The sequence below is a fragment of the Saccharibacillus brassicae genome (assembly GCF_006542275.1).
Lineage (GTDB): Bacteria > Bacillota > Bacilli > Paenibacillales > Paenibacillaceae > Saccharibacillus > Saccharibacillus brassicae.
This window is the reverse complement of sequence record NZ_CP041217.1, coordinates 343,485-401,155: the sequence shown is the minus strand read 5'-3', so window position 1 is coordinate 401,155 and position 57,671 is coordinate 343,485. Positions and strand designations below refer to the sequence as shown.

General features: G+C 57.6%; 42 protein-coding genes (2 of these 42 cut by a window edge). 34 read left to right on the top strand and 8 right to left on the bottom strand.

Annotated elements, in window-relative coordinates:
- The 5 genes from FFV09_RS01665 to FFV09_RS01645 form a co-directional block, all read left to right on the top strand.
- On the top strand, positions 1–400 hold the 3' end of the coding sequence (locus FFV09_RS01665; RefSeq protein WP_141446070.1) for a LacI family DNA-binding transcriptional regulator. The gene continues 614 nt to the left of window position 1, outside the view; 400 of the gene's 1,014 nt are visible here — the last part of the coding sequence; the start codon falls outside the window, past its left edge; it ends in the stop codon at positions 398–400.
- Positions 401–610: 210 nt separating this feature from the next.
- On the top strand, positions 611–1,588 hold the full coding sequence (locus FFV09_RS01660) for an ABC transporter permease (protein WP_141446069.1): 978 nt from the start codon (positions 611–613) through the stop codon (positions 1,586–1,588).
- 13 nt (positions 1,589–1,601) lie between these two features.
- A complete protein-coding gene (locus tag FFV09_RS01655) occupies positions 1,602–2,501 on the top strand; it encodes a carbohydrate ABC transporter permease (protein ID WP_141446068.1) in 900 nt (299 codons plus the stop codon).
- Positions 2,502–2,552: 51 nt separating this feature from the next.
- Positions 2,553–4,193: a type 2 periplasmic-binding domain-containing protein gene (locus FFV09_RS01650; RefSeq protein ID WP_141446067.1), complete on the top strand. Its 1,641-nt coding sequence runs from the start codon at positions 2,553–2,555 to the stop codon at positions 4,191–4,193.
- A gap of 14 nt (positions 4,194–4,207) precedes the next feature.
- Positions 4,208–5,692 (top strand): glycoside hydrolase family 30 protein, encoded by a 1,485-nt coding sequence (locus FFV09_RS01645; RefSeq protein WP_141446066.1) that lies wholly within the window; start codon positions 4,208–4,210, stop codon positions 5,690–5,692.
- 144 nt (positions 5,693–5,836) lie between these two features.
- On the opposite strand, the gene FFV09_RS01640 is transcribed toward FFV09_RS01645, so the two are convergent.
- The 4 genes from FFV09_RS01640 to FFV09_RS01625 all read right to left on the bottom strand — a co-directional run bounded on the left by FFV09_RS01640 (position 5,837) and on the right by FFV09_RS01625 (position 10,385).
- Complete coding sequence (locus FFV09_RS01640) at positions 5,837–6,859, bottom strand: LysR substrate-binding domain-containing protein (RefSeq protein WP_141446065.1); 1,023 nt, start codon at positions 6,857–6,859, stop codon at positions 5,837–5,839.
- A gap of 485 nt (positions 6,860–7,344) precedes the next feature.
- Positions 7,345–8,175 carry a carbohydrate ABC transporter permease gene (locus FFV09_RS01635; protein WP_141446064.1) on the bottom strand — a complete coding sequence of 277 codons (831 nt, stop codon included), beginning with the start codon at positions 8,173–8,175 and terminating at the stop codon, positions 7,345–7,347.
- Entirely contained in the window at positions 8,175–9,047 is an 873-nt protein-coding gene (locus FFV09_RS01630; protein WP_141446063.1) for a carbohydrate ABC transporter permease, read from the bottom strand. Before FFV09_RS01630 ends, FFV09_RS01635 begins: the two co-directional genes overlap by 1 nt.
- Before the next feature lie 15 nt (positions 9,048–9,062).
- Positions 9,063–10,385 carry an ABC transporter substrate-binding protein gene (locus FFV09_RS01625; RefSeq protein ID WP_141446062.1) on the bottom strand — a complete coding sequence of 441 codons (1,323 nt, stop codon included), beginning with the start codon at positions 10,383–10,385 and terminating at the stop codon, positions 9,063–9,065.
- Between the two features lie 181 nt (positions 10,386–10,566).
- Here FFV09_RS01625 and FFV09_RS01620 point away from each other — a divergent pair, with 181 nt between their 5' ends.
- The 9 genes from FFV09_RS01620 (at position 10,567) to FFV09_RS01580 (ending at position 20,615) form a co-directional block, all read left to right on the top strand.
- A complete protein-coding gene (locus FFV09_RS01620; protein ID WP_342782082.1) occupies positions 10,567–12,393 on the top strand; it encodes a cache domain-containing sensor histidine kinase in 1,827 nt (608 codons plus the stop codon).
- A 17-nt stretch (positions 12,394–12,410) separates the two neighbouring features.
- The gene (locus FFV09_RS01615) at positions 12,411–13,643 is read left to right on the top strand and encodes a response regulator (protein ID WP_141446061.1); all 1,233 of its coding nucleotides are present in this window, start codon (positions 12,411–12,413) and stop codon (positions 13,641–13,643) included.
- 20 nt (positions 13,644–13,663) lie between these two features.
- Positions 13,664–13,891, top strand: a complete 228-nt coding sequence (locus FFV09_RS01610) for a hypothetical protein (protein WP_141446060.1) — start codon at positions 13,664–13,666, stop codon at positions 13,889–13,891.
- 125 nt (positions 13,892–14,016) lie between these two features.
- The gene (locus tag FFV09_RS01605; protein ID WP_425472299.1) at positions 14,017–14,271 is read left to right on the top strand and encodes a helix-turn-helix transcriptional regulator; all 255 of its coding nucleotides are present in this window, start codon (positions 14,017–14,019) and stop codon (positions 14,269–14,271) included.
- A 3-nt stretch (positions 14,272–14,274) separates the two neighbouring features.
- A complete protein-coding gene (locus FFV09_RS01600) occupies positions 14,275–14,715 on the top strand; it encodes a hypothetical protein (RefSeq protein ID WP_141446058.1) in 441 nt (146 codons plus the stop codon).
- A 290-nt stretch (positions 14,716–15,005) separates the two neighbouring features.
- Positions 15,006–16,217, top strand: a complete 1,212-nt coding sequence (locus FFV09_RS01595; RefSeq protein WP_141446057.1) for an S-layer homology domain-containing protein — start codon at positions 15,006–15,008, stop codon at positions 16,215–16,217.
- 920 nt (positions 16,218–17,137) lie between these two features.
- Positions 17,138–19,693, top strand: coding sequence for a DUF5704 domain-containing protein (locus FFV09_RS01590; protein ID WP_281288466.1), 2,556 nt, complete (start codon positions 17,138–17,140; stop codon positions 19,691–19,693).
- Between the two features lie 33 nt (positions 19,694–19,726).
- Positions 19,727–20,284, top strand: coding sequence for an AAA domain-containing protein (locus tag FFV09_RS01585; protein WP_141446055.1), 558 nt, complete (start codon positions 19,727–19,729; stop codon positions 20,282–20,284).
- Positions 20,285–20,324: 40 nt separating this feature from the next.
- Complete coding sequence (locus FFV09_RS01580) at positions 20,325–20,615, top strand: hypothetical protein (protein WP_141446054.1); 291 nt, start codon at positions 20,325–20,327, stop codon at positions 20,613–20,615.
- Positions 20,616–20,961: 346 nt separating this feature from the next.
- On the opposite strand, the gene FFV09_RS01575 is transcribed toward FFV09_RS01580, so the two are convergent.
- Positions 20,962–21,972, bottom strand: a complete 1,011-nt coding sequence (locus tag FFV09_RS01575; RefSeq protein ID WP_141446053.1) for a TIR domain-containing protein — start codon at positions 21,970–21,972, stop codon at positions 20,962–20,964.
- 109 nt (positions 21,973–22,081) lie between these two features.
- On the opposite strand from FFV09_RS01575, the gene FFV09_RS01570 reads away from it, so the two are divergent.
- The 10 genes from FFV09_RS01570 to FFV09_RS01535 all read left to right on the top strand — a co-directional run bounded on the left by FFV09_RS01570 (position 22,082) and on the right by FFV09_RS01535 (position 36,012).
- On the top strand, positions 22,082–23,140 hold the full coding sequence (locus FFV09_RS01570) for a Wadjet anti-phage system protein JetD domain-containing protein (RefSeq protein WP_170314899.1): 1,059 nt from the start codon (positions 22,082–22,084) through the stop codon (positions 23,138–23,140).
- Positions 23,125–24,705 carry a replicative DNA helicase gene (locus FFV09_RS01565; protein WP_246098442.1) on the top strand — a complete coding sequence of 527 codons (1,581 nt, stop codon included), beginning with the start codon at positions 23,125–23,127 and terminating at the stop codon, positions 24,703–24,705. The genes FFV09_RS01570 and FFV09_RS01565 overlap by 16 nt, the downstream gene beginning before the upstream one ends.
- Positions 24,695–25,453, top strand: a complete 759-nt coding sequence (locus tag FFV09_RS01560) for a DUF6063 family protein (protein WP_141446051.1) — start codon at positions 24,695–24,697, stop codon at positions 25,451–25,453. The genes FFV09_RS01565 and FFV09_RS01560 overlap by 11 nt, the downstream gene beginning before the upstream one ends.
- Positions 25,437–29,861 (top strand): coiled-coil domain-containing protein, encoded by a 4,425-nt coding sequence (locus FFV09_RS01555; RefSeq protein ID WP_141446050.1) that lies wholly within the window; start codon positions 25,437–25,439, stop codon positions 29,859–29,861. Before FFV09_RS01560 ends, FFV09_RS01555 begins: the two co-directional genes overlap by 17 nt.
- Positions 29,862–29,939: 78 nt before the next feature.
- A complete protein-coding gene (locus FFV09_RS23635; protein ID WP_170314875.1) occupies positions 29,940–30,110 on the top strand; it encodes a hypothetical protein in 171 nt (56 codons plus the stop codon).
- Between the two features lie 424 nt (positions 30,111–30,534).
- A complete protein-coding gene (locus FFV09_RS01550; RefSeq protein WP_141446049.1) occupies positions 30,535–31,896 on the top strand; it encodes a DNA-binding protein in 1,362 nt (453 codons plus the stop codon).
- Complete coding sequence (locus FFV09_RS23630) at positions 31,896–32,060, top strand: hypothetical protein (RefSeq protein WP_170314898.1); 165 nt, start codon at positions 31,896–31,898, stop codon at positions 32,058–32,060. Before FFV09_RS01550 ends, FFV09_RS23630 begins: the two co-directional genes overlap by 1 nt.
- 180 nt (positions 32,061–32,240) lie before the next feature.
- Complete coding sequence (locus FFV09_RS01545) at positions 32,241–33,446, top strand: hypothetical protein (protein WP_141446048.1); 1,206 nt, start codon at positions 32,241–32,243, stop codon at positions 33,444–33,446.
- A 271-nt stretch (positions 33,447–33,717) separates the two neighbouring features.
- Positions 33,718–34,827 (top strand): hypothetical protein, encoded by a 1,110-nt coding sequence (locus FFV09_RS01540; RefSeq protein WP_141446047.1) that lies wholly within the window; start codon positions 33,718–33,720, stop codon positions 34,825–34,827.
- 81 nt (positions 34,828–34,908) lie between these two features.
- Positions 34,909–36,012 (top strand): hypothetical protein, encoded by a 1,104-nt coding sequence (locus tag FFV09_RS01535; protein WP_141446046.1) that lies wholly within the window; start codon positions 34,909–34,911, stop codon positions 36,010–36,012.
- 260 nt (positions 36,013–36,272) lie between these two features.
- On the opposite strand, the gene thrS is transcribed toward FFV09_RS01535, so the two are convergent.
- The gene (thrS, locus tag FFV09_RS01530) at positions 36,273–38,252 is read right to left on the bottom strand and encodes a threonine--tRNA ligase (RefSeq protein WP_141446045.1); all 1,980 of its coding nucleotides are present in this window, start codon (positions 38,250–38,252) and stop codon (positions 36,273–36,275) included.
- A gap of 511 nt (positions 38,253–38,763) precedes the next feature.
- Between thrS and FFV09_RS01525 the strand changes: the two genes are divergently transcribed.
- Positions 38,764–40,794, top strand: a complete 2,031-nt coding sequence (locus tag FFV09_RS01525; protein ID WP_141446044.1) for a coiled-coil domain-containing protein — start codon at positions 38,764–38,766, stop codon at positions 40,792–40,794.
- Positions 40,795–41,904: 1,110 nt separating this feature from the next.
- On the opposite strand, the gene FFV09_RS01520 is transcribed toward FFV09_RS01525, so the two are convergent.
- The gene (locus tag FFV09_RS01520; protein ID WP_141446043.1) at positions 41,905–43,515 is read right to left on the bottom strand and encodes a choice-of-anchor I domain-containing protein; all 1,611 of its coding nucleotides are present in this window, start codon (positions 43,513–43,515) and stop codon (positions 41,905–41,907) included.
- A gap of 383 nt (positions 43,516–43,898) precedes the next feature.
- Between FFV09_RS01520 and FFV09_RS01515 the strand changes: the two genes are divergently transcribed.
- The 9 genes from FFV09_RS01515 to FFV09_RS01475 all read left to right on the top strand — a co-directional run bounded on the left by FFV09_RS01515 (position 43,899) and on the right by FFV09_RS01475 (position 55,374).
- On the top strand, positions 43,899–45,512 hold the full coding sequence (locus FFV09_RS01515; RefSeq protein WP_141446042.1) for an amidohydrolase: 1,614 nt from the start codon (positions 43,899–43,901) through the stop codon (positions 45,510–45,512).
- Between the two features lie 16 nt (positions 45,513–45,528).
- Positions 45,529–46,749, top strand: a complete 1,221-nt coding sequence (gene cntE / locus FFV09_RS01510; RefSeq protein ID WP_141446041.1) for a staphylopine family metallophore export MFS transporter CntE — start codon at positions 45,529–45,531, stop codon at positions 46,747–46,749.
- A gap of 99 nt (positions 46,750–46,848) precedes the next feature.
- Positions 46,849–47,859 (top strand): helix-turn-helix domain-containing protein, encoded by a 1,011-nt coding sequence (locus tag FFV09_RS01505; RefSeq protein ID WP_141446040.1) that lies wholly within the window; start codon positions 46,849–46,851, stop codon positions 47,857–47,859.
- A 175-nt stretch (positions 47,860–48,034) separates the two neighbouring features.
- Positions 48,035–48,658, top strand: a complete 624-nt coding sequence (locus FFV09_RS01500) for an MptD family putative ECF transporter S component (RefSeq protein WP_141446039.1) — start codon at positions 48,035–48,037, stop codon at positions 48,656–48,658.
- A 34-nt stretch (positions 48,659–48,692) separates the two neighbouring features.
- Positions 48,693–50,525: an ABC transporter ATP-binding protein gene (locus tag FFV09_RS01495; RefSeq protein WP_141446038.1), complete on the top strand. Its 1,833-nt coding sequence runs from the start codon at positions 48,693–48,695 to the stop codon at positions 50,523–50,525.
- Complete coding sequence (locus tag FFV09_RS01490; RefSeq protein ID WP_141446037.1) at positions 50,506–52,242, top strand: ABC transporter ATP-binding protein; 1,737 nt, start codon at positions 50,506–50,508, stop codon at positions 52,240–52,242. The genes FFV09_RS01495 and FFV09_RS01490 overlap by 20 nt, the downstream gene beginning before the upstream one ends.
- The gene (locus FFV09_RS01485; RefSeq protein ID WP_141446036.1) at positions 52,227–52,949 is read left to right on the top strand and encodes an energy-coupling factor transporter transmembrane component T; all 723 of its coding nucleotides are present in this window, start codon (positions 52,227–52,229) and stop codon (positions 52,947–52,949) included. The genes FFV09_RS01490 and FFV09_RS01485 overlap by 16 nt, the downstream gene beginning before the upstream one ends.
- A gap of 7 nt (positions 52,950–52,956) precedes the next feature.
- Positions 52,957–54,468 carry an ABC transporter ATP-binding protein gene (locus FFV09_RS01480; protein ID WP_141446035.1) on the top strand — a complete coding sequence of 504 codons (1,512 nt, stop codon included), beginning with the start codon at positions 52,957–52,959 and terminating at the stop codon, positions 54,466–54,468.
- 81 nt (positions 54,469–54,549) lie between these two features.
- The gene (locus FFV09_RS01475; protein ID WP_141446034.1) at positions 54,550–55,374 is read left to right on the top strand and encodes an AAA family ATPase; all 825 of its coding nucleotides are present in this window, start codon (positions 54,550–54,552) and stop codon (positions 55,372–55,374) included.
- Positions 55,375–55,816: 442 nt separating this feature from the next.
- On the opposite strand, the gene FFV09_RS01470 is transcribed toward FFV09_RS01475, so the two are convergent.
- Positions 55,817–57,671: the 3' portion of a DUF2325 domain-containing protein gene (locus FFV09_RS01470; RefSeq protein WP_141446033.1), read on the bottom strand. 440 nt of this gene lie beyond the right edge of the window; 1,855 of the gene's 2,295 nt are visible here — the last part of the coding sequence; its start codon lies off the right edge, out of view — the gene reads right to left on this strand; its stop codon occupies positions 55,817–55,819.

Sequence of the window (57,671 nt, the reverse complement as noted above, 5' to 3'; positions counted from 1 at the left end):
TCTGCCGATCGATCCGGATTACGTGATCCAGGGGTATTTCGAGGAAGACAGCACGTTCAACGCGATCAAGGCGTTTATCCGCATGCACGGAAACAAGCTGCCGAGCGCTTTTCTGGCCGGCAACGACCTGAGCGCGATGGGCTGCATCCAGGCGCTCAAGGCGCACGGATACGAAGTGCCGGGCGACGTCAGCGTCGTCGGATTCGACGACGTGGATATCGCGCAGTATTTCTCGCCGCCGCTGACGACGGTGCGCAATCCGATCGCCCGCCAGGCGATCCTGACCGTCGACCATCTCGTGCGCATGATTCAGGGCAAAGACGAAGGGCACAGCCAGACGCTGACGGGCGAGTTGATCGTCCGCGGCTCCAGCCATGTTCCGGTCGACCGGGCGGAGTAAGCCGGCACTCGGGCCCGGCGTGCGCCGCGATCCGGACTGCGGACGCGCGCCGCAGATCCGCCGGTTCTTTTTTTGAGAAGAAATGTAACCGCTCGCATTATGGGGGATCGGCTGTAACGCAAGTCGGAAGCCGAAAGCAGGTAGTCGATAGCGAATTTTTTTTACAAACAAATAAAAACGTTTTAATCGTAAAGGAGAGGAGTCTTTCCAATGGCCAAATCTGCGCTGGAATCGTCCGGTCGGTCTTCGAGCGGGAAACCGTCGATGCGCTACAGAATCAAAAGCTTCGCGATCGACTACGTGCGCCAATGGGAACTTCAGACGATGGTCATTCCCGGTATTTTGTTCATGATCGTGTTCTGCTTCGTGCCGATCTACGGCCTGACCATCGCTTTTAAAAGTTATACGGTGATCGACACGCTGGGCAGCGCGCCCTGGGTAGGGCTGGAGAACTTCAAGATCATTCTGTCCGACCGCTACTTCTGGGACTCGGTCGTCAACACGCTCGCGATCAGCTTCCTGAAGCTTGCGATCGGATTCGTGCTGCCGATCGTGCTGGCGATCATGATCTACGAAGTGCGGCACAACCGGCTCAAAAAGTTCGTCCAGACCGTCTCGTACCTGCCGCATTTTCTGTCGTGGATCGTGCTGGGCGGCATGATGATCACGTGGTTCTCCACGACCGGGCTGTTCAATCAGCTGCTGCTGGATCTCGGCCTCATCTCGAACGCGCAGAACATCCTGCTCGACGCGAACAAATATTGGTGGATCGCGACGCTGTCCGATATTTGGAAAGAATCCGGGTGGGGCACCATTTTGTATCTCGCCATCATGGCCAAGATCGACCCGACCTATTACGAAGCGGCGAAGATCGACGGAGCGGGCCGCCTGCGGCAGATCTGGAACATCACGCTGCCGAACATGAAGATGATTATCAGCTTGAATCTGATTCTGACGATCAGCGGTTTGCTTGGCTCGAATCTCGACCAGACGCTGGTGCTGATGAACTCGCAAAACCGCGAAAAAGCGGAAGTCATCAACTCGTACGTATACCGCATGGGCCTTGCGCAGGGCGACTTCTCGTACGCGACAGCCGTCGGACTCGGCGTCTCGATCGTATCCGTTATTTTACTGCTTACCGCCAACAAGATTACGAGCAAGCTGAACGACAATCAATCCGTACTGTAGGGAGGAACCGGACATGGGCATACTGACAAAATCGACCAAAATCAAAGGAGGCATGGACAGCCGGGTCTTCGATGCGGTCAATATCACGCTGCTGCTGCTGTTTACGGTGGCGATCGTCGTTCCGCTCTGGAACGTCATCGTGTCTTCGTTCAGCTCCGGGCAATCGCTGGCGCAGGGCGGATTCGCGTTTTGGCCGACAGAGTTTTCATTGGAAAATTACCGCGCGGTGTTCCGGGACGCGAACATCTGGCAGGCTTTCTTCATCTCTGTGGCCAAAACGATCGTCGGCGTCTCGACGCACGTGTTCTTCTGCGCGATGGTCGCCTACGGACTGAGCAAAAAATATTTGAGAGGACGCAGGCTGTACGTGGCGATGGGCGTCATTACGATGTTCTTCTCCGGCGGGATGATCCCGACGTACCTGCTGATCAAATCGCTTGGGCTGCTCAACAGCTTCTGGGTGTATATCATTCCGGCGCTGTTCAGTTATTACGACGTCGTGATTCTGATGAACTTTTTCCGCAATGTGCCCGACGCTTTGGAAGAATCGGCCAAAATCGACGGAGCCGGCGACTGGCGCGTTTTCCTCAGCCTGTTCATTCCGCTGTCCATGCCGGCGCTGGCGACGATCGCCCTGTTCAACGGGGTCGGCCAATGGAACGATTTTATGACGACGAAGCTGTACGTGACCGATCAGGCGCTGTATCCGCTGCAGATGATGCTGTACGAGATCATCGTCCAATCGCAAACGCAGGCCATGCAAAACATCGGCGGTTCGGTCGTGATCGAGACGACGACCAAAGGGGTGCAGCTGGCGACCATCGTTATCACGACGCTGCCGATCCTGGCGATCTATCCGCTGCTGCAGCGCTACTTTATCTCGGGCATGATGCTCGGCGCGGTCAAGGAGTAAACGGAATCCCAATCAACACCACTACATTTTTGCGAAGCGGAGGACTTAATCATGCGGCAAAATAAAAACGTTTTAAGAAGTACGGGTTGGAAATTGGGTGCGGGGATGTTGGCGGCAGCGCTGATGCTGACCGGATGCGGAGGCGGATCGGGCAGCGAAGCGGCGGCTCCGGTCTCGCTGGAAGGGCGCTATGCGCTGGACCCCGAGACGCCGGCGTGGAAATCGGACAAAAAAGCGGAAGCGACGACGCTGACGTGGTACGTGAACGCGGACTGGTGGAATACCGACTTCGGCAAAGATCTGGTCACGAAAAAAATCAAGGAAGACCTCAACGTCGACATCAAATTTTTGACAGGCGACGATACGAAGCTGAACACCTTTTTCGCCGGCGGCGATATGCCCGACCTGATCACCGTATTCGATTCCAACTCCGCCGTCGCGCAAAAAGCGTCTACCTGGGCGCTTCCGCTGAACGATTTGGCGCAGCAGTACGATCCGTATTTTAACAAAGTCGCGGCCGAAGACACGCTGAATTGGTTCCAGCTCAAAGACGGCAAAACGTACGGCTACCCGAACTATTCCAACACGCAGGCGGATTACGACAGCGGCGAGATCCCGGCCAAGACGGCGTTCATTATTCGCAAAGACGTCTATGAAGCGCTGGGCAGCCCCGAGATCGGCACGCCGGAGCAGTTTGCTTCCGTGATGGGCGAGATCAAACGGCAATTCCCGGAATTGATTCCGTTCGGTTTCAATTCGATCGGCGAAGGCACCGGATCGCTGGGCGATACGCTGCAGGATTTCCTCGGCGTGCCGCTGCAAACGGCAGACGGACAGTTCTACGACCGCAATCTGGACGAAGATTATCTGGCCTGGCTCAAAACGCTGAACGAAGCGTATCGCGCCGGCGACTTGAGCGACGACAGCTTCGCGGACGACGGCACAGGCTTCGAGGAGAAAGTGAAAGTCGGCAAGTATGCGACGATGCTGCTGGACGGCACGCCGCAGCAGAGCGGCAATCTGCAAATCTTCATGACGGCCAATCCGGACAAAGCCTATATGGCGATCGACGGGCCGCAGAGCACGAAGGGCAGCCAGCCGACGCTCAACCAATCCGGCATTACCGGCTGGATGGTGACCTACGTGACCAAAAAAGCGAAAGATCCGGCCAAAGCGATCCAAATCTATACGTATCTGCTGAGCGAAGAAGGCCAAATGTTGATGAATTACGGCATCGAAGGCGAGACGTACAAGATGACCGCGGATGGCAAAGTCGAGCTGCTGCCGGAGATCAAAAAGCTGCAAACGGACGACGCGGATCGTTATAAAAAAGATTACCGGATGGGCGAGTTCATGTTCTTCGGCCACGACAAGCATAAAGCGCTCAGCGACGACGCGTTCCCGGAATCGGTCAAACAAATGCAGGCATGGGGCGAAGGCAAGCTTGTGCCGCACTTTATTCTGGAAAACATAAACCCGGATCAGGGAACGCCGCAGGCCCGCGCGTTGACCGCGATCAATACGAAATGGAACACGACGCTCGTCAGCTTGATCCGTGCCAAGGACGACGCTTCGTTTGAAGCCGTGTTAAACGAATACAAAGCGTTCCAGGAGCAAAACGGCTGGACCGACATCGTAAAGATCCGCAGCGAAAAAATGGCGGCAAACAAAGAAAAACTGGGCCTCAAATAATGGAGGAATCGGAGATGGCGAACTGGACGATCTACCGCTCGCGGGGCGAATATGACCTGTTCCGGGAGCTCAGCATGGACGAACTGACAAGCGGCGCTGAACTGGAAAAGGAAACGAAAACAGAAAAGGAATCCGCATCGCAAGCGCAAGTGGAAGGAGCCGCGCGCGTCGAACTGGACCAGAACGAGCGAGGCCAACGCATGGACGGCTTCGGCGCTTCGTTTACCGATTCGTCGGCGTACCTGATCCATCGGGTGCTGGGCGAAGCGGAGCGCGAAGAGCTGATGGTCAAATTGTTCGACGCCCAGAGCGGAATCGGGTTGTCGGTGCTGCGCAATCCGATGGGTGCCTCGGACTATGCGCGCAGCCTGTACAGCTATGACGATCTGCCGGAAGGCGAAAGCGATCCGTCGCTCGCCAAATTCTCGATCGCGCACGACGAAGCGGACGTCATTCCGCTGACCCGCAGAGCGCTGGAGCTGAACCGTGATCTCAAGCTGATGGCGTCGCCGTGGAGCGCGCCGGGCTGGATGAAGACAAGCGGCTCCCTGTTGGGCGGTCGCCTCAAACCGGAGTATTATGACGCGTTTGCGCAGTATTTCGTACGCTATATTCAAGCTTACCGCGAGCACGGCCTGCCGATCCATGCGGTAACGCCGCAGAACGAAGCGCTGTACGAGCCGCGGCATTATCCGAGCATGTTCATGCCGGCCGACGTACAGACGGCGTTTATCCGCGATTATCTCAAGCCCGCGTTCGTTCAGGCCGGGATTTCCGCCAAAATCTTATGCTACGACCATAACTGGGACCGGCCGGATTATCCGCTTGAAGTGCTGGCCGGCGCGGGAGATGCAGTCGACGGTGTAGCGTGGCATTGGTATGGCGGCAACGCTTCGGCGCAATCCGACGTTCTGCAGGCGGTACCCGGCAAAGAAGTGCATTTCACCGAAGGGTCGGGCGGCGAATGGATTCCCGCGTTCGAGCCGGCTTTCTCGAACGTGCTGCGCACAGGCATCGAGATTCTGCGCCATAACAGCCAATCGTTTGTGCTGTGGAACATGGCGCTTGATGAACAGAACGGACCGACCGTGCCGGGCTTCGGGCAGAGCACCTGTCGCGGCATCGTACAGGTGAATCAATCGACCGGCGCTTTGACGTATACGCTCGATTACTACGCGCTGGCCCATTTCAGCAAAATCATCCGCCCCGGCGCCGTCCGGATCGGATCATCCTGCGCGCAGCCGGAGATCCGCTCGGCCGCGTTCGAGAACACCGACGGCTCGATCGCCGTCGTCCTGTTCAACGACGCCGAAGAAGACCGCCGTATCACGCTGCGGGTGCCTTCGGAAGTGTTGGAAGTGTCGGAGGCCACAGAGGCCGCGAAAACTTTAGAGGACGCGGAGGCAACAGGCGCAGCGGACGCAGCGGATCACGCAGTCGAGTTCAGCTTCCTGCTCGAAGCCAAAGCCGCCCTGTCGCTGCTGCGCCGTTCGCGCTGAGAACAGAACGGCCGTCCGAGCCTCCGACCGCCCAACTGTCTAACTGTCTAACTGTTCAACTGTCCGACCGTCCGACCGTTCGACCGAAGCGACGTTCGTATCCGGCGAGTTTCCGATGGCACGGCCTGCTTCATCCGCTGGCTTTCAAACGTCAGTTCCCGCAGGTCCCGTCAGTTCCCGCTGCTGCCGCAGCAGCTCGATGAATATGTCCAAAGCCCGCGTCCGAAAAGACGACGCCGTCACGATCGACAACGGCCTGATATGCGGTAGGCCGGGAATATCGACGATTTGCAGTTCGCCGCTGTAAAGTTCGCGCCGGATTGTCCAACGCGACAGCAAACTAATGCCGAGTCCCGCGATCACGGCTTCTTTGACCGCCTGCGTGCTGCCGAAGACGAGAATCTCCGCAGGCGAGACGACGCCCAGCCTATGCAGCGCGTCGTCCGCGGCTTCGCGAGTGCCCGAACCGGGTTCCCGCAGAATCCAGGCGTGGGCGCTTAACGCTTCCGGCACGGTCGGTTTCAATGGCGGCGCAGCATTGCTCCGCAGGCCGGGCCGATTCAGGTCTTCCCGAACTTTGCGAATAAACGGATCTTCGGACACCGGCTGCCATGCGTTTTCCTGTTCGTCTGCAAGCTCGATCAGCGGATGATCCGGTGAAGCTACCAGCACCATTCGGTCGTCCGCCAGCTTTTCCGCGCGCAGCGGCCGCATAGGCTGCGGTTGCCCCTGCACGATGCCTACGTCCAATTCGCCGGTGCGTACTTTGTCGGCGACAGCGGCGGTCTTCCCGATGATTACGGAAGGCTCTACTTCGGGATACTGCTGCTTGAGCTTGGCCAAGACGCGGGGCAGGATATATTCGCCGAACGTAGGGCTGGTCCCGATCGCAAGCGCCCCGCCGGCGTGGCTGCCCAGATCTTCGACCGATTTTTGCATGCGTCCATACGAACCGAGGATTTCTTTGGCATGTGCGTAGACGATCTCGCCGGCCCGCGTCATCCTGACCTGTTTGTTGCTGCGCTCCAGCAGCTGCGCGCCGACGGCCTCCTCCAGCGCACGAATATGTTGGCTGACGGCAGGTTGGCTCATATGGAGCACCGCGGCGGCCCGGGAGAAGTGTCCTTTGTCCGCGACGGCCACGAAGACCCGAAGCTGTTGATCCATGCGGCATACCCCTTTCGTTTTGCGATTTCGTATAAGCTATATAAGTTTACTTATCGTTTTGATTATAAATCGGTATGTTGCTTATATACAGGTTGGACATACCATAGGAGTGGGACGGCGCGATACGATGGCAGCATAAGGGTGAGGGGGCGACGCGATGCGAAGACAACTTAAAGGCGAGAGGCTGCGTGATGCGATTATAGCAAGGGTATGCGGTGGGACGATACGATTACAGCCTAACGGCAGAATTCGGCGCTGACGTTGTTGGCGAGGCACAGGAGCGTGTGAGTGAGTGTATGGTTGTGTGTGCGTGTTCCTGCTGCTGCCGATAAGCGGCCGGTCCCGCATCAGATCGAAACGAAACGTCGACGACTTGGCTGCATATCGCGGCGAAGGTCGGACTCCGATCAAACATCAAAAAAGGACCCCTGTCCGCAGACGGGAGTCCTTTTTTGCGATGATTCGGCTCTTTTGCTGAGAGCTGCTTAGCCTTTTACCGCGCCGGCTGTCAGGCCGCTCACGATATACTTTTGGCAGAACAGATACAGAATGAACACCGGCAGGGAAGTCAGCACGAGATCGGCGAAGATCAGGTTCCAGTCGCGGCTGAATTTTCCGTAAAAATTGTACACCGAGAGCGGCATCGTCCAGTCGGAGCTGTCGGTCAGGAAGTAGAGCGGGATCGTAATATCGTTCCAGACGGACATGAACACCATGATCGCGACCGTCGCGTTGACCGGGAGAATGAGCGGCGTGACGATTTTGAAAAAGACGCTCAGCGTGCCTGCCCCTTCGAGAAACGCGACTTCGTCGAGCGCTTTCGGGATGGAGCGGATAAAGCCGCTGTACAAAAAGACGCTGAACGCCGTGTTGAGCGACGCATAGATCAAAATGACGCTCGTGATGCTGCCGTAGAATCCGAACCACTGCACGACGCGAATCGTCGTAATGGTCGACATCGGCGCAATCAGTCCCATGAAAAAGAACATGTACAAAAAGTTCGACAGCTTCGTGTCGCGCCGGGTGAGAATGAACGCGGCGGCGGACGAAGTGAATATGTTCAGGAAGCAGGATACGCCGGTGATCAGGATGCCGTTCCAGAACGCGCGGGCGAGCCCGCCTTCCCGGAATACGGTGGCGTAGTTGGAGAAATGCCATTCGCTCGGCAGGCGCAGCGTGAACTTCATGACTTCGATGTTGTTCATGAAACTGCCGAAGATCATGACGAGCATCGGCAGGATAATGATCAGCGAAGCCAGGATCAGGAAGCCTTCGACTAGGTAATTGCGCCAGGCCATTTTGCGGGTGTAGTTCATTATTCGGATACCTCCTTGCGGCGCATGAAGATCAGCAGCGGAATGGCGATAATCGTCACGGCCGCGAACAGCAGCGTATTGACCGCGGTGCCGAGTCCCCAACTGCCTTCGCCGAACGAACGCAGGATGATCGTGCCGACGACCTGCGACGCGTTGCCCGGACCGCCGCCGGTCAGGACGAACACTTCGGAGAATACTTTCAGGCCGCCGATCAGCGTCAGCATCAAGTTGATGTTCAGCGCGGGGAGCAGCAGCGGCAGCGTAATGCTGCGGAAGCTTCTCCACGCGCCGGCGCCGTCGATCGTCGCGGCTTCGTAGTAGTCTTTGGGAATCGACTGCAGGCCGGCCAGATAGATCGCCATCTGGAAACCGGCGTGCTGCCAGACCGATACGGCGGCGACCGTCCAGATGACGATCTGCGGATCGGTCAACCAGCTCTGGCCCAGGAAGCCGAGGCCGACCGACTCGAAGATCCGGTTGATCGTGCCTTCCGAGCGCAGCATCGGCGTGAACACGATGCTGATGACCAGAACGCTCAGAATGGACGGGGAATAGAAGACGGCCCGCAAAATGTTGCGCGTTTTGAGCCGCATGTTCAACGCGATCGCAAGCGCCAGGCCAATCAGGTTTTTGCCGATGACGGTTGCGACCGCGAAGATGATCGTGTTCTTGATCGCGAGCAGCAGCGTCTTGTCGGTGAAGATGCGTTCAAAGTTGGCCCAGCCGATAAACTTGATGCCGACCCGGTCAAGCCGCCAATCCGTGAACGAGTAGAACAGGCCGGCGATCGCGGGTACGACGAACAAGACGGAATAGATCAGCAGGGCAGGCAGGATCAGGTAGTAGGAATATAGTTTTCTCGATATTCTCATCTCTTCACGCTCCGATCAAAACCCTTCGATTTCCTTGTCTTTCATCAGCTGCGCGAACTTCTCGTCCCATGCGGTCAAGACGCCCTGCGCGTCGATGCCGCCGGCAAACTCGTCCTGAAGCAGGCGGTACAACTCGCTGCGGTCGACCAGCATATGGGCATCGACCGTAAGCACGGTCTGCTTCGGCGTGATGTAGTCGTCCACGATCTCCTGCTTGTAGGCCGGCAGTTCCGGGGTCGTCACGTCGCTGAAGTTGGAGACGAATTTCTGTTCGTCGATGATCTTCTGGGCGACGTCTTTGCGGGCGACATATTCGAAGAACTGCTTTGCTTCTTCCATGTGCTTCGCTTTTTTCGGAATGAACAGCTGGCCGCCGAGCGGGCTCGCGCCGAGTTTGGCGTCGGGCGCATACGGGATCGGGAACACGCCGAGATTCATATCCGGGTCGTTGTCGTTGACGTTCTGGATCAGCCAGTCGCCCATGAACATCATCGCGACTTCCTTGTTCAGGAACTTGCCGACCGCCATATCGTAGCTGTCGCTCAGGATGTCGCCGTTCGTATAGCCTTTTTCGTACACTTCGTACTGCTGCTGCAAAATATCCGCGAACGCCGGGATATCCGACCATTTCTTTTTGCCCGAGTTAAGCTCTTTGAACAGCTTCGGCTCGTTCTTCTCCGCGTAATCCGCGAAAGCGGCGGCCGGCCAGACGTTCGCGGCCCAGTTGTCCTTGAACGGCATGAACACCGGCGTGATACCCGCGGCTTTGATCTTTTCGCAGACGGCCAGAAACTCTTCGAAGTTGTTCGGAACGGCGAGGCCCAGTTCTTCGAACATGTCTTTGTTGTAGACGACGCCCTGCATGCCGGTATCCTGGCTGAGATGGAAACTGTATACGTGGCCGTACGCGGACAGCACTTCCTTGTTCTCGATCCGGCTCACCCACGGCTCGTCGTCGAGAATCTCGAAATTGCGCTCTAGATTGAGATCCGTCGTCGCGCTGGCCAGGTTGTACTGGACGATATCGGGCGTCTCGTCGACCGCAAGCTTCGTCTGGAGCACGGTCGCCGTCTGTTCGGCCGGTAGTAGCTGGAGATTGACTTTGATGCCGCTCTCTTTTTCAAAAGCGTCAAGCAGGTCCTGCTGTACGAAAATGGAATCCTGTGAACTTTTGGAAATCGCCAGCTCGATCGTCGCGCCGCCGGCTCCGCTGCTGCTTCCGCTGCCGCCCGCCGCTGTCGATCCGCCCGGCGAAGCGCTGCCTCCGCAGGCCGTAAGTGAGACCGCGAGCAGCCCTCCAAGCAGTCCCGCCGCGATCTTCTTCGTTTGTTGGTTCATGTTGTCGCCCCCTATGTATTGAATTCGCTTACAAATATGAATTATAGAGGTCGGAGAAGGACGGGTACATGTCTGCCATTTACTCTTTGGGTGTAATATCCTGAACAACGTGCGAACCCTTGTCCATTTCCGACTTTGTATTGTACAGTATGAACATCAACACGCCATGGGAGGTTCCGCGGTGCTTTTCCAAAAAATGAAAATCGGAAGCGCGCAGGCCAGCCTGCAGACCAAGTTCCTGCTGGCGTTCGCCGTGCTGCTCGTGATCGTCATGGGCAGCTTCGGCGTGTACGTCAACCAGGTCGTCGTCCGCCCGCTTCGGGACACGACCGAGAACGAGATGCGGCTCGCCGCGGCCAAGATCGGCGATCAGCTGAATCTGTACGTCGACGGGCAGAACCAGCTGTCCCAGCGGATCTTGTCGAGCCAGGACATTTTCGCGCTCATGCCTTCCGGCAGCGAGTCGGGTCTGACCGTGGAAGGGCTGGCCCGCAGCCGCAAATTGAGGGAAATCATGTTCCAGTCGATCGGACCGAGCATGAATATCGAAGACGTGGCGATCTACGACCTGCGCGGGACGCTGCTGACGACTTTCATCAGCATGTCCGGCAATCCGTCGTCGCTGCTGCCTTTTCTGGAAAGCAGCGGCAGCAGCACGACGTGGAATGAGAGCGGTTACGCGCTGTATCGTCCGAGCTCGAACCGGGTCTTTTTTGTCCGGGCGATCCGGAATCAGAACGGCAAAGTGTTCGGCTATATGGCGATCCAGCTGCAGCAGGAGATGCTGCGCCGTTCGGCGGCGGCCGGCAGTTCGGGCAGCGACGTCTACGTGCTCGATCACAACGGCCAGACGGTCTACGCGTCGAGCCGCCAAGCGGACGGAAGCATTCCGAAGCTTGAGACGTCGCAGCCCGATTCCGAAGGCGTCTACCTCGACGGACAGGATAATTATGTCGCGTTTTCGCGCTCGGACGAGACGGGATGGACGACGTACAGCGTGACCCCAAAGCGGGTCGTGCTCGGTCCGGTCAACTCGGTGACGACGGTGTCGATGCTGCTGATCGCGTCGCTGTTTCTTTTTTCCGCCGCGTATATGTATTTCTCCGCCCGAAGCTTGCTGCTGCCGATTCGCAAACTGCGCAATCAGATGCTGCGCATCAATTACAGCAATATGGACACGCGCGTCGTGACGCCTTCGTCGAACAACGAACTGCTCATGCTGAGCGAATCGTTCCAGGGGCTGCTCGATCGCCTGCAGGTGTCGATCGAGCGGGAAAAGTTGGCCGTGCACGAAGAAGCGCTCGCTCGCCATTCGGCGCTGCAGGCGCAGATCGCGCCGCATTTTATCCACAATACGCTGTACCTGATCAGCATCGCCGCGCAGGAAGGCAAAAACGACGTCGTCTCGGAAATGTGCAAAAACCTGTCGGACAGCCTGCGCTACATCGTCTCCTCGCCGTATCAGCATGTCAGTCTCACGCAGGAACTTGAGCATGCCGAACATTATCTGGCGCTGCTGCACCGCAATTACGAAGACGATCTGGTGTGGAGCGTTGACGCAGACCGGGCTTTCGACGACATTCGCCTGCCGCGCCTCGTCGTGCAGCCGTTCGTGGAAAACTGTATCGAACACGCGTTCAAGGAAGCGGACACGCCGTGGCGTATCGAAGTGCGGGTGAAAGTGTACAACGGGCTGTGGGCGCTGGAAATTCGCGACAACGGCGACGGGTTCGACGACGCGACGATCCGGCACGTGCTGGACAGTATCCGGGCCGGCGAAGCGACGGACCACAGGGCGCATGCAGCGAAAAACGACGCGTTGGCGTCCGGCAGCGCAAGCTTGGACGGCGTCGCAACGGGCATCGGCGGCATGGGCATCGTCAATACGGTGCGGCGGCTGCAGCTGATGTACAAAAACCGGCTCTTTTTCAACATGTACAACCATTCGGACGACGGCGGCGGAGCGGCGGTCCAGATCATTGCGTCGCTGACGGAAGATTTTTATTAGCCAAAAGGAGGGGCGGCATGTACAACGTCATCATCGCGGAAGACAGCAAGCCCATTTTGCGCCATATCCGAATGCTGATCGAATCGTCCGGCCTGCCGGTGCGGGTCACCGCGACCGCGTCGAACGGGATCGAAGCGCTGGAGCGGCTTCAAGACGGGCAGGCCGACATTTTGCTGACCGATATCCGCATGCCCAAGCTGGACGGACTGGGGCTAATCGAACAGGCCAAAGCGCTGAATCCGCGTCTGCAGGCCGTGCTTATTACAGGCTACAGCGATTTCGACTATGCGCGGCGCGCGCTGAACCTGCATGCGTTCGATTACCTGCTCAAGCCAGTGGACCAGACGCAGCTGAGCGACGTGCTGGAGCGGCTGATCACGCAGTTGGCGGAGCAGCGGCAGAGCGACCGCAAGCTGCTGGAAAGCGTGGTCGAACCGGCGTTTCTCGCGGACATGCCGCTGGATGCCGGACTGCTGGCGGGCCGGTATCGGATGGCGCTGCTGCGGCGCAGGCCTTTTGCTGCGCAGGCGGAGCGGGCGTGGACGGCCCGGGAGATCGAAGCGGCGCTCTCCGCGCTGCCCGGCGGCGAATGCCGATACGTATGGCCCGCGCCGCAGCAGGGGCGGTTCGTGGTGCTGCTTGCGGAGCAAGAGCGTGCAGCAGACGGCGAAGCGGCTGCACGCCAGCTGACGCAGGCGCTGCAAGGGTCTCTGGCCGCGGCCGGTCTGCCCGCGGTCGTAGCGGCCGCGCCGGAACCGGCCGGTCTGGGCGCGCTTGCGGCCGTGCATGCGGCGCTTGAGCGGGAGCTGCGCGGGCACTTGACCGTCGGCGGGAATCTGGCGCCGCCGATCTCCGCCGAAGGCGATTACGCGGCGCCGCCGCAGGCAGGCGAAGCGTCCAAGCTTGCGCTGCGGGAACCCCTCAAGCGGGGCGGCGAAGAGCTGTTCGAGCGGCTGGACCGTTATTTGCGGCAAAATCTGTACGCGCAGCTGTCCGTTACGGAAGCGGCGCAGCAGTTTCACGTCAGCCCTTCGTACGTAAGCCGCCTCGTGAAGCGCTATACCGGCAGCACGTTCGTGCATCATTACATGGCGCTCAAAATTGCGGAAGCCCGACGCCTGCTATCTTCGGGGCCCGAAGTCAAAGTCAAACATGTCGCCGAAGCGCTCGGCTTCGGCGATCCGCACTATTTTTCCAACGTGTTCAAAGAGTATGTCGGCTGCCGACCAAGCGAATTCAAAGACAAATGAACAAGAAGGAGTGAGCGGATATGGAACAATCGCCGCGCGACCAAGCCGTCCGTCAGGGCGCCGAAGCTTTGGCCGGAACGCTGCACTTTTTTAGCCTCGGGATGGGAGTTGTACTGATTGCGTTTGGTCTGTACGTAATTTGGCCGAAAAAATACGATCGAAAACGCAGCGGAACCAAAACGTTCGGCGGGGTGCTGTGCGCGGGCTTTGGCTTGGTGCTGCTCGTGAACGGGCTGCTTCAGCTGTAGGGCGGGCCTTGAAGAACGAATTGGGGCGAAAACGCAAAGAGAGCTTCGGGCCAGATCCCGAATGCTCTTTTTTTGTTGAATTTGCAAAGCAAACTAGACATTTTGTGCAAAGTAAACTATGCTTAATGTGCAAAGTAAACATTGCATTTACTGGATACAGGCGAGGAGGCGTTCCGTTGAAAACCAAAATCCCGGAACTGCGCAAGCAGCGCAAGCTGTCGCAGGAGGAGCTTGGGATGGCCGTCGGCGTGACCCGGCAGACCATCACCTCGCTCGAGGTGGGCAAATACACCGCATCGTTGGTGCTGGCCTACAAAATCGCCCGTTATTTCGGGCTGACGATCGAAGAAGTATTTGATTTTAGCGAAGTGGAGGAATAACCTATGGAATTATTCAAACGAAAACTGCGTCTTCGGATTCGCGTGCTGACGCTGCTCGCCGTCGCCGTCGCCCTGATCTATGCCGGCTTTATGATCTACCGTTCGGAACTGCCTGTCTTGAACAGCTTTATCAAAGGATTCCATCACGGCATTTTCTTCGGTCTGGAACTGATCATCCTCGGCTTTTTGGTCCAATACGTCAAAGCGTCCAAAAGCGAAGAAGCGACCCGCAAATTGCAGATCAGCGAAAACGACGAACGCACGGGTCTCATTCTTCAAAAGGCGGCTTCGCTCGGCACTTCCGTCGCGTTTTTCGGCATCGGGATCGCTACGATCGTGGCCGGATTTTTGAACACCGTCGCGTTTGTAACGCTGCTGGGCACGCTGCTGTTCGTTCTGATCGTCTTCTTCTCGATGTGGGGGTATTTCGCGAAGCGGATCTGATCGCCAGGCGGCAGGTTGGAGTGGGAAGCCGCGGAAATAAGCTTGCTTTTTCGCTCGGAATCCTTTAGATTTGAACTCAACAGAATTCTGCCTTTCGCGAAGCACGCGGACGGACTTTCCTCGGGGAAAGTTTCGTCCGCTTTTTTGCGTGGTTTTTAGCATTTTTGGAAGCAAGCACACTTCCCGAGTGCAAGCAAGCCGGCGACAATGGGAAGACGGAAGGCTGCCGGAGGAGCAATGTTGTCGGAGGAGATCGAGGCAGCGCCACTATACAGAAGGAGCGTGAAGAGATGAACAAGTATGGAATGAGATGGGCCGGATTGGTTTTGGCGGGGGTATGGGCGGCAGGCAGCCTGTGGAGCGCAGCTCCGGCCGCAAACGCCGCGGCGGTCAGCTTTTTGGACGTCAAAGCCGGCCACTGGGCGTATTCTGCCGTGAACGGAGCGATGCGGGAAGGATACGTCGACGGTTATGACGATGCGACGTTCAAGCCGGACGCGAGCGTCACGCGCGCGGAATTCGTCAAAATGGCCGTTTCGGCGCTGAAGCTCGACGCCGCTCCGACAGGCGGCCGCTGGTACGCGCCGTACGTCGAGGCGGCCGTCCGGGCCGGCTTGTACGACGCGAGCGATTTTCCCGACAGCGAAGCCGGATGGGCCGCCGCGATGACGCGCGAAGAAATGGCGAGAGTCGCCGCCCGCGCGATCGGGGAGGAGACTCGCGAGAACGACAAATGGATGTACCTCGCCACGAAGACCGGACTGATCCAGGGCGTCGGCAAAGGGCAGATCGCGCCTCAAGGCCTGACCACCCGCGCGCAGTCCGTCGTGATCATCGAGCGTATCCGTTCCGTCAAAAGCGGCGCCAAACTCGAGATCGACCGCTACGCCGCCGGCTCGGCCGAAATCGCCTGGCACGGCACGAATATCTTCTCGATCATGCCCGAGATGTTCGTCACCCCGGAATCCGATTGGAAAAGCAAAGGCAAACCCTCGATCGAAGACATGTGGAACGAAAAAAACATGACGATCACGTCCAAAGACGGCCTGTACCAAGGCAAACTGGACGCGCTGATCGCGATCGACATGGCCGATGCGAACGATCCGAATCGGGGGTTGTTGGGGGATGTCAGTACCGTGAAATGGTATAACAATGACGAAGTCATGAAAAACCTAATCAAGGGTAAAACCAACACGTATGTGCTGTACTTCAAAAGCCATACGGTATACAACAAAGACAAGTCCAAATATGCGGACATTCCGTTCGTTCAGTTTCAAATTAGTGGATTTGGCAGCCCGGATACTAATGCGTTTTATGCGGGAACCCTGAACAAAACCGCATATCTGTATCGTAATCAGACAGATGACTTACCCGCAATCATCGTACCTAAAAGTGGTACCATGCAAAATGGGAACGACATCAAAATTGTCCTGCAAGCGCCAACCGGCTCTAATATTCGATTCATCGAAATCGATCTGCTTAGACTGCGAGGCCTTCAATAATGAAAAAACGCCGACAACGCAAAAACAGATTCACGCTTGTCGGACTCAGCATGCTGCTCATTGCCAGCAGCATGCTGGGTGTTTTTTTTCCACTCCAAGGAGAAGCCAATGCCGCTCCTATCAAAAAAATAATTGTTTACACTGGTGCTGATGCACCAAAACCCCATATTAACCGAAACGCGGTGACGTTCGGCAAAACACCAACTGCGACAACTGCTGCTATTAAGGAAGATGCAGGTGCCGGAAAAAAGATCCAAAAAATTGTGTTTTACAGAGGCAAAGAAGCCGTCAAAACTATTAACATTAACGCTCAGACCTACAACCGAACTGAAGCTTTTACCGGAGAAGCTGTCAAAGTAAATTCAACAGAAAATGGATCAGCCGGTTCTTGGTTTGCATGGAACCGAACCATTCTCAGTGGATGGACCGCGGGCGGTCAAGGGGACACATGGACTGACGAAGGTAATATTCCAGTCGACTCCGAACATATTGTGACCAAAAACAGCGGAGAAACTTATGATCGAACCTACAAAGCAACACCCGGCAAAAAGGTTCGTTTAATGGTTAGGTATCCCATCACTCATGCCTTCAAAGGTGAAGGTGCGTTTTCTGATCTTTCGTTTCCTTTAAACATCATTGATAATCGAACCAGTATCGTACAAGCCAATAACCCACAAACACCCGGAGGCGGTGCGAAAATACAAATTGACGATGAAAAAAAAGTGAGTATCGATAATCTTGGCATTTCAGGACGGGGTCGCTCTGACCAAATCGCCATCATGTCGCTATTGGTCGGACTCGATCCCAATCAAACTCCGGGAGCTACACGGGATCTAAACTTCGCCACAATCTCTTTTACGCAATACCATGATGATGTCGGCGGCAAACGATATTACGTTGAAAAAGGACCCAACGGCGAAATGCGTCCCTATAACGCCAATCCCGCAAACGCCCAAATCATGGCCTTCTACTTTGCCGCCTACAACTTCACAGCCACCTCAGTCACCTACCAATACCCCGACCACTACTGGGTCTACACCGACAAAGACCCCGGCGAAGAGCCGAAACCTCCAACCGAAGTTCCGCCCGGATTCGCGGGCTGCACGATCCGCGACGGACGCGTCGTTGAAGGCGAGCGGATGACGCCGGAAGCGTCAGCCATGATCCGTGCCGATCAGAGGGACCGGGAAGTCTTTGACGTGCTGCAGGGCATTCCGACGTCCGAGAGCTTGTACGGCAGCGTGAGCGCGAACGGTTATTTGCACCAGTACAAGTTCAAAGAACAGTTGGGCAGCTGTGTGTACGACCTGACCGTATCCAAGACGTACACGCTCAAATGGCAGGAATCGAACGCGACCTCGCTTCCGGACGGCAAGCCCGGACCTCCCGCGGTCCGAAGCAGGTCGGACACCGAGACGGTCCGGTATCCGGTACATATCGAACGTTATTTCTCTTATTGGGTCGTCGAGAAAATCGGGATTTATGCAATCGAACAGGCCGAACTGAGAAACTATGCGTTTCAGGGCGAATCGATCAAGATCCGGCCTGCCGGTTATGTCCCGCCCGCGCTGTCTGTCACCGCGACCGGCACCTACGTTTCGGACCCCGGACCGGGCAACTGGACGGCGTCCGGGCAGAGTGTTGCCGGCGGCTTCGCCAAGCCTTCCGTACCGAATGACTTGAATCTGGTCGCCGGGGAGACCGAGCGCAAGATCAAGCCGGTCCAAGTCCGCAACGATACGGTCGTTTTCAACAGCCAGCCGCTTATGAACGGCAGCCCTGCCGAACGCAAAACCGAAGATCCGCACAAAGTGCCCGAACCGACACGGATCGCCCGGGACGTGCTGTATAAGCCGAACCAGGTCATCCCGAATCGCAAAATCAATCGCCGGGCCGCGCCGTCGAGCGGAACGATCACGTACATGCCCCTCGACGCCAACGTCAACGCCGCGCCCGGCGATACTTACCCCGTCGGGGACATCAACCCGGTCACCGTGCATACGCCGGTCGTCAATTTTTCGGGCGCTTCCGACGACGCGGCGCATAACCAGAAGACGACCCCGAATCCGGCCCGGCAGGCTTTTATTTTGGATCGTCCTTTTACCGTCACGCTGCCTACCTACGGCCCGCATCAGGACTATCCCGGCTACGGCAGCCGCGATTACGCCAAATATTTTCGCAGCAAGGAAGTCCGTTTCCCGTTTGACGTGTATACCGGCGACCGTTCGGTCTTTTATCCGAAAAATACGTGGATCGATATCCCGGTCAGCCGGCTTACGGCCGAGTTTTTCCTGCCGATCTGGGTCGACGAAGGCGATTATGCGGTGGACTATCGGAACGTCGCCGAGAATGCGCCTGCGTCCGAACCGGCCGAGCCGGGAGCAAACCTGGACCTCGCTCACCATGCCGCTTCCGACAGCGTGAACGTCGAAGTGATCGGCCGGCTGTACGATCTGCACGTCACGGACATCGTCGATTACAACTGGGAGACGGTATTCCGCCAGCGAGCGGACAGTCCGCTGCCGACCGGTAACACTTACTGGGTCGGCGGGCAGGGGATCGACGGAGCGGCCCGCGGCAATTCCGCGCCGTTTACGCTCCCGATCCTGCCCGGCAGCCATCCTCGGCAGGGGATGAAGAACGTGGCGGTCAAGACCGGCTACGCGTTCAAGTTCGATCTCAAGACCCAGGGCAATATGTTCGGCAAAAAAGACGGCCTCCGCATCACGCCAAGCTTTGCGTTCGTCAGCCGGGACGGCAAGCGTTATGCGCCGGTCGACCTGTATTACGGCACCGATCGCGAGCCGTTCGTCAAAGTCGGTTCTCCCGCGGACAAAGCAGAGCGGTACGTGATCCTGAACGAGCGGCTGCGCAATGTGCCGGAAGAAGAATTGGGCGATACGGCCCGCTATGCTTATGGGCACCATTACGGATTCGCGGAGATGCACAACGTCAGCCGGCGGACGTTCGTGACGGATTATATCGAGCGGTTCACGAAAATGAAGACGCCGATCGGAGGGATCTCGCGGCTGCTGCTGCCCGAACAGCTGCGCACGCTGATCGGACCAAAGACCGACTTGCCGGCGGGCGTCGATTGGGAACGGGCCAATGCAGCCAGGCAGAAATGGTACGGCGAATACAGTTTGCCCGGCGATCCTTATCTCGTCGTCAGAGGAACGGATTTGGCCGAATACGGCCGGACGCACGGCGGGTTGACGCGGCGCGATCCGATCTTTTTACGGGACGGGTACCTGATCGTGAACTTCAACGTCGAGAGCATCCGCGACGGCGACGTCGCGCATCCGCATTTGCAGTATATCCATGCTCCGCTGATGAACCAGTGGGCGCTGGAAGGCTACGCGCGCAGCAAGCAGGATGCCTGGGGCCACCGGTTCGAACTGCGGGACGGCGATGTCGTATTTTTCAATGCAGACAAGTCTTACAGGGACGATTTCGAAGTGCAGGTTCCCCATTAGAAAAAAGCAAGCGCGCCGCATCGCGGAACGGGTATTCGAGCATTATCGGGACCATGCCGGATTGTCGCTGGGCGTAATCGCGTTCAGCCGGAAGCAGGCCGAGGCGATCGAAGAAGAAGTGCAGGCATTGCGCCGACATCAGCCCGACTTCGACGCGTATTTCAGGAAGACGTGCATGAAGAGTTTTTCGTGAAAAGTTTGGAAAACGTGCAGGGCGACGAACGGGACGTTATCTTCCTGAGCGTCGGGTACGGACCTGCGGCCGACGGTTCGATTTATTATAACTTCGGCCCGCTGTCCCAAGCCAAAGGCGAACGCAGACTCAACGTGGCCGTCACCCGCGCCAAATCCCATATGAAGCTGGTCAGCTCCATGCTGCCGGAACATCTGCCGGATACCAAAGTCGACGGCAATTCGGGCGTCAAACATCTCAAGCGCTATATGCAAAACGTCCTGCAGGGCAGACCTTCCGCGCGGACCGACCGGCAGAATCGCCCCGCTCCCGTGTTCGATTCGCGTGTTCAGGCAAATATTTTCCGCGTGTTGAGCGAGCTTGGCTATATCAAAGGACTCAAAAAGAAGAGATTTTAGTATAATTGAACAAAGGATTTAATAAAGGGAGGCGAGAGCCATGGAGTATCGATTTTCAAGTGAAGAATACTTTTTAATCTACATGCCGTCATCGAGTCGTGAAGAAGGAGACTTGATCGTCGTAGAGATGATGGATCGTCCTTTTGAACACTTTTATGAGTTTGCTTCTCACTGTAGAAATTATGCTTGTCATAGTCAGGACGAATATTTGAACTTTGATCCGAAAAATCATGATAAGGTGGAAAAGTTCAGTTCAGGATTTTCCACGGATAAAGTCGAGTACGATAAGATGTGGGAAGTTTTGAATTCTCCTTTTCCGCGTAGTAAATAAAAAAAGCCACTCTCTAATATAATTAGAAAGTGGCTTTTTTTAGTAAACGGTAAAAGATAATGTGCAGTGTGGGACTACGAAAGCGGTTATTAAGTGAAAAAAGCGTCTAACAGCTCAAATAGCTGATTAGACGCTTTTATACCTAGCGTTTACTTGGCTTCCAATAAATCCTTCAAAAATCCAGGCACTTTATATGCTGCCGGCTGCTGATACAGCAGCTGGGATTTATGCTGAACCGGCTGCGAAAATTTCACTTTGCCCGAATGCGCATGTACATGGACCTTTCTCGCTTTTGTGGGAGACCCATTGCCTGATCTAATGAGGTTATGATTATTCGATTTTTGTCTCATACTTCATCCCCTCCATATAAATAATCGACGGTACCCATTAGCTCCTCGTTCAGTTCTGTGAGACGCGCGAAATCAGCTTGAGATACGTCTTCCCGGCCCCGCAGATGCAGGGAAATTACCATTCTGTTAGATAAAGGGTAACATAGAAGATACACGTTTTTCAACGCGATTCGTGCATGATAGTTAAACTGAACAGCTTTTGTATTATGGCATTCTACTACACGTGCCCATTCTTGCTCATCTTTACCCTCGTTATATTGAAGCGAATAAGTTCTTCCCTTGCCTGCATCTCCTGCTACCTGGAAAATTTCATTGTGCTTGACTTTCCAGATGGCACCTTGAGAGATTGAAAATCCCGGCAGCACATCGAGCCTATAAGCATTGCGGATCGCTAGGTAGAGAGATTCATAACGATTGTGAAGAATCTCGGGACCCATGAGATCGGTTAAAAAGGAGATTAGCTGGTCTTTGACTTCGCTGAGTGCTACGACTTCTTCCAACTGCTGCTCAACACGTTGAACTCTCCCAAATTCTTTTCCTACTGCAATGATTTTCCCGCAGGCAACGTTTACTGCAGCTTGGTCGTTTCTACGCTCCGTACGGACTTCATAACGAAGAACATTAAGTCCTTCCATATCCGAAGGCAGGTGGAATCCGTCTATTTCCCGTCCTTCGACTTGCTTAGGAACAGAGTCGGGAATCAAACAAAAAACGCGTTCTCTCCCCAACTTCCCCCAAAATAAACCGAGTTCAAACAACGTATTATCCCGAGCTGCCAATACCAATTGGCCTCGGTGCTGTACAAGATCGTCCGGCGAAAAGACGAAAGCTCCGTAATCGTGTTCGTCCAATTGTCGCTGCAGAGATTCCATCGTATATTCCATTGCTCCGAAAGCGCCGGCTGTCCAGGGCGTTACTTCAAAGTTATAACTGAGCTGTTCCTGCATCGCTGTTACATAGCTCATCGATTCACGCGCCGAACCGATAAACAATCGCGGTTTCTCCACAGAAATTCCCTCCTCCCGACATTTCCTTAAGTGGATTTATTATATAATACTTTTAGTTAGATAACAGTAAGATTGCGAACGTATGCTCCAATTTATTTTGGGAGGTCTTATGCCACAAATCGATATTGTCACATTCATACTCTCTTGCATTGAACCCTACCGCAAATCCAATATCGATCTAGCCGAGCTGCAGTCCGCTTTTGCAGGTCAAGCTGTCGACTATCCGGCTTTTGCCGAAGCTCTGCTTCAATTGGAACAGGACGGGCTGCTGATTCCGGTCAAATTGCACGGCCGCAATGGACGAACTCCTTCGCTGGCCTATCGCTACAGAATTGATCGGCAGAAGCTGCGGCGTGATCAGGTGTCGATCATCCAGACGGCTGCACAACAGCTTCACCCGGCGATCAAGCTGGACGCTTACTACGGACGAACATCGGAAGAATGGAAGAACGACGTGCCCCACATCCAGCAGATCCATCAGTATCTGACGCAGTACGGACTGCCGCAAGACGAGATCACAGCTCCCGAACGCAGCTTCGCGCTAACTGGAGACGAGAAGTGGATTGACGAGCAGGGCGGCCGGGAGCTGCTTGAGAAAATTGGGCTCTGGACATCTATGCGTATCTTTCCGGCAAGCGATCCTCTAATGCTGGCCATCCACCCAAGGCTGTTCAACGGTGTCCCGACCTTCGGCTCCAGTGCCTCCCATCTCATTGTAGAAAATAAAGCGACCTTCCACGCGCTGCTAGGCAGGTTGAACGATCTTCCTTTTGCCACCGTGATCTATGGCTCGGGTAACAAGATTGTCGGCAATCTGCAAATGTTTGCCAAGCAGGTCCCGCTGCCACATGTTCATCACACGTTCTATTATTTCGGCGATCTCGATTGGGAAGGCATCCGGATCTGGCACAGTTTGAATCGGCGGTACGATCATATCCGGCTGGCTGCACCGTTTTACATAGCGGCGCTGCAGCATGATGCCGTGTCCGGCAAGACCAATCAGAGGCAGGATCATACCGCGCTGAGCGATTTCTCGCAGCATCTGCCTGACGAATTAGCCCGGCGGCTGAACGAACTGCTGAATGACGGGCGTTATATTCCGCAGGAAGTACTGTCTGCGGAAGAACTGCACCGTATAGGAAGGATGTCGGTATGGACCGAAGCCTAGAACAGGAACAAAGATTGCGGCGTGAACGAATAGCGGCAGACGTCGATGTGATCGCGGTCCTTGCGGACTTCCCCTCGCGTATGGACAAACTGGCGTTATTCGACCCGCTGTTCGAGTTGGGACGTCAACGAAAAAACGATCTCGACGGCAAGCCCATCGCCATGATGGAACTCGGCATGCTGACGCTGCTGTTCTTTTTTGAGAAGAAGCTGCTTCGCAGCCGTAAGACGAGCGCCAGAGAACACGAAGAGTTTCTGGCGGAAGCCACTCAAGGGCTGTATAGGCTGGGGGCTAACGAGATCAAGGACATCGTCAGTCGCATCATCCGCGTGTTCCGCCCGGCGGACGGATTGGGGCACCAATTCACTTTTTTTGATTTGAACAGCGGGGAAGAACGGACGGCGAGAACTTCGATTCTCAAAGCGGACGGCCATGACTCCCAGACGGTTACGCAGTATTACACGCTGGACGAAGATGGACTGGAGCTTGTGTTTGCGACCAAGGAATTCTATTTGGAATTTCAGCTCTCGATCCACCAGCTTCTGCTGCGCAAGCAGCTGGAGAAAGGTGAATTCCAGGGAGCGCTGCGGCAGATCGATGAAATGCATATCGACGTGGAGACGCTGCGCGAACGCATCTCCCGTATCGAGAGCGAGATCAAGCGAAGCATCGTGTCCGAAGATACGTTTCAGCGCTACAAAAATCTGCTGCAAGATATCGACCTCCGTCTGAATCGAGAAAGCGAGGAGTTCAAGGAACTGCTGGAATTCGTGCGGGAAACGCGGGAGCGGATCTACGCCGACCGCGAACTCCCGCGCAACCAGAGAGCTTACGAGCTGATTCTGCGGATCGGAACCGAGCTGGAAGGCGTGCATAACGAGCATACCCGACTGCTGCAGCAAAGTTACGAACTGAGCAACCAGGCGCTGCGGGCGGCCAAAGAGTCGATGTACTATACCGGAATGAACGCGTTCAGCTTCGAGCAGGAGGTCGGCGCGTTTATTTTCGGCAAGCTGCTTTCACCCGAAAGTATGCAGGGAGTAATTGCGCCTTTTATCGGGTTGGAGCGGGCAGAGCTGTGGTCGCCGCTGACTGTGTTCTCCCAGCAGCAGTTGGCCGGACGCAGCGAAGAAGTCGGCGGACAAGCCGCTTTTATGGAGATGGACGAATCGGAGGAAGATGCTTTTGCAGAGCAGCGCAGGAGCGGCATCGTTCGAATCGTCCGGTTACTAATGGCCTTTTTTGACGAAAAGAATCAAAATGTCGTTTATTTGGATGATTTTATCGAATGGCTGCGCGAACAGGGTGAAGAAGAACTGCTAAGAAGCCGCGGATTTTACGACTGCTGGCTGATTCTGCATCAGCGCAGCCCGATCTCGGATAGAGAGTGGACGGATTCCGGCGGCGAGGCCAGAGGGATCAGTGGACTGCAGGAAGTTATCGGCGAAGAACTCCAGGGAAAAACATTGAATGTCACAGAAGCTGGCGAAGTACTGTGCGTGACGCAGCGGTACGAGATTCAGGACATGCGCATCGAGCGAACGGAGGGGAATCATGCAATTTGACGAGCAGGAGGTTATGAAGGCGTTCCGCATTTACATGGAACTGGCCAAGTCCGGGCGTGCGGAAGCCGAACAAACGAAGCTGTATGAAAATGACGACCGGATTCGAGGATTAGTGGATCGTTTCGCGGCCGAATCGGACTGCGTGGTCATTGCGGCGGGCGAACAGCTCATGCTGATTCCTCTAGCCAGACTTTCACCTTTTCATATGAGCAACGACGCGTTGAAAAAAAATTATCTCAAAGCCGGTGCGCTCAACGCCGATCTTTATCTGCTGTACGTGGCGGTGATCGTCTGGATCGGAGCGTTTTACGATAGCTACCAGACGGCCGAACCGATACGAAGTTTTCTTAGCATGGATGAATGGCTGAACCTGATGCGTGACAAAATGGAAGGAATCAAGGAGCGTGGCGAAGAACAGTTGCAGCAGGACAGCGTAGATCACGCTTATCGATGGAGCGATATCGTCAAGCGTTGGGATGCCATCGACGATATCAAGGAAGGTGCCAAGCGGCAGAGCGGGCAGACGAACAGCCGGTTAAGCTTTCTGGATAGTGTTCGTCGCTTTTTGCTGGACCAGGAGTTGGCGCTTGAAGTTGGGGTGAACGAGCTGGGGCTGAACGAAAAAACGAAAATCGTGGTTCAGCGTTACTTCATGGAAACGGAATACAATCGGGGCATTCTTGAGTTCTTATACGGATATGCGAACCAGCGTGAAGAGGAGGATCAGAATCATGCCAGCGATTTCTAAAATTCGTTTTACCAATGTCGTTTATGAGGCAGGAGCCAAGCGCTATAACGATTCCACTTTTTTCTTCGACGGGCACAATAGCGCGATCGTATTGGAGAACGGAGGCGGAAAAACGGTGTTTATTCAGGCGGCGCTGCAGGCAGTGATTCCGCATACCGATCTGGCCGGGCGCAAAATACGCGAGACACTACAGCTTGAAAACGGGCCGGCACATATCGCGGTCGAGTGGCTGCTGGCCGACAAGCCCCGCCGCCGCTACGCCGTCACCTGTGTGACTCTTTTTATAAACTCGGGAAGTCTGGACTCTTACCGTTATGTGTACGAGTATGGCGATGACGACGACCACGGGATCACGAATCTGCCATTTACTCGGAACAGCGACAGCGGAACTCGGGCGAGCGATAAAGGAGAAATGCAGGACTATTATCAATCGATGGTTCAGCGATTCAAAACCCAGGCACAGCAGTTCGACAAGATCGTTGAATACCGGAATCATCTGGAAAATGAGCTGCAGATCGTGGCGACGGAGTGGGAAGCGGTCGTCAAGATCAATTCGAACGAAGGCGGGGTGGAAGCCTTTTTCGAAGACTGCAAAACGACATCCAACTTGGTTGACCGACTTCTGATCCCGACGATCGAAAACTCGATGCAGGGCTATGATCAGAAAATCTTTGCAAATTTGTTTCAAGCACAGCGCGACGGCTTCAAGCAGTATCGAGAGTTGAATCTGAAAATCGAGACCAATCAACGGATTATCGAACAGTTGGAGCGTTATGTGCAGGGTTTCGCCTTTTATGATGAACAGCAAAAGGAGTATCTGAAGCTGCGGAAGTCCGCTTTTTCTGCATGGAATTATGTGAAGCAGTCGGAAGCCCGGCATCAGGAGCGCATGAACGAACTGGATCGTTATATAGCCAAGCTTGCTGAAGAGAAAGAAGCCTTGGAACAGAAGCGAATGTCTCTTCGAATGGCTAAAGCGCAAGAAAAGGAAGAAAGTCTTCAAACTCTTTTATATGAAGCTGTAGAAGAGTTTGAAGAAGAAAAAAAACGCTTGGCAGGCTGGGAACACGAGCGTGCTTCAATCGAATATGCGCAGGAAAGAGAGAGAAGACGGGAAGCGAAGCAGAAGCTGCATTATGCCGAATCACGCTTGGCACAGATGGAAGTCTCGGAAGATGAAGTAGAGCTTGAAAAGGCTTGGCAGGAAAACGCTCGCCAATTGAAATCGGTACTCGCTAAGCATGAACAACGATTGTTGGAACAAGAACAATATGAACAAAGCTGTTTAGAACAAATCAATCGGCAGCTTCTTGAAATGAACCAAGATGCTGCTGAAAAAAACCGAATTATGAATCGGCTGAGAAGTGAAAATATCCAAATTGAAACAGAGATCAAACAGGACCGTCTACAGCTTCAAAAAACGGCACAAGAAATTTTAGATAATCCGCTGACTGAATCGGTCGAACATCAATTGCCGATTTGGAATGAAGCATACAATCGTTTGGAACAGGAGTTATTGTTTGGTCATGCCAAGCAGGGCGAACTTGAACAAAAGAGGGAACGGCTTCGCGTCATGCTAGCTGATGGTCGGGCAGAATTAAGCGAGGTTCAGAAGGAACTAAGTCGGTTGAAAGTCGAGTATCGTCGCTACACCGAAGATCATGAAGAAGTACGGAACGTATTGGCTTTACTTCGCCCCGAATGGGCCAGATTGGTCTCTATTCCGGAAAAAGAGGAATCGATTCGCCAGCGAATGATGCGGGAGATTGAATCCAAAGCAGCGCAAAAAGACGATTTGTATCGTCAGGAACGACTGGCTCGGCGTCATGTGGACGATTACGGCGAGCAGGAAACTTTTTTCGCCGATCCTTACGCTTTCGAGCTGCTGCGCAGATGGAGCGGTCAGTTTTCGCTGCTGCAGTCCGGCGTCGAGTATGCACAGCAGCATGAAGAATCCGATCTTGGTGAAAAAATTTGGGCGTTAACCCTGATTACGACGACTCATGAAAAGGAAAAGCTGAAGAGCAAAATCGTTGAGGTCGCGGATCGCCTTCAGTTTCCGGTTCGAGTGCTGAGTGTGGACGAAGCCCGAGATATTCGAAATGAAGCTTCTGATTTGAATGACGGCAACTGGGTTGAACCCTTGTTGTGGCGTTCGTTTGAAGATCGGGCTGTCTTCGAAGCTTGGAAAAGCGGGGCGGCAGAGCGTGCAGGACACGCAGAACGTGTGCGAATGGCTAAAGAACGGGAACTTCAGGAGTGGCAAGGCGGGGAGCGTCAACTTGACGAGCTGTTGAAACGTTATCCAAACGAAGAGCGCCATGCCTCGGAGCTACGTCGAAACGAAGTTGCAGCCCGAGAAAACACTCTGGAAAAACGTCTTGATGTTCAAGCGGTGGACGAAATTCGCACTGAACAGGAGCAGAAAGAGCTTCAGCAAAAACAGGAGCTTTCCAGACAGCAGATTATTGATCTTGAGAGGAAAATGGATCTAGGAAATCGCTATCTTGCACTTGAACGAAAAATAGCCGAATTGGATCGGAATCGCCGAGATTTGTTCGTCAAGCTCAAGCATCAGGAACAAGCTTTGCAGGATGCACAGAATATCGTATCTGAGCGTATAGAAGAGCAAAAAAAGAAGGAAGGTCATCTGAAGGAATTGTCTGTAGAGCTTAAATATTGGCGGCAGCAAGAGCTTTATACAGCGGTCGCATCAGAATTTCCTTTGGAAAACGAATTTACGCTGCCTATGCTTCAAGAAGTCCGAAGGGATCTTGAACGGCAGCGTAACAAGGTTGCGACCGATCGCGTTGGACTAGAACGGGAAATTGGACGTTACCGGACGGCCAAAGAGCAAGCGGACAAACTGATGAATCGTATGCTTCAACAGTATTCTTCGCTCGATCAAATACTTGAACTTTCTTCGCGGGCAGAAGAGCAGGTAGAAGAGCTGTGGAGCAGGATTCAGACAAGCAAAGAAAAAAGTGACTTACTTGCATTGGAAAAAGATCGGAGAAATAAATATTATCAGCAGCAGGCTGGAATTTTGAAATCAGAGCAAGAACGATACAAAGAGCAGTTCGGTGGTAAAGATGCGATTGTTTTCCTTGAACCATTAAGCCGCGTAGAAGAACGGGCATTTGAGGAGGAGCGACGTTTGGAGCAAGAAGAAAATCGTCTGAACGAGCTCATAACAGCAGCGCGAAAACAGCATGCCGGTATTTCCAAATCCCGCGAAGTATGGCTGCTGCAGCTTCGAGTGCACGACCTCGAAAATCCAGCACTAAAAACAGAGTCTACCGAACTATCGTTGTCCGAACAAAACGACTGGTTGTACGATATGCTTGAACACAGCAAAGCTACTGTGCATAGGCTTGAAGAACAAAGGCGCAAAGTCGACGAAGAAAAACGCAAAGCTGACGCAAGTAAAAAGCGTTTCATCGATTTTTGCGATAAACAGGTTGCAGATCTCAAGCAAAGCCAGATGGCCAAAAACGGAGTCTCCGAAACTCAAGAATACGCCGAACTGCAAGAATTCAAACGTCTGCTTAAACAAAATTTGCTGCGAGCCAACCAAGTTGCCGAAACCTATATGCAGGCCGAAGATAAAAAGTTGCAGCATTATATCACGCGTATTCACAATCATTTGAAGCAGCTGGCTCAAGAGCTCGGCGAAATTCCGAAAAAGACGAGAGTCAAAACGAGCGAAGGAACAAAGGAGATCTATTCTTTCCGAATTCCGCAGTGGGAAGAGAAAATCGCTCGTGAGAAAATCCAGAATCATATTGACTGGATCAGCCGTCAACTAGACGGATCGAGGTATATAGATGACCATGGGGAATCGCAAGACACGATTGTACGCAAAGACCTTGAAAAGTGGCTGGATTCCAAGCAACTGCTGTTCAAAGTACTGGGCGAAAACGCGATCCGTATTCAATGCCGAAAAGTGAGCAACGACAACCGGGTAACGTCGGCGGCATACAGCTGGGAAACGTCGAACTCTTGGTCCGGCGGTGAACGTTGGAGCAAAAACATGGCGCTTTTTCTGGGGCTGCTTAACTACGTGGCCGAGAAGCGACAGCCGATCCAGGGGGATATGCCGAGACACCGATCCGTGATCCTCGACAATCCGTTCGGCAAAGCTTCCAGCGAACATGTACTAAGTCCCGTTTTCTATATTGCCGAACAATTGGGTTTTCAAATCATTGCCTTGACCGCGCATGCGGAAGGAAAATTTCTGCACGATTATTTCCCGATTTTGTACAGCTGTAGGCTGCGCGGCGCGGCAGGAGATTCAAGTAAACAGATTGTGGATCAGCAGCAGAGCATGAATCAGGCATATTTTCGGGATCTCAATCCGGAGACGATAGCCTATTTGGGCGAACCGAGGCCGTTGAATCTGTTTTAAAAAAGGGAAGGCTAATTACTCGTCAAAAGTTTCCCCACCGCCCAAACCGGTTATTTCGACGTATGGGAGGTGATACAGATGTCCAACAACCATGACGGGAAGCATTCTTCGAAGAAAATGTCGGCTCTGGCTTCCAAGGTACTGCATGACAAATCGGCGGAGAAGAAAGCCAAGTCGCTGGCCGGATCGGTATTGTCGCAGGCGGAGACCCATTCCGGCGAGTCCGATTCCCGCGAGGAAGAGAAATGATTCGAGACCGCATGCATTCGACGGAGCTGAACGTTCCCCGGATGCATGTTTGCGTTCAAGACCGTTTGCTTATCTTTGTCTTCGCCCGGCGGACAGTTGAGCAAAAGCTTTTCCTCTATGAAAGCGATATCTCAAAAACAAATAATGTCTAGCAATAAGCTTCAAACCGTATTATTACTATCATTTTAAAATATCAGAAAACTGCATATTCATGCGTGACTCGGGGGTCAGTTCAGAAAACGTGTTCTGTTTTTGGGAAAGCTTGCTGCGAAAGACTTGCAGTATACAATCGTGCAGTATAATTGGGTAAAAAAAGAAATTGACCAATGTTTATTTATTCTGTATATTGTAAATTAATTGTAAGGAAAACATTAACTGATAAGCTTCATATACAGGACGGGTTTAAGCGAAAGAGGTGCGGGAAATGGAAATGACGCTGCGTTCCGAAATTGAAAAAGGGATCGCGGGCATGGGCATGAATTTTTCGGAGTTTGGCGAGTGGTCGGGGATTAACCGGGGGATTTTCAGCGCTATACTGAACAGCAATCCGCCCAAACCGATTTCGCTCAACCAACTGGAAAGAATCGGCCGCGCGCTCGGGCGCGAAGACGGGTGGATGTTCGAAGTGTACATCAACGAATGCTTTTACGACGGTCGGCCGAATCGCCGCAGGGTGGAGCCTTTTCTGCTCCGCTGCGCCGCACTCGGGCGAAACGAATGCATCGAGGAGGTGCTGTCCCGGCTGCTCGAAGACCTGCGCCAACTCGATACGATCTTTGACATTGCGGAAGCGTTGTATGCGAGCGGCAGCATCAAGGAATCGGTCGTTTTTTACCGCTGCATCGTGCAGAACGAGAAGTACCACCAGTCGGAGCGTCTGGCCATCAGCCATTACCGGTTGTTCCGTGCGGCTCTCGGCGAAGATAACGAACAGAATCTGCGAGCGGCGATCGAGTTCGAACCGTTCTGCGAAAAGCTGCCGGACCATCATCGGCTGGACGGGCTGATGAAGCTGGTGAACGTGTATTTTTCGCTCGATAAGTATGCGGAAGCGGAGAAATATTCGATAGCGCTCAATAAATTTTCCAGTATCATTTATAAGAATCAAGCGGAAAGATTGGGGGCAGATTCCCGCGAGCCTACGCTTGCCGGCAGATATCCGTTGGTTGTGTACTACGGCTACGGTCTGATGTGCATGCAAAATATCAGGATTCAGCAAAATGATTTTGAAGAAGCCGAACGGTACATTCAAGGGTATGAAGATCTAAGCTGGTTTATCGGGCTGGATGAAGAAGGCTTGAAAGAAGTCGAAAAATTCAAATTTTATGCCCTGGCCAATCGCTTGAACCTGGAACTCTTGATCGGGAACGAAAATATATTGGCGACCTGCATTTCTTTTATGAAAGATAATCCGAATGAGCTGCTGCAATTTACTTTTTCCATTTTGAAATCCGCCAATACATACAAGTACGACGCCGATATTCTTTTCGAAGAATTTTCCGGCTCTATCGCGAATTATTTAACCCAACAATTTCATCACGACAAAAGCATAATCAGTTATAATCTGTATTGTGGAACATGCTACCAAGCTGCTCTATATTTCCTTGAAAGAATGGATTATGAAAAAATGTTCGATTACATCCTCAAAGGAATGGAGGTGGTTGTCAAAATCGTTAACAAGGAAATGTTTATGAACAATGTTTCTTTATTCGAAGAATACAGAAGCCAAGCTTCGGAAGCGCACAAAATACATTATAAAAAATTAGTAGGAGGCTTATCCAAATAATGAAAAAACATCTGTTGAAATTGATTCCCGTGTTCGTGTTGTCGGTAGCCGTAAGCGGAACTTTCGCCAATGCTCCTGCCGGAAATGACGCCCAAGCCGCTTCGACTGTGCAAAAACCAGGAAAAATCATAACGCTGCACGGTCCTGGCATCGGAGAATGGTAAAATAAATCAGAGATTTTGTTAGCTATGTGCAGCAAGTCGCCGATTTCGAAAAAAGCTGCTTCTTTTCAGTCCTTTTCTGAAAAGAGGGGCTTTTTTTAGGTTCGGGATTTTTGGATTGGTTAAAGAGGAGGTAGTACCATACTACTGTGCAGATGGGTGTACATACATAGGAGGCTTCACATGGACAACAAGAAAACGGGTCAAAGCAAAAAGTGGCCGATTGCCGTCTTGGCAACGGTCGTCGTAGCGGGCAGTGCGTATGCGCTGCCGAAAGTATTTGCTGACGCGCCGTCGGAAACGACGCAGTCGGCGAGCGCTCCGCAAACGGCCGCCAAGCAAACCGCGCCGGCGGCGACCAAGCTGTCTGCTTCGCAAACGTCCGCTTCTTCTGCCGCAGCTTCTGCTCTTACGCCGGTTCCGGTTCGCTCTGCAAGCGGATCGACGGCGCGGAATGCCGAAGTCGTCCTGCCTGTCGTATCGGTCGATCCCAAAAAAGCTTCGGCCGGCGTATCGCGCGTCGCGCTGATCGAACTGCAAATCATGAGCCTGCGCACGGAAAAGCTGCTGGCGCTCGGCTTGTCCGAGAAGCAGTCGGTCAAGCTGATCGAAGCGCGCAATCGGGCCAACGAAGTGTCTTCGGATCTCAACGCACCGGCGGACCGGGTCTTCTCCGCTTCGCGCAAATTGGAAGAAGCGGTCGACCGGTATAACGACGAAGCGATTCGCGGCGCGAATGCCGTGACGAACCTGTTGGCGCAGGCGCGGACCGAGATTTTGGGCGGCCGCAGCGAAAGCGCACTGGACGCTTCCGGACGGCTGGCGCTTCAAGGATTGACGGAAGCGCAGAGCCGGTTGAAAGCCGATTCCAGCGAAGCGGGAGCCTTGTCGGCGTACAAGCATTTCCTGCTGCGCTCCGCCGAAGCGAACGATATCCAGTCGTTCGATCCCGCGAGCTACAGCACGGCGTTGACGCAGTACGAAGCGAATATCAAAGCGCGCACCGAAGCGGCCGGCTCGTACGCAAAATCGGCGAACAAGCTGGACAAGGCGTACCGCACGTCGGCGGCTTCGCTCAAAGCGGCGATCGAACGTTCGACAGGCAAAAACGCGTTGGACGCCGCGCAGGCGAGCGTCAAAGTGACGTACGAAGCGCTTAACGAAGGACTGACGCTGGCCCAGGACATTCAGACGGCCGAGCCGCTGCTCGACTCGCCGGCCGGCAAAGAAAAAGGCCAGTACGGCGCTTCCAAGATCGGAACGCTCAAACGCGCGATCGGCAAAGCGGAACGCGCGCTCGAAACGTCCAAAACGACCGAACCGCTCAATCAGGCCCGGAAGGCGCTGGCGGCGGCAGTCACGGAGTTCAAAAACAGCCGCAATTCCTAAAATTCGCGTCATGATCGGTACCGAAAGTCTTTCCCGTTGCAGGGGGAAGGCTTTTTTATTAACTCTTTTCTATAACCGTTTTCGAACAAAAAACAAAGACGGCGAAAATATTTTCGGGTGGGGGCTTTTTATGCTTCTAATGTTTAGTAATCTGTTTATATATGCAATAAGTTCCATTTAATGAAGGCGAGTAAAGGTCTGAACGGGATCACGAAGATCCGGTATAGGCATCAGCTCGTGCACTTCCATTCGATACATAGGAGGCTTTACCTTGAACAACGAAACCGTAAAACGTTCCCCTCTCAAAGTGTTATCCGCAGCCGCTCTCGCATCCGTCATTACCCTCGGCGGCATCGGCACACTTCCGCCTGTCCATGCCGAAACGCCGGCTCCGCAGGCAGCCGAAGCCGACGCTTTCGCGTACTTGAACGATGCCGGCCGGATGAAGCTGATCAATCTGGAAGCCGAGCAGCTGGTCTCGTCTTGGCCTACCCAAACGACTTCCATCGACCGTGTGGAAGTTTACGAACTGTTGGAGATCCGAAACGAAGCTTACGCGGCGGTCATGGACCCGACTACGTCCCAGGCGCGTCTTCAGGCGATTGCGAGAAAATACGAGCAAAAACTGAAAAATTACCAGGAAATCGTATTGGACGAATTTTGGGTAGACAATTACTTCTATAAATTGAAAATGGCTATTTTACGCGGAGTCAGTTACGAAAATAGTCATCTCTCGCCTCCCGACAAACGTACTATCGAAGCGGTGATGGCGGCGGAAGCGGCTTTGGGAAAAAACAAAACGGACAAAAATTACCGGGACGTTTTCGTTAAGTATTATATTCCGGTACAGGTTAACGAATTCGATCTGCAGACTTCTTACGATAAAACGCGTTATGATTCGCAAATCAGCCGGTATCGGCAATGGGTGCAGGAGGATATCGCGAAAGCGGTCGCCGCAGGCAGCACCGAAGATTATTCGTCGTACACGGCGGAGATCGAGCAGGCAATTTCGAGTTTCGAACAGCTGCTCGCGTCTTCGGCCAATCAGAAAAAGGTCGATTTCAGCCTCGGATACATCAGTTCGAAGTACGACAACCTGCTCGCGGCGCTCGACTCCTATCTCCCGCCGACTTCGTCGACGAGCGAACGGAATCTGCTGGTCAATCTGATCGCGCGTTCCAAAGAGCTTCTGGCTCTGCCTACGGACAATCAGCCCGGCCAATTTCCGGCTACCGCAGTCAGCAAGTTCCGTCTCGTGCTCAAAGCGGCCGAAAAAGACTTGAGCCAGGCCAAAACGCGTGTCGAATACGGAATTGCCGCTTCCAAGCTTGACCAAGCCCTGATGAAATTTTATGAGACCCACCTTCCGTATGCTCAATAAGGCGCAGGCCTAAAACGCAATATCGGGTCCGACTAGAAGTTCGGACCCTGTACGCTCATTCGATAACTAGGAGGCTGTACTTTGAATCCATACTCCAGGTCCTTCCTTGCCCGTACTTCGGCGGCCGCTTTGGCCGTCACGATCGGTATTAGCGGATTCGGATTTCAGCCGTCGGTTCAGGCGGCCGAACCGGCAGCGGCGTCTTCGACTTCTGCTTCGCTGGCTTATTTATCCGATCCGCTGCGGGCCGAACTCGTGTATTTGAACGCGAGAACGGAAAATATGTTTTTGCTGACCGACACATTCACGTTCGATCCCGATTCCTACCGGTATCACGATTTGATCGCGATCCAGAACAAAACGTATACGCTCGTCACGGACCCGGCCGCTTCCCAGTCGGAATTGTCGGCCGTGCAGCAGCAGCATGAGAAAGCGCTCAACGATTATATCGATTATTATTTGCGGGATTACGACGCACTTCGGCATTTTGCTACGCTCGGGTATCTGCTTTATTACCACAGCCGAATCAATCAGGACGAGAGCAAGCTGACGCCGGCCGAACGGGGCGAACTGCATGCGGTATGGGACGCGCAGGCCCGGATCGAGCAGCTCGGAGGTTCTTCGATCCAGGGAAATGCGCTGCGAGCCTACAAGGAAGTGTATCTGCCTCTTTCCGCCAAAGCCGACGATCTCGAAACCTACGACGCTTCGACGTATTCTTCTCTGATCGCCAAGTATCGCGCCGATATTCAGGCGAGACTTGCCGCGGTCAGCGGCAGTCCCGCCAATCATTCGGCGTCGCTGCAAGCGTTCGAACAGTCGACGTCCCTGCTGGAACAAATCGTCGCAGCCCGCGCTTCTTACAACCAGGTCAAAGTAGCCAAAGGCAATCTTGAGGTCAGATACTCCAATCTGGTCAACGAGTTGAAATTGGATAGCCCGATCCAAAACAGCGAAGAATACCAGGATTTAAAAAGAGCAATCGCGAACATATGGACGATGATGGATCTGCCGAAAGGCATTCGGACCGGCGAATACCCGCCTTCGGCTTTTGGGGATCTGCGCCGCGCGCTGCGCAAAGCGGAACGCGTACTGGAGACCTCCACAAAGCTGCCGGAACTGAGACAGGCCCATAATGAACTGGCCGATGCGCAAATGGATTTTCTGGTGCGCAGAAAGCTCTAGGCGTTAAGCGGACAGGATGGCGATTGTTTGCCCAAGCCTGTTCCCGAGCGCCTCGCAAAGTTTTCCGCGTAACCCGCGCAGAGGGGAAGGCTCGGAAGCACACTATCCGGAACCGCACTATCCGGAACCGAGCAAAAAGCACGGCATAGTCCGATTGGGACCATGCCGTGCTTTTTTTCGTTCCTGATTCGCTTATTCCACAAGACGCGTCGCCCCGGGTATACCGGACGATCGAGATTCGGGATTTTGGCTGCCCGGGCTTAGCTGCCGACGGACTGCGCTTTGGCCGCGAGTTCGCGGAGCAGATCCTGGATCGCTGCTTGAAGCGGCCGCGCAAGCTGGGCTTCGTCGCCATAGCGCCGCACGTTCACGCTGCCAGCTTCTTTTTCTTTTTCCCCGACCACGAATACGTACGGAATTTTATCCTGCTGCGCCGCCCGCATTTTGTAGCCGAGTTTGTTGCCGCTCATGTCCGCTTCGGCCCGCAGGCCGGCGTCGCGCAGAGCTTTGCGGACTTCGAACGCGTAATCGTCGTAATGCGCCGATACCGGCAGCACGCGGACCTGGACAGGCGACAGCCACAGCGGGAAGGCGCCGGCGTAATGCTCGATCAGAATGCCGATGAAGCGGTCGATCGACCCGTAGATGGCGCGATGGATCACGACCGGCCGGTGCTTGCCGCCGTCTTCGCCGATATACGACAGGTCGAACTTCTCCGGCATCTGGAAATCGAGCTGGATTGTGCCGCACTGCCAGCTCCGCCCGAGCGCGTCGAGCACGTGGTAATCGATCTTCGGTCCGTAGAAGGCGCCGTCGCCTTCGTTCAGCCGGTACGCCGCTCCGCGGTCGTCGAGCACGTGGCGCAGCGCGTTCTCCGCTTCGTCCCACAGCTCCTGCGAGCCCATGGAATCGCTTGGGCGCGTCGACAGCTCGATCCGGTAATCGAAGCCGAACACGCGGTACATGCCGTCGATCAGATCCATGACCCGGCCGATCTCGTCTTCGATCTGGCTGGGGAGGACGAACAGATGCGCGTCGTCCTGGCAGAACGTCCGCACCCGCATCAGACCGCTGAGCGCGCCCGAGTATTCGTGGCGGTGCACCTGGCCGAACTCCATCATCCGGATCGGCAGGTCGCGGTAGGAATGCAGCTCGTTTTTGTACATCAGCATATGGCCCGGGCAGTTCATCGGCTTGAGCGCGAACGCTTCGTCGTCGACTTCGGAAAAATACATGTTGTCCTTGTAATGATCCCAATGCCCGGATTCTTCCCACAGGCGGCGGTTCATCATGAACGGCGAGCGGACTTCGTCGTAGCCGCCGCGCAGCTGCACGCCGCGCGAGAACTGTTCGAGCTCCGTGCGCAGCGTCATGCCGTTCGGCAGATAGAAAGGCATGCCCGGCGCTTCGTCGGAAAACATGAACAATTTCAGCTCGCGCCCGAGTTTGCGGTGATCGCGCTTCTTCGCTTCTTCGAGCAGGCGCAGATGGTCGTCGAGCTGTTCTTTGCGGGGAAAAGCGGTACCGTAGATCCGCTGCAGCACCGGGCGGTCCGAATCGCCGCGCCAGTAAGCGCCAGCGACGCCGAGCAGCTTGAACGCTTTGAGCCGGCTTGTCGACGGAAGATGCGGGCCGCGATCCAGATCCGTGAATTCGCCTTGTTCGTACAGCGAAAAAGTTTCGCCTTCCGGCGCGTCTTCGATCATTTCGAGCTTGAACGATTCGCCGCGCTCCCGGTAAAAAGACAGCGCTTCTTCGCGCGAGACGACCCGGCGGCGGATCGGCAGGTTTTGTTCGGCGATGCGCCGCATTTCGCGTTCGATCAGAGGGAGATCGTCGGAGGACAGGGCAGACGGCAGATCGAAATCGTAGTAAAACCCGTCCTGGGTATTCAGACCGATCGCAAGCTTGACCTCCGCTTCGCCGTACAGCCGTTTGACGGCCTGGGCGAGCAGATGGGCGGCGCTGAGCCGGTAGATCGGCAGACTGTCCGCGTCGCCGGGAAGCAGAATCTCAAGCGAAGCGGAGTCCGGCACCGGTTCGTCGAGATCGACGAGGCGGCCGTTCAATCGGGCGGCGACGGCATTTTTGCCGAGCGACGTCCCGGCGGAGCGGGCAATTTCGAGCACGGACGTGCCCGGCTGCACCCGGCGAATATCCCCGTTCGGAAACGTGATCTCAATCGGGGCGGACAAGGACTTTGCGGCGGAGCTGGATAGGGAATCGGATCGTTCGGACATGCGGCATTCCTCCAAGTATAGTGGGATGGCGAGCGCAGACGAGCTTCCGGAGAACGCAAAAACGCACTCTCCCCGGAAAGGGACGAGTGCGCTCGGCTCGTGGTTCCACCCTCATTCGGTCCCGGTACCCGGAAGCTTACGCTTCAAGGCAAATCCGTGACCCTTACTTGGGATCCGTTAACGGGGATCGGGCGGCGGAAGCTAAAAGCCGCCGTGCGCGTCCACTCAGGACGGGCATCGGGCGCGGCGTTCGCTTGCGCGGCTGCGAAGAGGTAATTCCGGGCCGCTTACCGAAGAAGCTCACAGCAATCGCTTCTCTCTCTGGACGGTGCGCACGGGGAATGTTGACTCCGGTCAAAGCCGAATGGTTCGTTGGTTCTGAATTATAGGCGGCAAATCGCGAAAGGTCAAGCATAAAGTAAAAAAAGCGAACGAGCGGCGATTTGAACGAACCCCCGCGGGAGGGTATGATAGAAGTATACGAATTATACGGAAAAAAGGAGGGCTGGTCATGTACGGACATACTTTTGCCCAGGCATTGTGCAAGTTGGGCGGCGACGAGTTGAGGCTGGTCTACGTCTTATGCTGCGACACCGCGGTTCAGGAACTGCTTGTCTCCAAAATTCGCGATTTCCTCAAGCGCGAGCCCGAGCGGTTTACCGCGCAGCTTCAAGAAAAAGTGCTCGCTTACCGGGAATGGAGCGACGACGAGCTGCGGCTCGCCATTTTGCTCGAATTGGCCAAGCGTTCGCGGCTGCACGGAGCGCCGCTGACGACCGCGGCGGAGCTGGAGGAATTTGCCGGCGGGATCGTCGAGCAGATCGAACTCGGGGCGGCGGAAGAAGATCGCGCCTATTTCACTTACCGCGAAGAACACCCGGAATCGAGCGCGCTCGAAGCGTTGATCGATTACCAGATCGAACAATGGACCGAAGGGCTCGGCCGGCTGCTCGATGCCGCTCCGCAGTCCGAATGGGAGGAGTATATCCGGCGAATCGAACCGCTGCTGCCGGAAGGAATGTCGGAGCTGTGGGCAACCGCCGCTTGGCCGAATGGCGGCGCGGCGGGAAGCGGAATGGCGGGAAGCGGAATGGCGGGAAGCGGAATGGCGGGAGAAGCCGGAATGGGAACGGCGGCAGAAGCCGGAACGGCGGCCGGAACGGGAAGTTCGCCGTCGGCCGCGGCCGCGGGCGTTCCGCCGCGCGGCGAAGGAGCCGACCTGTCGGCTTTCGAAGACCGCGCGCCCGAATGGGAGCCGTTCGGCGGCGAAGATTATCCGCCGGGCATCGCCGAATCGCCGGGAGCGGCGGAAGCGCTGCGGCACGCGGGCGAAGCTGCGCCGCTTCCCGGCAGCCAGGCGGCAGACGCCGAATGGGAACGCGCGCTTGGCGGGCGAAGCGATTCCGGCGCGGCTTCGACCGCCGAAGCCGCGGGAGCCGTGCCGGGCGTGCGCCTGGATAAGGCGCAATCTTCGGCCGCCGGCGGGGCAGGCGGCGATGATGCCGGGGCGGCCGGTTACGAGGCCGACGGCGAAAGCGAACGGCCGGACGACGCGCAGCAGGCGTCCGGACCGCCGCGTCCGAGCGGCGTCAAGCTGCTGCTGGCCGCTTTGGAGTCGCGCAAAGGCTACGCCTACTACGAGACGCTGATGTCGCTGCTGGCCGCGGCGGAAGGGCTGCTCGGCATCGGCGGGATGCCGGATCTGTACGGCCGCCGCGTAAGCTTCCTGGCCGTCTCGGCCAGTCCGGTGTTCCTGCACGTGCTTCCGGGCGGAAGCAAAAGCGCGCCGCGGACCCTGTACCGCAGCCTCAATCCGCAGCGCCGCCGTCTGCCGCTGCTGCTCGTGCAGCTGTTCCTGCCGGAGCTCGTCTCGGAAGACGAGCACGACGCGGACTACGAGCCGATGCTTGCGCTGTGGCGCGCGCGTGCCGAACAGCACGGCACGTTCAAGAGCGAAATCGCCGAAGAAGATTCGCATATCGACTATTACAAGCGCGAATCGGCCAGCTGCGCCGAGCAGCTCGAAGCTTCGAAGACCGAGCGGGCGGGGTCCGAGAAACGGATCTTCGAAATCCGTGGTTCGCTCGTGGACAAGCTGCGGGCCAGCAGCATGCAGCTGCCGTATATTTCCGATTCGTTCGACCGGCTGTTGGCGGAATACGCCGACAACCGCCAGCGGATCGCCGACGCGGAAAATTCCCGTCAGGAACGCGGCCAGGGCTTCGCCGGGCTGCTGAAGTATACGCTGAATTACGCGACGTCCAGCGTCACGCTGATCGACCTTCGCCGCAAACAGGACCGCCTGTTGGAGCGCATGGCCGACGAAGCGCTGCACAACGAAGGCGAATGGGGCCAGGGCGAACGTTACGTCGTCGCCGCCGAACGCGAACGGATCGCGTTCCTCGATGCCGAGATCTCGCGGCTGGAGAAACTGCAAGCCGAGTACCGCGAACAGCTGCGCCGCTCCGAACAAGCCCGCAAAACGCTGGAGCAGAGCAAGAAAAAGCTGGAGAAGCAGGTCTACGGGTTGATGGATTTGTAAGCCTGTATGTAAGCCGAATCGGCTTCGTTACGGCTGCGCCGCGTTTTGGCCAGAGCGGGCCGATTCTAACCAAAACGAACCGATTCGAAAAAGCTGCGCCGTTTGGGCGCCGGCCGGCCTGAACACTTGAGCATGCCCGCCGTACGCCAAACTTCATACTTTCGTCTGTTTTCTCGCGAATAACTGCGTGAGAACAGTTATTTTGCCCGAATTGTCCGTATAATGCGAAATAACGTCCTGAGAGCAGTTATTTTGGCAACCAGACACGGAACCCCCCATTTTTCGCGAAAATAACTGCATCTGCGCAGTTATGGGTAAGGCCGGCCGTGTGTTGGCGAAAATAAGTGTATCTGTGCAGTTATTTGTGGCGCCGGCTGCGTGTTGGTGGAAACAGGTGCATTTGTAGAGTTATTCGTGCTCCAAATGGCCAGTTGGCGAAAACAAGTGAACTCAATCCGTTGATACGGCTGTACCTTGGAAATGCGAAAGGTTTTCGCAGATGCAGATGCAGCCGGATTACCTCAACCTTCATACTTCTTCGCCAAACCGGCTTTCGAACGTCCGTGAATCGGGATGAAGGCGCCGAAATGGAAACGGAGTCGTTGAAATCGGACGCAGCCAAGCGGGAACGGAGCCGCTTGGAACCGATTAGCTGCCTGAAGTTTGCGTATCCATGCCGAAAAAGGCGAACATGTTCAAAAAGCCGGAGTCCCTCAAAAGGGACTCCGGCTTTTTCGCGATGATCGCGGTTCGCGTTGACGCGGTGCGGTATCGTGCATTCGTTGCGACAGGGCAGGGCGTCGCATAGCGAGTTCGTCTCCGCAAAATTCAACGCCTCGCCGCCACCATGCCGGGTTCCACGGCCCGCCGACCGCCCCGCTCAGCGACTGAACGCTCCGCTCAGCGTCCAACCGCGCCGCTCAGCGACTGACCGTTCCGCTCCGCGTCCAACCGCCCCGCTCAGCGACTGACCGCCCCGCTCCGCGTCCGACCGCTCCGCTCAGCGTCCAACCGCCCCGCTCAGCGACTGACCGCCCCGCTCCGCGACCAACCGCCCCGCTCAGCAACTGATCGATCCGCTTAGCGGCCAACCGCTCCCGACCGCACCGCTCAGCGGCCGGTCGGCGCGTAGAAGCTGATCGTGCCGGTGCTTTCGTCGGCGCTGACGAACAGGTCGCGGCCGCTGACGCGGTGGATGCCTTCCGGCGATTTGCCGGCGGTCGGGATCAGGCCCAGATATTTCGGCTTCGCGGCGTCCGCGATATCGAAAAAGAGGACGGCGTCCGCGCGTTCCGCGGCGACGGCGAGCAGGGAACGTCCGTTCACGATGGACGTTGTGAGGTTTTCCACCTCGCTGCCTTTTTTCCCGCTGCGGTCGTCGGGGTAGAGGCCGGCCGCAGCCGCGGCTGCATCGACCCGATTCAAGCTGTCGTAGACCAGCTTGCCGTCGAGGTCCCATACGGCGATGCCCCGACCGCCGGCGCTTACGCCGTCTTTGAACTCGTTGCTGCCGAGATCGCCTTCGTTGGCGGTAATGAGATGCCGCCCGTCCGGCGTGAAGGCGATGCCGTCCGGCTCGAAACGTCCGGTCAGCGTGCCGGAGAACGAGACGACGCCGTCGTCTTCGAGATCGGCGGCATGCCGGGTCGTGCCGAGAGCGAACACTTTCGTCACTTTTTTGGCGGCGAGGTCGACCAGAGCGACGGCGTTGTTTTCCTGCAGCGTTACTGCGGCCAGCTTGCCGCCTGGATCGATCGCGACGTACTCCGGCTGGGGTTCGTGCGGATAGACGGTGCCCGGCACGGCGCTCAGGTCGACCGGCAGATCGGTCAGCGTACCGCTCAGCGCGTCGCCGCCGGCGAATTCCAGCACGGATATGCTGCCCGGCCGCTTGGCGTTCGGATAATCGAATTCGTCCGTCTTGGGATCGAGTTCTTCGTCCTCGATCGCGATCACGGCATAGGTGCCGTCCGGCGAAACGGCGATCGAATCCGGTCCGATACCGAGCGGGTACGTCTTGGCGATCCGGTACGTTTTCAGGTCAACGATGGCCAGGAAGCCGGGATTCGCAAGCTGCATCGTATCGCCGCCGCGCACGGCGGCCAGCGCGTATTTGCCGTCCGGCGTCACCGCGACGCTCGTCACTTCCGCGTCTTTGGACAGCGATTTGAAGCTCACGCTTTGGATCAGCGAAGTCCGGCCGATATCGGAGATATTCAGCACGCCGATACTGCCCTGATCCGCTTCCGTCACGATTAAGCGTTGTCCGTCAGGCGTGGACGCTGCGATCTCCGCTTTGCCGGACGGCATCTGGAACGAAGCGCTCAGGGCGAACCCGGTCCGGTTCTGGGCTGCGGCCGCCGCGCCCTGCAGCGCCTTCAGCGTCGCCGGCGAGACGTATACCCGGCCTTTCTCGGCGTAAGGCGCCGCATCCAGCTTGATGCTCTGGCCGTTCAGCGTCATCGACGTGCCGCCGAGCTTGAGCGCCGCGGCAACTCCCGCCGAGCGAATGTCCACGCGGCCCGCGGCCGCGTTCCATTCGGCGGTGCCGAGCATGTTCTGCACGGCGGTGCGCAGCTGCACCGGGGTGTCCGCTTCGGCGGCGCGCAGTTCGCCGGCGCTTAGCGTCAGGACGCCGGAAGCGAGCGTAAGCGTGCCGACTCCCAGCAGGAAGCGGCGGATTTTTCGGGACAGCGTTGGGGTACGGCGTTTTCTTTTCATGTACAGGCTCCTTTTTCGGTCCAAGGTCTGGGTGAGATGAGATGAGATGAAGTAAAATGAAGGACAAGCTTGCGAACGGTTTTTTTCCATACTGCCCGTATCACTGTCCGTGTCAAGCTGCCTAACTATGTAAAAAGTTCCGCGGATACCGGTAAAAAGCCCGCAGACTTCTGCCATTGTAAAGACGGAATGTATGCCGGGTGTCAAAAACGAAGATGCTTTTTGTAAACGTCTTCCGTGAACGCCCTGCGCAGCAGCCTGCCGCGAATGTCCCGCCCTTGGAGACCGGTGCCGGGTTCGTGCGCATATGATAGACTTGGACAAGAACCGAATCGGGCAGCGGCACAGCCGATCGGCAAACGGATCAAGAGAGGAAGAAGCCTATGACAGAGCAGCAGTATCAGGGAACCTTGTTCAAAAACGGCCGGATCGGCCTTGGCGCTTCGCCAAGCGGAGCGGACGCGGTCTATGCGGAGAACGGCATGATCCGGGCGATCGGCACTTCGGCGGAGCTTGCGCTTCAGCTGTCGGGCCGGCCGCACGAAGTCGTCGATTGGGCGGGGGCGCACGTGCTGCCCGGCCTGACGGATTCGCATATGCATTTGTCGATGCAGGGCGTGAAGCTCGAAGCGCTGGACTTTTCGGAGACGGCGTCCAAAGAGCAGATGCTGTGGCAGGTGCGCGAACGCGCGGCGAAGACGCCGGACGGGGAGTGGATCTTCGGGCTGAACTGGAACGAGAACGCCTTCTCGCCGGCCGAGGCTCCGACGCTCGACGAACTGGACGAAGCGGCGGGCAGCCGCCCGCTCTATTTGACGCGCACGTGCTTCCACGCTTTTCTCGCCAACCGCGAAGCGTTCCGGCGCGCGGGCGTTACCGCGGACACGCCCGATCCGCCGTCCGGCGCGCTGGGACGAAACGAATCCGGCGAGCTCAACGGCTGGATCTACGAAGAAGCGTCCAAGCTGCTGACGGCCGTGCAGCCGGAGCCGGATTACGCAGCCAAAAAAGCGGCGATCCGCCGGGCCTGCGAATATGCGCTCAGTCTGGGATTGACGGCGGCGCATACGGAAGATTTGCGCTATCTCGGCGGAATCGACGTCATGCGTCGTATTCACCGCGAGCTGCGCGAAGAAGGTCTGCGCTTCCGCTCGCATCAGCTTGTGTTCCACGAGTATCTGGACGAAGCGGAAGCGCTCGGGCTGAGAGCGGGCGACGGCGACGAATGGCTGCGCATCGGAGCGGCGAAGATTTTCTCCGACGGAGCGATCGGCGGGCGGACGGCGCTGCTTAACGCGCCGTACCATGACGCGCCGTCCACGATGGGCATGGCGATCCATCCGCGGGAGCGGCTGCACGGGATTACGGCCCGGGCACGGTCGCTCGGTTTTCCGATTGCCGTGCATGCGATCGGCGACGGCGCGGCGGGTCTGACGCTCGGCGCGATGGAAGCTTATCCGCTTGCGGGGATCACTTCGCTGCCGGACCGCTTTATCCATGCGCAGGTGCTCGATGCTTCGCTGCTGGAGCGGATGACGAAGCTGCAGCTGATCGCGGACATTCAGCCGCGCTTCGTCATCAGCGATTTTCCGTGGGTGCTGGAACGCGTCGGACCGGAGCGGACCGACTATTTGTACGCGTGGAAAAAAATGATGGACGCGGGCGTGATCTGCGCCGGAGGCAGCGACGCGCCGATCGAGCCGCTTAACCCGCTGCTCGGGCTGCACGCGGCCGTGGCCCGGCGCCGCCCCGGCAGCCTGGAGCCGGCGGAAGGCTATCTGCCGCAGGAGCGGCTGAGCCTGGAACGCGCGCTGTGGCTGTTCACCGAAGGCAGCGCGCTCGCGGCGGCCGAAGAGAACGAGCGCGGACAGATCCGGCCGGGCTTCGCGGCCGATTTTACCGTGCTGAACCGCGATATTGCCGCCGGCGAAAACGAGCTGACGCAAGCCCGGGCGCTCATGACCGTCGTGAACGGCCAAGTCGCTTACCGGGCGTGACCGGGGAGGATCGGCATTGAGCCGCACCGGGCCCGCTTCGGCGGCTTTTATCCGTCTGTACGGACTGTCTTTCGTATTCTTTTTCGCAAATTCGGTGCTGACCGTCGTGCTTCCGCTGCGCGGCGCGCAGGCCGGGCTGGAATCGGGCGCGATCGGCCTGATGATGAGCACGTATATGCTGACCTGCATGCTGCTGCGCCCGCTCGCGGGACAGTGGATCGGCCGGTTCGGCCCGCTTGCGGTCATGCGCGGACTGCTGGCGGCGCATGCGCTCACGCTGCTGCTGTTCGCGGTCTCGGACATCGGCGGATATGTCTGGCTGCGGGCGATGCAGGGCGCGGTGACCGCTTTCTTCTCCATGGCGATGCAGGCGGGCATCGTGGAGAAGCTGGCCGATCGCGATCGCGGGCAGGGATTGTCGCTCTACACGCTCTCGACGATGCTGCCTTCGCTGGCCGGTCCGCTGCTTGCGGTGGAACTGTGGGAGCGGGGCGGCAGCTTCGGCTTCGGCGGAGTCATGGTGCTGCTGGCCGCGGCGGCGGTCTGCTCGGGCTTCGCGCTACCGCTGCCCGGCGCGTCCGGGCAGCGGTCGACGTACACGCTGCGCGGCATGCTCGGCTCGTTCGGCGAGATCCGGCGCAGCCGCGCGCTCGGCGTCAGCACGCTGATCATGCTGCTGGTGTCGTGCGTGTTCGGCGCGCTGGCGACGTTCTTGCCGCTGTACATGATCTCTTCGGGCATCGGCAGCGCGGGCTTGTACCTGGCGCTGCAGGGCGCCGTCGTCGTGCTGTGCAGGTTCGTGTTTCGCAAAAAAATCCCTTCGGACGGACGCTTCGGCACCGCGCTGATCGCCGGGCTGCTGCTCTGTTCGGCGGCGGGCACGCAGATGCTGGCGATGCCGCAGACTTTCGGGCTGCTGCTGTACGTCTCGGCCGCCTTCAACGGGATCGCGCTGGCGTTTCTGTATCCGGCGCTGACGACGTATCTGTCGTTTGCCCTGCCGGCCCGATCCCGGTATACGCTGATGGGTCTGTTCATGTCGGCGTACGATCTGGGTTTCTCGCTCGGGGGACTGGCGCTGGGCGCGGTCGCGCAGTATTTCTCGTATCCGGCGGTGTTCGGCTGCTGCACGGGACTCGCGCTGATCGCCGCCGTCGTCGCGCTGCTTAACGGCCGCTCGATGCAGCCGCGTTCGGGCGCGGCTGCCGCGGAGAACGGGCCGGGCGGAAGTAGCTAAGTGGAATACCGGAAGAAAAGGCCTCGGGCAGGGCCTTTTTTTGTGCTATACTGAGAATCATTATCAAAGGCGAGACGCTGAGAAAGAAGGAGAGTCCATATGACTACCATTGTGCAGCCGGCCGCATTCGTGGTCAGCAATATTCATGAATCGGCATGCGGGATCAGCGAGTCGTTGAACCGGATGTACCGCTCGGGATCGTCGCCTTCGGCAAGCGCGGACCTTGCCTCTGACGTCGGGCTGGGCGCGTTCGAAAAGTCGAGGTTGAACGCTTCGCTCGAACTTCGCGCGTGCCACATGACGTTCGACCGGGCCATCGTCATGCGCAGCCGGGAATACGATCCCGGGATCAGCTGGAGTTTTTGTCTCGGGGAAGAAGTGGAATGGTCGACGCAGGGACCGCAGGGCAGCGTGTCTTACCGCCTCAACGAAGCAGAGATGCTGATCTCCGGCGCGGGCGGCTTCGACAGCACGGGCGGCTACGAAGCGGGCAAAACGTACCGGGGGCTTTGCCTGAGCATGGACCGTTCCTTCGTGGACAGGCTGCAGGAAGCGGGCGGTACGTCGCTGCCGGGCAGCTCTCTTTTCGCAGGACCCGTATTTCGCAAAGAAGGTCTGTCCCCGTCGATCCGCCGAATCGTGTCGGACATGGCGGGCTGCACGTACGCGGGAGATTTGAAGCGGTTGTATCTGGAAGGCAAAGCGATCGAGTTGGCGTCGGTCTATATCCACGAGACGTCGATGCGCGCACCGGCTGCTTCCGGCTGGTCCCGAACGGAACGGGAAGCGCTCGGCAAAGCCCGGGACATTCTTGACGCCCGGTTGACGGATACGCCCGGCATTCGCGAATTGTCGCGGCTCGTGTCGTTGAACGAGTTCAAATTGAAGCGCGGCTTCAAGCAGCTGTTCGGCAGCTCGATTCACGCGTACGTGATCGAACGACGCCTGGAAGAAGCGTATCGGCTGCTGTATACGGGGCGCATGAATGTGACGGAGGCCGCGTTGAGCGCAGGCTTCGGCAAACCGAGCCATTTTGCGCAAAAATTCCGGGAAAAATATGGCGAAGCGCCTTCGAGCTTTTTGGCCCGGCAAAAAGCGTTGGAACGCTAAGCATCGGATGGCGGCGAGAAAATCCCGATTGAGGTCGTTTTCCTCCCGTTTTGGGTCGCGCGGCCGTGTACCCCATGCGAAAATAACATTCATGCGAGAGCGGGCAGAGCGGACAAGGCTGACGTACTGCCTGTTTTTAATCGTAATGATTATTTTTCTCAGAGGGGGATGCAAAATGCAAAAAGCTGCGGATTTGAACGCGGGACGTACGGCACTGTTGACCAGGGATTATATTTTGATCGGGGTCTTCTCCATTTTGATCTATATCGTCAATGCGGTCGTGGGGATGGCTGCCATGCCGTTTCTGGGGCTTACGGCCATGCCGCTGATCGGCGGTATCTGTCTGCTGTTCTCGACGGTTGTGTACCAGGTGATGGCGATCAAAATCGGCAAACGCGGCGTTCTGCTGCTGTTCGCGATCGTCACCGGTCTTTTCTACACGCTGATGGGTGTGCCGTTTATGCTGCCTTTTATGGCTTGTGCGGGAATCGTCGGCGAGTTGGCGCTGCTTGGCGGAGGCCAAGCGGCTTACCGGAGCTTTATCCGCCAGGCCGCCGCGTTCGGGGCGTACGGAGTCGTCTACGGCATGGGTTCGTTCGTCATGATCTACGTGTACAGCGGAGCGGCGCTTGCCGACATGTTCGCGCCGGATACGCTTGCGCTTATGGTCGGATTTGCCTATTCGCCCGTATGGATGATCGGCAGCATGGCGTTCTCGTTCGTCATGGTGCTGCTCGGTAGCGTGCTGGGCAGACGCCTGCTGCGCAAACACTTCATCAAATCGGGGCTTATCCGTTGAGCGCCGCGGCGATTGGAGAGGAGGTTCGAGCTCTATGCGCAGCAAATCGGAATTGTCCGTTCTGCTTGATCTGGCCGGCAGCCGCAAAGGACTGCTGATCGCGGCGAGCTTGCTGTCGATCGTGTCCGGCCTGCTGCAAATCGTTCCGTTTATCGTGGTGTACCGGATCGTCGATCAGGTGTTCCGCGCCGCCGGCCAGCCGGAAGCGCTGGACGGTCCGGCGCTGACGCGCTTGGGATTTGCGGCGCTGGCCGCGCTCGCGGCTGCGTTGGCCGCTTTGTACGCGGGAGCGATGTGTTCGCATATTGCGGCGTTCCGGATCTTGTACGCGCTCAGGGTGCGGCTGTCCGAACACGTGGCGAAAGTGTCGATGGGGTACCATGTGCGCACCCCTTCCGGCGAACTCAAAAAAATTATCGAAGTGGCGGTCGAAAAGATCGAGAAATTTATCGCGCACCAGCTGCCCGATACGGTGAGCGCCGTCGCGCTGCCGCTTGTGCTGATCGGCTATTTGTTCGTGCTGGACTGGCGGATGGCGCTCATTCTGTGCGTGCCGATCGGAATCGGGCTTGCGATCCAGGCCCGTATGTACGGCAGCGCGGACGCCCAGGGGCATTACCGGGATTTTCAGCACGCCGGGGAAGAGATGAACGCGACGGCGGTCGAATATGTGCGCGGCATGCCCGCCGTCAAAATCTTCGGGATTACGGCCGCTTCTTTTTTGACGTTTCGCCAGGCGGTGGATCGGTATCGGAAGATTTCGCTCGACATTACGGACCTGTTCAAAGGAGCGTACAGCCTGTTCGCGGTGCTGATGGGTTCGTTGTTCACGTTTGCCGTGCCGATCGGCGTGCTGCTGCTGGGGCGGCATCCGGGCGACCAGGCGTTTGCCATTACTTTTATTTTGTTCCTGCTCGTGTCGCCGAGCTTGTCCGCGCCGCTTGTGAAGCTGATGTACGTCGGCAGCGGACTGCGCGAAGTGTCGGAAGGGGTTCGCCGTATTCAAGCGGTGTTCAACGAGCCGATCGTCGCGGAACCGGAGGCGCCGAGACGTCCGTCGACGTACGACATTACGTTCGACAACGTGGTATTCGACTATGCGCAGCCCGGCGCGCCGGCTGGCCGGCCGGTGCTGGACCGCATCGGCTTTACGGCCCGAAGCGGCGAGATGACCGCGCTTGTCGGTCCGTCGGGCGGCGGCAAATCGACGATCGCGAACCTGCTGCTGCGCTTCTGGGAAGTGCGGTCCGGCGAGATCGCGATCGGAGGCGTGCCGATCCGGGAGATCGGGACCGAGCAGCTGATGGATCTGGTCTCGTTCGTGTTCCAGGACGTGCACCTGTTCTATGACACGATCGAAGCCAATATCCGGATGGGCAACGAGGCCGCAAGTCACGCGGACGTCGTGAACGCGGCGCGTATCGCCTGCTGCCATTCGTTTATCGAGCGGCTGGACGACGGGTATCGGACCGTGATCGGGGCAAACGGCACTTATCTCTCCGGCGGGGAAGCGCAGCGGATCGCGATCGCCCGCGCGCTGCTCAAGAACGCGCCCATCTTGGTGCTCGACGAAGCGACGGCCTATACCGACGCGGAGAACGAGCATGAGATCCAGCGCGGGCTGGCCGAACTGATCCGGGGCAAGACCGTGCTGGTCATCGCGCACCGCCTGTCGACGATTCGGGGAGCCGAGCAGATTCTCGTCATCCGGGGCGGACAGATTGCAGAGCGGGGCCGCCACGACGAGCTGCTCGGACTGGGCGGCTTGTACGAGCGGATGTGGCGGGCGCACCGAGCGGCTTCCGACTGGAAAATCGGCGGCGCGAAGCGGAAGGAGGACGGAGACGATGAAATCGTACTTGCATAACCTGACGGCGGGCCAACCTAGAATGCTGCTGCCGTCGGCGCTCTCGGCCGTATTGGACGGTCTGGTCAAAATCGTGCCGGCCGTCCTGCTGGTCGATTTGTTCAACACGCTGTATCGGTCTTTCGCCGATCCGGCGGCCGGGCTGGACCTCGCCCGGATGTGGATCGTCTGCGTCGTTATGCTAGTGTGGATCGGTATCGAATATGCGACGTTTTCCATGCTGTACGACAAAACGTATCGAGCGGCTTACCTGACGGCGGCGCAGGGACGGATGGAGCTGGCCGAACATCTCCGCCGGCTTCCGCTCGGATTTTTCGGCAAAAGGGACCCGGCGGACCTCACCAATCTGCTGCTCAGCGATTACGCGCAGGTCGAACATACGATTTCGCATAACGTGCCGCAGCTGATCAGCGCGGTCATGCTGCCGACGCTCGCGCTGTGCGGGCTGCTGTTTCTGGACTGGCGCATGGCGATCGCGCTGTTCGCGGCGCTGCCGATCGGCCTGCTGCTGCTGTGGCTGACCGACCGTCTGCAAGCTCGGCTGAGCGACAACCACGTCCGGGCCAAAAACGAAGCGGCGAGCCGTCTGCAGGAATATTTGGGCGGCATTCGGGAGATCAAGGCGCATCATGTCGGCGGCGCGCGTTTTGAACGTCTGCGCCTGTCGTTCGACGCGCTTATGCGGGCGTCGATCCGTCTGGAAGGCGTGATGGGGCCGCTGATCATGGGCGCGATGCTGCTGACCCGTTCGGGCATGACGCTCATGATCGTGACCGGCACGTACGTGCTGGCCGGCGGGACGTTGACGCTGCCGACATTTCTGCTCTTCCTGCTCGTGGGCAACAAAGTGTTCGAACCGCTGACCGTCGTGCTGATGAATTACGGCGAAATCCGGTATTCGGCGTTCAGCGCGGCCCGCATCATGGACGTCCGGCGCGAGAATCCGCTGCCGGGCGATCAGCCGGCGGAGCGGGGCACGATCGAATTCGATCGCGTCCGGTTCGGCTACGAAGCGGGGAAGCCGGTGCTGCGCGATCTGTCGTTCACGATCCCGCCCCGGACGATTACGGCTCTCGTCGGTCCTTCGGGGAGCGGCAAAAGCACCGTTACCCGGCTGATCGCCCGCTTCTGGGAAGTCGACGGCGGCGAGATCCGGATCGGCGGGCAGCGTATTCGGGACTGCGATCCCGAGCGGCTCTTGGAACATATTTCGGTCGTGTTCCAGGACGTATACCTGTTCCGGGACACGATCGGGCGCAATATCGGCGTCGGGCGCCCGGGAGCGACCCAGGAGCAGATCGAGGAAGCGGCCCGCCGGGCCTGCTGCCACGAGTTTATCCAAGCGCTGCCGCACGGCTACGACACGCCGGTCGGCGAAGGCGGTTCGACGCTGTCCGGCGGGGAGAAGCAGCGCATCTCGATCGCCCGCGCGCTGCTCAAGGACGCGCCGATCGTACTGCTCGACGAAGCGACCGCGTCGCTTGATCCCGAGAACGAACAGTCGGTCCAGCAGGCGATCAACGAGCTGGTTCGAAGCAAGACGGTCATCCTGATCGCGCATCGCCTCAAAACGATCCGCGGCGCGGATCGCATTCTCGTTCTCGACGACGGCCAACTGCGCGAATCGGGGACGCATGACGAACTCGTGGAGCAAAACGGCCTGTATGCCCGATTGTGGAAACTGCAGGAGGAGGCGGGAGCATGGAGTCTCAAATGAGTGCGAGAAGACGGAATCGGACCGTCAAGCTCGATCCGCGCACGCAGCTGATCGCGGTCGGATCGGCGGGCCTTGCGGTCGCTTTTTGTCCGCCGTTAGGCGCACTGCTGCTGACGGGCGTGCTGGCCGCGTATGCCGCCCTGCAGGGATACGCCCGGCAGGGGGCCGGATTTTTGGCGGTCGCCGCGCTGCTGTTTGGCGGACATCAAGCGGCCGCCGCCTCGCCGGGCACCTTGTCCGGCTTCCTGATTTTTATATTCGGATTGCTGCTGCGCCTCGTTCCGGTCGCGCTGTCGGCCTATCCGCTCAGCCGGGTTCCGGCCGGGCGGCTGATGGCGGCGCTGCAGCGGTGGAAGCTGCCGCCCGGCCTGCTGATCGCGCTCGTCGTCGGACTTCGGTTCATTCCGATGCTGCGGCTGGAATACGAAGCGGTGCAGACGTCGGTCCGCCTGCGCGGATTGTCCGCGGGGCGGCTGTCCAATTGGCGCCGTCCGCTGCGGATGTTCGAATACCGGATCGTGCCGCTGATGGTGCGCAGCCTCAAGATCGCGGACGAGCTGGCGGCTTCGGCTTCGATCCGGGGCATGGAAGCGCCCGGCCGGCGAAGCAGCGTGTACGCCGTCCGGATGAACGGATTCGATTACGCGGCGCTGCTTGCGATCGCGGGCTTGTCGGTGTGGGGCTTGGCATGGAATATGGGAGGGTGAAGGAGTCATGAACAGCAGACCGATCGCGGCCCGGCTGAACCGAGTGGGTTTTCGCTACAACGAAGCCGAAGCGCCGCTGAAGGAGATCGATTTCACGCTGCATCGGGGCGAGTGCGTGCTGCTGACGGGGCCGTCGGGCAGCGGGAAATCGACGTTGATCCGATTGTTCAACGGACTGATTCCCCATTTTTACGAAGGGCAGCTGACCGGGGATATGGAACTGTTCGGCCGTTCGACCGCCGGGATGGAGAGCTGGGAATTCAGCCAAATCGCCGGTAGCATCTTTCAGGACTCGCGCAGCCAATTTTTCAATGCGGTGGTGCGGGACGAGATCGCGTTCGGCGGGGAGAACCTCGGGATGGAACCGGAAGAGATTCGGAGCCGCTTGGACAGGTTGGCCGGCAGGCTTGGGATCGGCGGGCAGTTGGAAGCGAACGTGCAGACGCTGTCGGGCGGAGAGAAGCAGAAAGTCGCTTTCGCGGCGGCCAGTCTGCCCGGTCCGGAATTGTACGTATTGGACGAGCCTTCGGCGAATCTGGATCGCTCCGCTTCGCTTCAATTGTCGCGGCTGCTGGCGGAACTCAAGCAGGAAGGCCGCACGCTGCTGATCGCGGAACACCGGCTGCACGACCTGCTGCCGATCGCCGACCGGATTGTCTACATGGAAGCAGGGAGTATCCGCGCGGAGTGGACGCCGCAGCAGCTGCTGTCGTTGAGCGCCGCGGAACTGGAACACTTCGGTCTGCGCTCGCCCCGCCTGGAACTTGATCCCGCAGGCGGCGAGCGTATGCCGGATGCCGAATCCGGCGTTGGACGACCGGACCGCCTGACGGCCGTCAATCTCGGCGTCTCGCTCGGTGGGCGGCACTCGGCGCGAAACATGCTGGACAACGTGGAGTTGGTACTGCGTCCCGGCGAGATTACCGCTTTGACCGGTCCGAACGGCGCCGGCAAATCGACGTTGGCCAAAACGCTGTCCGGGTTGATCCGCGAACGCGAAGGATCGGTGTCGTTGTCCGGCGAACGCCTGCGCGCTTCGAAGCGATTGGGCCGGGTCGGGTTCGTTATGCAAGATAGCGAGTGCCAGCTGTTCGCGGACAGTGTCCGGGGCGAACTGCTGCTTACGCGGGAAAAAGATCCCGAAGCGCCGGCGCTGGCGGAACGCCTGCTGCGCGAGTTGGGTCTGTGGGAACTGCGCGAGCGTCATCCGCTTGCGCTGTCCGGCGGGCAGAAGCAGCGGCTCGCTCTGGCGGCGGGCATCATGAACCGGCCGGACGTGCTTGTGCTGGACGAACCGACCTCCGGGCTGGACGGCCGGAACATGTATCAGGTCATCCGTCTGCTGCGGGACATCGCGGCGGGCGGCACCGCCATTTTGGTCATTACCCACGACTTCGAGTGGATGCAAGCCGCCTGCGACCGTCTGGTCGTGGTCCGGGATCGCAGCCTGCATACGTATCTCCGGCCGGACTCTGTCTCTTTTCGCCGTGCGTTGACAGAAGCCGTGATCCGTAGTTAAATAGTAAAGATTACTATTAACGAGGGACATTCGGCATTTTGCATATAAGCACGGCCAGGCATGGAGAGGAGTTTGGAAGCAATGGGGAAATCCGCAATGACCGCGCGTCTGCCGAAGTCCAAAGGGACCGAGATGGCGACCGTTTACGAAGTGAAAGACTGCATGCGCAAAGTCAAGCATCTGGTACTGCCGGAGCGCAACCGCCGGATCGTGGAAGAGTTTATGACGATTCTCGGCATGCGAGAAGAATTTGACCGGCACGAGGTGCCGATTCCGAATAAAGTCGTCATGTACGGGCCTCCGGGCACAGGCAAGACGCTGACCGCTTTTCACGTGGCCGCTTCGCTTGAACTGCCGCTGATCGTCGTTCGGCTCGATTCGTTGATCCACAGCCATTTGGGCGAGACGGGCAGCAATATTCGCAAAATATTCGATTACGCGCGAACCGTTCCGTGCGTGCTGTTCCTCGACGAATTCGACGCCGTGGCCCGCACCCGCGAGAGCGGCGACGAAGTCAAAGAGATGGCGCGGGCGGTCAATACGCTGCTGCAATGTCTCGACGAGTTCGGCGACGTAAGCATCTTCATGGCGGCGACCAATCTCGCGACCGAACTCGATCCCGCGATCTGGCGCCGGTTCGATACCCGCATGACGTACCAGCTTCCGGACGAGCAGGACCGGCGCCATTATATCCGGCTGCTGATCGGCGAATTCGGCTGCGCGCAGGAAGCGGAAGCCGAAGCGTGCCGGCTGCTGTGCGGCTGCAGCTTCGCGGACATCGAGCAGATCGTGCTCAAAGCCAAACGCAAAGCGATCATCGAACGCCGGCCGCTGGATGCCGCGCATATCGGCCTGTCGTACCGCGAGTACGCGCCGACGCCTACCGAAGTCCGGGTACACGCCTAGGACTCGCCGGACCGGACCCGGAGCGGATCGGAAGCGGACCCGGATTGGAAGCGAACCGGATCGGAAGCGGACCCGGATTGGAAGCGAACCGGATCGGAAGCGGACCGGATTAGACCGAATTGGCTCGGCGGGCCGGCTGACGCGGCCTGCCGGAACGACCATGCCGGGAGAAATCGGCCCGAACGCCGGTAACGAACCGCAGACAGTAGAACGCGACCGGCGGATGGCGATAAACGATGACGAACGACGACGCATGCGGATGAACGCTGATGAATGACGGCGCATGCGGGTTAACGCGACAACAGAAAAGCTCCGCCCTGCGCGGATCGAGAAATCGATCCCGCGCGGGACGGAGCTTTTTCGGCATGCGATTCGAACGGAAAAGCGGGGGGGTGGCTGGCGATTCGCCATTTTCGCTATAAGACGCGCGGCGCCGGCCTATTCAGGACGGTTTGCCCTCGCCGCGGTTGGCCTGCCGGATCTCTTCGCGGTTGTCCCACAGCATGCTCCGCAGGTTCGATTTCGAGCCTTGAATAATAAAGTACGGAACGCCGGACGCTTTCGCCAGTTCGATCCCTTCCCAGGACGCGCGGTGCGACGTGGACGTAATCAGCAGGAACAGCGCCTGGGCGCGCCGCAGGTCCGAAGCGACCAGATCGGGCCGTTCGCCGTTCTCGTGCACGTAAGCGGCGCCGCTCTCGACGACGACGTCTTCGAACCATTTGCGCTGACCGCCCAGCACGACGACGGTGCAGCCTTCCAGATAAGGCTCGGGCTTTTTTTTGCGTCCTTCTTTTCTCGTCTTGGCGGACGGGGAAGGCTGCCGGGTTCCGGCGCCGGACGGCCGCGGCAGTGTCTCCTGGTCGGAGAAGTCGCGGTACACCCGCGCGAGGCGGGCGACGGATTCTTCTTCGCCGACGTTGAAGATACACGGCGCTCCGTCGACCGGACGCTGGATATCGAGGTCTTTGGCATGGATCGGATAACGGCGGTCCGCATCGTTCATATCGACCGCGTACCAGATCTCATGTTCGCCGAGTTCGACGTAGCCGTTGTACTGCCGGACCGGCGAGAACGTGTCGTCTCCCTGGAACAGCAGCTCGATCTCGTACTGCGTGCCGCCGTGCCCGTCTTCGCGCGGCATGCACCGCACTTCGGCTTCGTGCTGAAGCTGGTGCTTGTACACCATCGATTCGGTAATATTGAACGTCTCGCCGTTGTCCAGCACGATATAGCCGCCGTGGTCCCGGCGATGGAACAAGCCGCCGATCCCGGCGTCTTCGGCCGGTTTCGCCGCGTCCGGCAGCGCAGGCGCGTCATCGCCGGCAGCTTCGCTCGCCGGCAGCGCCGCCTCCTCCGCAGGCGCCGCCGCTGCGCCAGCTTGCGCCGCGTCGCCGCCTGCGGCCCGCTCCGCGCCGGGCCGCGGCGCTCCGGCGTCGTCCGCCCGGAGCGTGCCGGCTTCGCCCGGCAGGGCCGCCGGATCGCCGCCAAGCATGCGGCGTCCGGCGGCGTACGCGTCGACCGCATCGAGCAGGTCGAGCGCGCGGCGCAGATGCGTCCGCGCCTCCAGGTCGCCCGGGCCGCCGCCGGGCAGCGCCGCGCCCGCTTCGCGCAGGTCGCGCCGCAGCAGCTCGTCGAACCGGCGGAAGGTCTCCTCCGGTTCGCTCTCGCGCGGCGCCGCGAAGCCGCCGCCGTCCGGCCCGTCCACGCCCGAATCCGCGCGGCGGTCCGCCCCGCCGCCGGAGCCGGCGGCCCGATCGCTGCCGCCCACCGCGCTATCTTCCGCCGCGCCGCGGCCGCGCTCGGCATCGGCGACGGCCTGCGCTTCGCGGATCGCCGCCGCGCGGGCGCTGCGCCGAGCTTCGGCCAGCTCTTCTTCGAAGCGGCTGCGCTCCTGCTTGTGCTGGCGCTTCAGTTCGGCCGATTTGGCGGCCGCCGCTTCGCGTTCTTCGGCCAGGCGGCCGACGAGCCGCCGCTCGGCTTCGAGTTCCTGCTCGAGCCGGGCGGACCGTTCTTGTTCGCGGGCTGCGGCGCGGCGCAGCTCGGCCGCGTCTTTTTCCGCGAGGCGCGCCCGCTCTTCGTCTTTGCGGCAGCGCTGTTCCAGCGCTTCGATGCGCCGGTTCAGCTTGTCGATCCGGCGCTGTTCGGCCGCTTCGGCGCGGCTGCCCGACACCGGGAGTTCCGGCCGGGCTTCCCGAACTTCGGGACCTGCCGTCGCTGGCGGAGAAGAAGGCATTTCGCTGGAAGCGAGCCGCTCCAGGCGCCGCTGCGCTTCTTCTGCGCCGGAGCCTTCACCC

Coding starts and splice junctions, on each gene's coding strand:
- FFV09_RS01570 (WP_170314899.1), top strand. CDS start 22,082: ATGCCACAAATCGATATTGTCACATTCATACTCTCTTGCATTGAACCC.
- FFV09_RS01590 (WP_281288466.1), top strand. CDS start 17,138: ATGCGTCCCTATAACGCCAATCCCGCAAACGCCCAAATCATGGCCTTC.
- FFV09_RS01600 (WP_141446058.1), top strand. CDS start 14,275: ATGGAATTATTCAAACGAAAACTGCGTCTTCGGATTCGCGTGCTGACG.
- FFV09_RS01495 (WP_141446038.1), top strand. CDS start 48,693: ATGCGCAGCAAATCGGAATTGTCCGTTCTGCTTGATCTGGCCGGCAGC.
- FFV09_RS01485 (WP_141446036.1), top strand. CDS start 52,227: ATGGAGTCTCAAATGAGTGCGAGAAGACGGAATCGGACCGTCAAGCTC.
- FFV09_RS01490 (WP_141446037.1), top strand. CDS start 50,506: ATGAAATCGTACTTGCATAACCTGACGGCGGGCCAACCTAGAATGCTG.
- FFV09_RS01555 (WP_141446050.1), top strand. CDS start 25,437: ATGCCAGCGATTTCTAAAATTCGTTTTACCAATGTCGTTTATGAGGCA.
- FFV09_RS01650 (WP_141446067.1), top strand. CDS start 2,553: ATGCGGCAAAATAAAAACGTTTTAAGAAGTACGGGTTGGAAATTGGGT.
- FFV09_RS01640 (WP_141446065.1), bottom strand. CDS start 6,859: ATGGATCAACAGCTTCGGGTCTTCGTGGCCGTCGCGGACAAAGGACAC.
- FFV09_RS01605 (WP_425472299.1), top strand. CDS start 14,017: ATGTGCAAAGTAAACATTGCATTTACTGGATACAGGCGAGGAGGCGTT.
- FFV09_RS01610 (WP_141446060.1), top strand. CDS start 13,664: ATGGAACAATCGCCGCGCGACCAAGCCGTCCGTCAGGGCGCCGAAGCT.
- FFV09_RS23630 (WP_170314898.1), top strand. CDS start 31,896: ATGAAAAAACATCTGTTGAAATTGATTCCCGTGTTCGTGTTGTCGGTA.
- FFV09_RS01515 (WP_141446042.1), top strand. CDS start 43,899: ATGACAGAGCAGCAGTATCAGGGAACCTTGTTCAAAAACGGCCGGATC.
- FFV09_RS23635 (WP_170314875.1), top strand. CDS start 29,940: ATGTCCAACAACCATGACGGGAAGCATTCTTCGAAGAAAATGTCGGCT.
- FFV09_RS01635 (WP_141446064.1), bottom strand. CDS start 8,175: ATGAACTACACCCGCAAAATGGCCTGGCGCAATTACCTAGTCGAAGGC.
- FFV09_RS01545 (WP_141446048.1), top strand. CDS start 32,241: ATGGACAACAAGAAAACGGGTCAAAGCAAAAAGTGGCCGATTGCCGTC.
- FFV09_RS01615 (WP_141446061.1), top strand. CDS start 12,411: ATGTACAACGTCATCATCGCGGAAGACAGCAAGCCCATTTTGCGCCAT.
- FFV09_RS01645 (WP_141446066.1), top strand. CDS start 4,208: ATGGCGAACTGGACGATCTACCGCTCGCGGGGCGAATATGACCTGTTC.
- FFV09_RS01520 (WP_141446043.1), bottom strand. CDS start 43,515: ATGAAAAGAAAACGCCGTACCCCAACGCTGTCCCGAAAAATCCGCCGC.
- FFV09_RS01475 (WP_141446034.1), top strand. CDS start 54,550: ATGGGGAAATCCGCAATGACCGCGCGTCTGCCGAAGTCCAAAGGGACC.
- FFV09_RS01660 (WP_141446069.1), top strand. CDS start 611: ATGGCCAAATCTGCGCTGGAATCGTCCGGTCGGTCTTCGAGCGGGAAA.
- FFV09_RS01630 (WP_141446063.1), bottom strand. CDS start 9,047: ATGAGAATATCGAGAAAACTATATTCCTACTACCTGATCCTGCCTGCC.
- FFV09_RS01595 (WP_141446057.1), top strand. CDS start 15,006: ATGAACAAGTATGGAATGAGATGGGCCGGATTGGTTTTGGCGGGGGTA.
- thrS (WP_141446045.1), bottom strand. CDS start 38,252: ATGTCCGAACGATCCGATTCCCTATCCAGCTCCGCCGCAAAGTCCTTG.
- FFV09_RS01550 (WP_141446049.1), top strand. CDS start 30,535: ATGGAAATGACGCTGCGTTCCGAAATTGAAAAAGGGATCGCGGGCATG.
- FFV09_RS01500 (WP_141446039.1), top strand. CDS start 48,035: ATGCAAAAAGCTGCGGATTTGAACGCGGGACGTACGGCACTGTTGACC.
- FFV09_RS01560 (WP_141446051.1), top strand. CDS start 24,695: ATGCAATTTGACGAGCAGGAGGTTATGAAGGCGTTCCGCATTTACATG.
- FFV09_RS01525 (WP_141446044.1), top strand. CDS start 38,764: ATGTACGGACATACTTTTGCCCAGGCATTGTGCAAGTTGGGCGGCGAC.
- FFV09_RS01505 (WP_141446040.1), top strand. CDS start 46,849: ATGACTACCATTGTGCAGCCGGCCGCATTCGTGGTCAGCAATATTCAT.
- FFV09_RS01655 (WP_141446068.1), top strand. CDS start 1,602: ATGGGCATACTGACAAAATCGACCAAAATCAAAGGAGGCATGGACAGC.
- FFV09_RS01580 (WP_141446054.1), top strand. CDS start 20,325: ATGGAGTATCGATTTTCAAGTGAAGAATACTTTTTAATCTACATGCCG.
- FFV09_RS01565 (WP_246098442.1), top strand. CDS start 23,125: ATGGACCGAAGCCTAGAACAGGAACAAAGATTGCGGCGTGAACGAATA.
- FFV09_RS01480 (WP_141446035.1), top strand. CDS start 52,957: ATGAACAGCAGACCGATCGCGGCCCGGCTGAACCGAGTGGGTTTTCGC.
- FFV09_RS01625 (WP_141446062.1), bottom strand. CDS start 10,385: ATGAACCAACAAACGAAGAAGATCGCGGCGGGACTGCTTGGAGGGCTG.